Here is a 55,795-nt window from a genome sequence, read left to right as displayed (position 1 = left end):
GATAGACTGCGCACGGGCGGCGAAGTCGGTGTGCAGTTTACCCAGGGCCTTGCTGTAACGAGCGCCCAGGTAGCCCAGGTCGACACCTGCGCGCAGCGGGCCACGATAGACCACCCCGCCGGGGCGCGATGCCTCGTCGATCAGCGTGCAGCGCACGCCCGCGTCCGCCAGCTCGATGGCGGCAGCCATCCCCGCCGAGCCCCCTCCGACAATGACTGGATGCCCACTCATACCCGCGCCTCCCCGACAACCGCATTGACCTGGGTTTCGATGCGCATGCCAGCCCGCACCAGCGTCTGACAAGCGCGCCGCTTGGGGCGTCCGTCGATAGCGACCAGACAGCAATGGCACACCCCCATGCCGCAGAAGGCGCCACTGACTTGGCCATGGTCGTTGAGGGCGAGCTGACGCACGCCCACGGCATTGAGCACACTCAGAACTGTTTCGCCAGGGGCGGCAGTCACGGCCTTGCCGTTGATGGAGAGGGGGATTTGTTCAGCCGGGAGTGGCTGTATATCGAGGGTTCGTTCCATGGAATGTCGTCTGCCTTCCGTGATTGAAAGACAGACAGACTACGGGAGACGTCAGGCCGAAAAATTGACCTGGGACGGGGTTTTTACAACGCAATCTTGCCACTTGGTGAGAAACGTCTGTAAGCGAAGTCGCCTTCTACCAGTGGAATCAGCGCTTCAAAACCCCTGACACTTCTAACATGGCGTCAGAGAAATCGCTCCACATCCATGCCGAACACTTGCCGATACCCCCTGCAAAATGCCTCCCATTCGGTCGGTGCCCAGTCAGACCTGCGCTTGACCTGTCGTAAGTCGTGACGGCTAGCTTTCATCGCGGTCAGCCGCTGCCTGGCCTTTTCGAAATCCAGCAGCGCGATCTTGATGCCAGACTCGTCGAAGGCGACGAACACATGCTTCAAATACAGGCAACCATGCTGCCAACGCCCGAGATTCAGCGTGGCCAGCGCACGCCCATACGCTTCGAGAATATCGTGGTGCAGCTTGGGCTCGATGGTCTTGTCCAGGCCTTGGAGGTAGAAGTCTTCAAGCGATACATACCCGTCCAGCCCTGCCGTGACCATCACCGCACGCCACTCACCGTCCTGCTTGTGGACGTCACTGTGCAGCAGTAGCGGCGTAGCGACGCCCAGCGCGGCAGCGGCACGCAGCGCCTTGGCCTCACGGGCCACCGTAGGATAGCCGAATGGGTGGACCAGGCTGCGGTAGATATGGCCGACCTGCTGCTTCTTGTAGAACGTGAAGCCGTCGAGCTCGACCTTCAATACACCGCTCTCGCCGCCCCTGCGGATATTTGGCGGCTCTACCCACATCCCAGGAGCACTCAGAATGGCTTGTACCGGCGGATGAGAGGCCTCAAGGCCAGACGCGCTAACGTGTTTCATTAAAACCTGCTGAATATTGAGCCACACTGCGGCAAGGGGCGAAATATATCAGTCAAATCTGAAAGAAAGCGATTACTGCGACACGGCGTTGATCGTTTTTTTCAGGCATGAACGGACAAAACTGCGGGCGCAATCGCCATTGTCAGACAATCCGGCAGCCGTAAGCTTAAGTTTGCGCCAGTTCGCCGAAGTCGAGCCACCTCCCGCTCACCCCCTGACAGTCCATAGCTGATCGATTCGGGTGGTGTAGGACTGGCTCATCATCTCCCGTTTCATGCCCCAGCCCGGTGCGGCTGGCACGCTGGCCGCACGGACCGTTCCCCTGCCCCAACGCTCATTGATACTGTCCATTACTTCCATGAGCCGATCGCGCGCCACCGATTGCCTGGGGGCGAACAAGTCACCCGAAAAATCACCTGGTTGACGTAGGTCCATCAGCAACACCTCCGCCTTGCTGTAACGAAGCCCCGGCCGGAAGATCCGCTCCACGGCATCGGTAGCCAATCGGGTCAGCAGCAGCGTGTCACAGGTCGGATAGGGAAGCTCCACCCAGGCGCCTTGGGCATGGTGCACTTCGTTCGGGTTGAACATGCCCGTGCGGATGCTCACCCGCATGCGCTTGCACACCGACCCCTGGGCCCTGAGCTTTTCGGCAGCACGGCCGACATAGGTGGCCACCGCCTGCTTGATCGGCGCCAGCTCGCTCAGGCGCATGCCGAACATTCGGCTGCTGCAGATTTCCTGCTTGGGCGGTTCGACATCGTCCAGTTCCAGGCAAGGAGTGCCCGCCAGTTCCCTGGCCGTTTTTTCCACCACCACGTTGAAGCGTTGTCGCAACGTCCAGGCATCGGCGCGGGCCAAATCCATTGCCGTACGAATGCCCATGGCCTCCAGGTGCGCGGTCATCTTGCGCCCGATGCCCCACACCTCCTTGACCGCGGTATTGCGCAGCACCCAGTCCCGTTTGACCGGGTCGGTGATGTCCACCACGCCGCCAGTGTGGCTCTGCAGCCGCTTGGCAGTGTGGTTGGCCAGCTTGGCCAGGGTCTTGGTGCGTGCGATACCCACACCGACAGGAATGCCGGTGCACTGGGCGATGCGCAAGCGCAGCCGGTGCCCGAACAGCGTCAGGTCCTGGGCCATGCCAGTGAGCTCAGCAAAACATTCGTCGATGCTGTAGACCTCGGTAGCAGGCACCATCGATTCGATCAGCGTCATCACCCGCTCGCTCATGTCGCCATACAACGCGTAATTGCTACTGAATGCCACGACACCGTGCCGGCGGAGTTTTTCCCGCGCCTGAAAATAAGGCTCGCCCATTTTCACGAATGGCTTGGCGTCATAGGACCGGGCAATGACGCAGCCATCGTTGTTGCTCAGCACCACGATCGGCGTCTTCGCCAGATCGGGCCGAAATACGCGCTCACAGCTGGCGTAGAACGCGTTGCAGTCGATCAGCGCGAATATCGGCTCACTGCGCATGATCGCGGACGCTATAGCGCACCACGCCCCAAATGAGCAGATCATCACCCTCCATGACATAGCGCGGCGGGTAGGCTCGGTTCTCAGACTTCAAGATCACCACACCGTCACGTCGGTGCAGGCGTTTGCACACCGGCTCACAGTTGATGGCCGCAATCACGATATCCCCGTGCTCGGCCTCGCGCCCCCGGTCCACCACCACGATATCGCCCGAATAGATGCCAGCGCCTTGCATGCTGTCACCCTCCACTTTCACCAGATACACATGCGGTGCGCGGATGTCGAATAGCTCATCAAGGGATATGTGGCCTTCAAGATGATCCGCGGCAGGCGATGGAAAACCGGCCGGAACGTAGTACGAATAAATCGGGAGTGGTTCAGAGCTGCCACATGGCGCGCCCAGGAAGGTGATGGTCATGAGAGAAAGTCCAATGCAAACTGTATGCATATACAGTTAAACTGGCTTCGGCGAATGGGTCAATCCTGAACGTGTGAATTTCTGACGGACGAGAGGTGGATACATGTGCGGACGCTACTCGATCTACGAGTCGATGGATCACTACTTGCGACAACTGGCGCTGGATCTGGTCGTGATCAACGGCTATGACCATGAACCGATTGATCGCTATAACGTGGCGCCTTCTACCCGTGTCGAAGTTATACGCCAGGCTGAGGATGGCCTGCATGTAGACAAAGTGAAGTGGGGATGGTCGCCTCACTGGGCCAAAGGCAAGCGACTCGACCCCATCAATGCCCGGGCCGAAACCGTAACCACGGGCAAGTTCTTCAAGGGTCTGTGGCCACATGCAAGAGCGCTCGCCCCCGCCAATGGCTGGTTTGAATGGCTGCCAGATGCGCAAAACCCCAAGCGCAAGCAACCCTACTACATCACCAGTGCCGACGGTGCACCGCTCTACTTTGCCGCGCTTGCCGAAGTTCACCAGACCCTTGAACCGGACGAGCGCGATGGTTTCGTGATCATCACGGCAGCCGCTGACCAAGGCTTGATCGATATTCATGACCGAAAGCCCCTGGTTTTGGCACCGCACCTTGCAAGGGAGTGGTTAGACCCTGCCACTTCAGCGCAGCGCGCCGAGGCGATCGTGACGGCAGGCTGCCGTCCGGCCACTGACTTTCGCTGGCATCCGGTCGACAAGGCCGTTGGCAATGTTCGTAACCAGGGTGCGCAACTGATAAGGCCGATTGCCAAAGAGAGCAGGCAGGGTGATCTCGAGTTCCGAATAGAACGTTAGGCGGGGGTGTGCTAGCCAAATAACACAGCTGGCCTGATAGGCTGCGCACCCGCAGGCTGGGTAACAAACAGCTTGCACGCACTTTGAAAGAGACCGACGAAGGATTACGTCATGGACCGCAAACGCTCCCACCTCCTCCCGCTTGTTGGGTTGATTACCCTGCTGGCAGGCTGCACGGAAGAAAAAGTGCCTGAGCCAACGGCAGACAACTGTGGCCCGCAGCTGTACGAAAAAAACCTTGCCAGTTTGTCAAAGGAAGCCAACCGCAAGGAATTCATTGCCAACTGCGAGAGTTTCCTGGCAGCGAAAAAAATGACGGAATGGAAGTTCGAGAAAAGTCCCAAGGGCAAGTATTGATCAGCTGGCCCAGGTGATTGCAAATCCGGTGATCTAACCAGCAGAAACGCCGCCTTTACAGGCGGCGTTTCTGGCGAACTCCGGCCCTCAGGCCTTTGCGCACGAGTACGCCGTTAGCAGAAGCGGTGACTGCGCATGGTCATTGCTTCGAAAGTGAGTCAAGGTTTGAAGCCTTTGTCCTGGCTTTCGTCAGGTGGTGTGATATTCCAGAAATTGTCACTGGCCTCTTGCTGTTCCTTGGCCTTCTGATCAGCCTCGGAGTCGAAACAGCCCCCAAGCAAGAGCGCTGTTACAGCAATACAAGCGATTCCGGTAGTCGTGCGTGTCATGGTCCCCTCCTGTAAATTTTATGCTTCCTACCCAATCTGAAATTGGGTGCATCATGGATGCTCAAGATCAGCCATTGTTCCGTTTGTAGTGGTCAACTCATTCCGGACACGGTTTTGAGTTTTTCTTCAGCTTTTGCCGGAGCCAGCCCATTGTTGAATTGATGCGGCCGGATCCAGTTGTAGTGCCTCATCAGGTATTGGCTGATGTCTCGTTGAGCTTGCTGCCCAGTCAGGTATCCAGTGGTCGGTATCCACTCCGATTTCAAGCTACGAAATACTCGCTCCATCGGCGCATTATCCCAGCAGTTACCTCGGCGGCTCATACTCTGGCGCATGCGGTAGCGCCACAGTCTCTGGCGGAACTGACGGCTGCCATATTGCGACCCCTGGTCTGAGTGGAACAGTAGCCCTTGAGGTTTGCCACGTTGTTCGTAAGCCACGTCCAGCGCCTTGACCACGAGGTCTGCGTCCGGCTTCTCTGATAGGGCCCAGCCCACCACTCTGCGTGCATAAAGATCCAAGACAACTGCCAAGTAGTGCCATTTGCCCTGCGCCCAAATGTAAGTGATGTCGCCACACCAGACCTGATTTGGCGCTTCGACATCAAACGCCCGGTTCAAAATATTCGGAATATCTGGCCGCTCCACTGTGGCCTTTTTGTACGCATAGGCCCCTGGCTGCTTGCTGACTAACGCTAGCTCACGCATCAGGCTGCGCACCTTGAACCGCCCGATTTGCTCACCTTCCTCTTGCATCATCGCCTTGACGCTACGGCTGCCGGGCGCACTTCGCCCTCGCGCGAATAACTCATTCACTCGACTGCGCAATCGCAGTCGTTCGACGTCCGGAGTTCGTCTTCTATGACGATGGGCGTAGTAACTTGAGCGAGTGACTTCGAACACCTCGCACAACCAATCAACGGCTCATGGGCGCTGAGCTGATGGATCAGCGAATACGCTCGAGATCTTCCGACATCAAGAGCGCGGTAGCCTTTTTTAGTATTGATTTCTCGCGTTCAAGGCGCGTTATCCGAGCTTCAAGCTCTTGGATCTTTTGCTGCTCTGGCGTCAACGCTTTGCTGACCGGCGTGATGCCGCCACGCTCCTGCTGAAGCTGATTAACCCAGCGGCGCAGGGCCGACTCGACCAAGCCGAGCGAGCGGGCTGCTTCGGCATGACTGTAGCCTTGGTCGAGCACCAGACAGGCTGCTTCGCGCTTGAACTCAGGGGTAAAGGTACGGCGTTGCTTGGTCATCAGACACCTCTTTGGGGCGAGCATTCTCGCCTAAATGAGTGTCCGGTTTCATTAGACCACTACACTAAGGTCAAGGCCGAGGTAGAGAATAAGCTGGAGTTGGCCAACCGAATCGCCCAGTTCCAGTTCCGCGACATCCGACCGAAAGCGGCGTCGGAGATCAACGACCTGAGCGAAGCCAGCTTGCTGCTGGGTCACTCGAAAGAGGGAATCACCGAACGTGTTTATCGCCGCGTCGGAGCCATCGCCAAGCCCTCGAAAGAATGACTGCGGGCTCCAGCAAAGCACCGCAGTTTTTTGTGAGCGACGCGTCGGACTGTCATAGCTAACTACCCAGACGTCTAAATTTCACTGACGGTCCGGGACCCTAGTTAACTAACCCTCTGCTAGTAAGCAATCTGCAATCGCCGTACTGATAGCGTCCAGCTTAAGTCGAGCGCTGTCCACATACTGAGCCGCCTCGCTACTACCTGGTAACGGCGCCTCATTGGCACTCCAAGTCCCACGGATTTTGAGGTTCCTGTAGTCGAACAGATTTTTTTGCTGTGAACTACTGACAGTGAGCGAAAACATGAGCTCATAGTTCAGCGGTGTCCCCATTGTCATGGGTACAACGAACGTCACCTGATCCTTGCCTTGTGCGGTTATGCGGGTCTTCGACGAATTGAAGAGGGCCGCCCCGGTCAGGCCAGGCACATTTTGGCCGAAGCAGAATTGCAATGCATCAGGATTGCCGGACCCGCCTGGCTTCAATATTTGAACTCGATCAACGCTATACCCACCGTACTGATTCTGGACAATCGACACTCCCTCAGGAGCCGGCGAGTACGGTTTGATCTGCATCGCCGTACACCCAGTCAGAAAGGCTACGCCAAGAAACGTGCCAAACCTCACCGCTGCCCTCATAGAATTCCCTTAAAGATGGCTAGAAGCGGGCAAGAATATCAAAACGCCACATGTTCGAGCTAGTTCAACTCTTTTCTAGCCGAAGGCTTTTGCGGGGGATCTGCACCTCTTGGCTAGGGTGCACGCTATGGTCAAACGACTCCAGTTGGTCGCTGATGCAGTACAGCGCTAGGGCCTCTAAGGGTCGAAGTTTCGGAACTCCACACCTCTTATTTCGGAACTCTTGGCTTTTCTAACGCGCAAATAAAAACCCCGCAGACGTCGATCTGCGGGGCTTTCGAATGGTGGAGGCCGAGGTCGGAATCGAACCGGCGTAGACGGATTTGCAATCCGGAGCATAACCACTTTGCTACTCGGCCTCAAAGTCAGGATCTAGCAGCTTACGCTTCGCTATCTCCCCGAAACACCGCACCTTTAAAGCTTGCTGCGTTTCGATGGGCGCCATTATGTCTACATTCACTTAACCGTGCAACCCCCTGAACGAAAAAAAATTTCAGCAGGTTCAAGGTGTTAGCGCAGGCGGCCAAGTTTGCTCCATAACCCCACCAGCGTATTCTCCACGGTGCCGCTGGCCGCCATGCCAATACGCTCCTGCAGGCTCTTGCGCTCTGCGAAGTGCAGGTGGAACAGGTTGGCACTGCGCGCACGCTCGCTGAGGTATTCATCGCTGGTCTGCAACGTATCCACCAGCTTGCGGTTCAGGGCTGCAATGCCCAGCCACACTTCACCGGTGGCTACTTCATCAATAGGCAGCTGGGGACGGTAGCGGGCGACGAAGTCCTTGAACAGTTGATGGGTCACATCCAGGTCTTCCTGAAACTTCTCCCTGCCCTTTTCGGTGTTTTCACCCAGCACGGTGAGGGTGCGCTTGTATTCACCGGCAGTCAGCATCTCGACATCGATGTCGTGCTTCTTCAACAGGCGATTGATGTTGGGCAACTGTGCCACTACCCCGATGGAGCCGAGCACCGCAAAAGGTGCGCTGATGATCTTCTCGCCAATGCAGGCCATCATGTACCCGCCGCTTGCAGCCACCTTGTCGATGCACACCGTCAAGGGGATGCCGGCCTGGCGAATGCGGACCAGCTGGGAGGCAGCCAGGCCATAGCTATGTACCAGCCCGCCCCCGCTTTCCAGGCGTAGTACCACCTCGTCTTGAGGGGTGGCGAGGGTGAGCAGTGCGGTGATTTCGTTGCGCAGGCTTTCAGTTGCAGATGCTTTGATGTCGCCGTCGAAATCGAGCACGAAGACCCTGGCTTTTTCTTCTGCCTTGTCCTTGCGGGTTTTCTTTTCGGTCTTGGCCTGCTGCTTGCGTAACGCCTTGAGCTGAGCCTTGTCGAGCAGGCCTGATTCCAACCGCTCGCGCAGGTCCTTGTAGAACGCGTTCAGGCGGGTAACCTGCAATTGCCCACCCGGTTTGCGCCGCCCTTTACCGCGCAAGCCGGCAATGGCCGACAGCACGATGAGAACAGCGATGACCAGGGTGGCGGTTTTGGCGAGAAAGCTTGCGTATTCGGCAAGAAACTCCACGGTGACTCCTTCGATAGCTGCGCCAGAGGGCGCGTGAATGGTACAAGCATACCGGTGCACCTAAAGCGCTGCCAGGGGATGTAAACGCTGGCAATACCTTTCAAACGACCTTTTCAAACGCTTGTATGTTTTTCGTTGACAGCGCCGTGCACCGCACCCTAACCTCAGCAGCAACCTTCAATGGCGGAAGCGTTCGTTCGTGGGCAACCTCTACCTGATTCGACACGGCCAGGCCTCCTTCGGCGCACAGGACTACGATGTGCTGTCGCCCGTTGGCGTGCGCCAGAGTCAGGCGCTGGGTGAGCACCTTGCTCAGCTAGGGGTACGGCTGGAGCGGTGTGTGGCAGGTGATCTGCGTCGCCAGCAGGACACTGCCCGCCTCGCCCTTCAAGCAATGCAGGCCGGTGGCAACGCCGTGCCGGCTGTTGAGACCGACGCGGCTTTCAACGAATTCGACGCCGATGGGGTGATCCGTGCGCTGTTGCCTGGTTTGTCGATAGACGAACCCAACGCGCCAGCCATCCTGAGCAACGTCGCGCGGCACCGCAGCGAGTTTCAGCGCCTGTTCGCGCTGATGGTGCAACGCTGGCACTCAGGAACCCATGGCAGCGACGAGTTGGAAACCTGGGAAGCGTTCACTGCCCGCGTGCGCGAGGGGCTGAACCGCGTGCTGGACAGCGCAGGCAGTGGCGACAACATTGCCATTTTCACCTCCGGTGGCACCATTGCCGCCTTGCTGCACTTGGTTTCAGGCATTACCCCGGATCAGGCATTTGCCTTGAACTGGCAGATAATCAACACGTCGCTGAACCAATTGAAGTTCAGAGGCCGCGACGTGGCATTGGCTTCTTTCAACAGTCAAGCCCATGTGCAACTGTTGAGGACGCCGGAGCTCATCACCTACCGGTGAGCCCGGCCTGTTGTGTCCCTGCGGGGACGTGAAAATCACTCTATAAGGAATGCGCCATGACCTCCGTAGCTGATGCCGTCAAAAAGATGCAAGAAAAATTCAACCCATCCGCTGCCCAAGGCCTGGACCTGGTATTCGGCTTCAACATCACCGATGAAGACAAGCACTACGCCCTGATCGTCAAGGACGGCACCTGCGAACTGCAGGAAGGCGAGAATCCAGACGCCAACTGCACGTTGGTAATGGACAGCGAAACACTCAAGGGCATCGTCAGCGGCGAAACCGACGGTATGCAGGCTTTTATGGGCGGCAAGCTGCGCGTGGAAGGCGACATGATGCTGTCGATGAAGCTCAGCGAACTGTTCCCATCCTGAGCAGCATCCTTGGATGACCCTGAACCGAAGCCCATAAGGCTTCGGTTTTTTTTGGTCTGGCGCTTACCGGCACGGCAAGCATCAAAGGTGTTGATCGACCGGCAACACCCTGGCCAATAGCGACCTGGGACGCTTGTCCCAACCGAGCGCAAGCATTAGATTGCAAAATAGTCCGAGTGATCGAGAATAAGGAAAACCCATGACGCTCACCGACCAGTCCACGCAAGTACGTTCCGGCGAGGAGCTTGACCTGGCAGCCATCGACCGCTACCTCAAGGCGCACATTGACGGCTTGACCGGTGCGCCCGCCGTCAGCCAGTTCCCGGGTGGTGCGTCCAACCTCACCTACCTGGTCAAATACGCTGACCGAGAACTGGTCTTGCGCCGTCCGCCGTTCGGGCAAAAAGCCAAGTCGGCGCACGACATGGGGCGTGAGTTTCGTATTCTCAACCAGCTCAACAATGGGTTTCCCTACTGCCCCAAGGCCTATGCGCACTGCACCGATACCCACCTGATCGGCAGTGAGTTCTACGTCATGGAGCGCGTCAAAGGGGTCATTCTGCGCTCGGACATCCCCACTGCACTTAACCTCGATGCTGCACGCACCACGGCGTTGTGCAAAAGCTTCATTGACCGCTTGGTGGACTTGCATCGCGTGGACTACAGCGCCTGCGGCTTGAGCGACCTGGGCAAGCCGGACGGTTACGTGCAACGCCAGATAGAAGGGTGGGCCAGCCGCTACGACAAGGCCATGACCCCCGACGCACCGCGCTGGGAGCAGGTCAAAACTTGGTTGCGCGAGAAAATGCCTGCCGACCACGTCACACCTGCAATCGTGCATAACGACTACCGGTTCGACAATGTCATCCTGGATGCCGACAACCCGATGCGCATCATTGGCGTGCTGGACTGGGAAATGGCCACCTTGGGCGACCCCTTGATGGACCTAGGCAACAGCCTGGCGTACTGGATCCAGGCAGACGACCCGGCGCCGGTACAACTGATGCGTCGTCAGCCGAGCAACGCGCCGGGCATGCTTACCCGGCGTCAGTTCGTGGACCATTACGCCGAGCGTGCAGGCATCGACCTGGACAACTTCGATTTCTACTACTGTTACGGTCTGTTCCGTCTGGCCGGCATCGTCCAGCAGATCTACTTCCGTTATTTCCATGGCCAGACCCAGGACAAGCGTTTCGCCCAATTCATTCACATGAACCGGCTGCTGGAGCAGATGACCTTGCAGGTCATTGCCAAGTCCAGCCTTTGATCACCAACGCACCTTACGACAACAAGGGACCAGCAGCATGCCGCAGACCCACCTGTTCGACCTTCAGGGCAAGATCGCTTTTGTTTCCGGGGCCAGCCGAGGCATTGGCGAAGCGATTGCACACTTGCTGGCGCAGCAAGGTGCACATGTGATCGTCTCCAGCCGCAAGCTCGAGGGCTGCCAACACGTTGCCGATGCCATCATCGCTGGCGGCGGCAAGGCCACAGCAGTGGCGTGCCACATCGGCGAACTGGAGCAAATCCAGCGGGTATTCGCCGGTATACGCGAGCAGTTCGGACGCCTGGACATCCTCGTGAACAATGCCGCGACCAACCCGCAGTTCTGCAATGTACTGGACACGGATCCGACTGCATTCCAGAAAACCGTGGATGTGAACATTCGCGGCTATTTCTTCATGTCGGTGGAAGCAGGCAAGCTGATGCGCGAGCACGGCGCCGGCAGCATCATCAACGTGGCCTCGATCAATGGCGTTTCACCTGGCCTGTTCCAGGGCATCTATTCGGTGACCAAGGCGGCGGTTATCAACATGACCAAGGTGTTTGCCAAGGAGTGTGCGCAGTTCGGGATTCGCTGCAATGCCTTGTTGCCGGGCCTGACTGACACCAAGTTTGCATCGGCACTGGTCAAAAACGAAGCCATCCTCAATACAGCGCTACAGCAAATCCCCCTTAAGCGCGTGGCAGACCCGAAGGAAATGGCCGGGGCTGTCCTGTACCTTGCAAGCGACGCCTCCAGCTATACGACCGGGGCGGCGCTCAACGTGGACGGTGGCTACCTGTCCTGATCAGGCTTTGACGGCTGTCAGGGTATAGCTCAGCGGCAGGCGGGCCGGTTGCTCGCGCAGCCGCCACTCCCCGTCCGGGCCCTTGGCCATTTGCCCCGGCAGCGCTTCCCATGGCACGCTTTGGTGTTCTAACAGCGCTGTGAGCTGCAACCCGTTGGCCATCAGCGCGGTGATCAACTCGCCCAGCCCGTGGTTCCACTCATGGGTTTGGGTGTTCGCCAATCGCTGCGAGGTGGCCACATAGGTCTCGTCGCTCTGCCATACAGTTGGCTGCTCGCATTCGAAATAGGGATAGTCGAGCTGCAGGCGGTCCTGATGGCTTTCATTGACCGCCCAGAGCATGGGGTGCCCCTCGCGCAAGAAAAGCCGGCCGCCGGGCTTGAGCAGGGCCGCTACGGTTTGTGCCCACGGCGCAATACGGGGCAGCCAGCACAGGGCGCCGATGCCGGTATAGACCAGATCGAACGTACCTGCTGGCAACACCTGGGCTGCGGCGTACACATCGGCCTGATGGTAGTCGATGGGCGTAGCGCACAGGGTCGCCAGCCGCTTGGCCTGCGCCAGGGAGGCCGCAGAGAAGTCCAGGCCGCACACATCGGCGCCCAGCCGGGCAAGCGAGAGCGTGTCTGTGCCGATGTGACACTGCAGGTGTACCGCTCTCAGCCCCTCGACATTGCCCAGCATCGGCAGGTCGAACTGAACTGTCTGTGACAGGTGCGCAGGGTGTTGGACGTACTGATCGAACTGGTAGTCCTGTGAGGCTGCGTGCAGCGGTGCGCGCTCGTCCCAATTGGCCTGGTTCAGCTGTAATGAAGGGTTCACGTCGACATCCTCGATGGGCGATGCCGCAGTCTAGCGGCCGATGCCACACACCTGGCAGCGTTCTGATGCAAAAAAGTGTAAAGCCCTGGCTCGCACGTTACCCGTCAGAGACAGGTTGCGGCCGCCGCCCGGCGCTGCAACGAGACGCCGTTGTCGTTCTGTGTGTAGTAATCGATACGCGTACCGCCGTCCTGCGGGTAGACATCGACGAACGTCTCGGCCTCGCGGGTATAAACCGTAAAGCCGCCTTGCTTGCGCGGCTCCAGGTAGCCGCTGGCGTCCTGGCCGAATACGCGCTCTTCCTGCCACCCGTACTGGATGCACTGGGCAACGCGTTCAGGCGCCTTGCGCGAGTTCATGTGCGTAGTGGGTTGGCCGCTGCGGGCCGCATCCATGGTCGCAGAAGCACAACCGACCAGCAGCACGGCTGCGGCCAGGGGCAAAATCACACGCATGGTCCATCCTCTAAATCATTAAGAAGGAGGCGACTCTAGCACTGGCATGGACGCGAGTGAATTGTGGTGCGACTTCCGCTGTCTTAGCACAAACACCACGCAACAAGGAAACCGCCATGAAACTGCACTACCTGCTCCTCGCTGCCCTGCCCTGCCTGCCGATGGTCGCCACTGCAGCAACGTCCACCGACGATAGCGTGCAGAATTCGGCCACCCACAACCGTGAACTGAAAGAAGGCGATAAAGCCCCGGATCAATACAAGCGCGACGAAGCGGCCATCAAGGACTGGAAAGCCAAGGGCCTGCCGGCACCGGAAAAAGAAAGCCATTGGGTACGCATGGGCGATCGCTACGTCCTCGTACAAACGACCAATGGCGTGGTTCTGGCCATCCAGCACGTCAAATGACCCATTGCTCGGCGGGTGTCAGGCACCCGCCGAGCAAGCCCCCGCATCGCCTCTCCTCGTTAAACACTGCAATACATCAACACCTCGTACACGCTCAGGTGGCACACTACCGGCTATTGTTCATGTGCCCTGTGTGAAGGAACACCTCTCCCGATGAATCTAGAGCTGACATGGGTGCTGGCCCTGCTTGCCATTGTCGTTGTGCTGTTCATCATCAACCGTCCACGCATGGATGTCGTAGCGCTGCTGGTGATCGTAGCGTTGCCACTGTCGGGCGTGCTGACGATCGACCAAGCGCTGGCAGGTTTCAGCGACCCGAACGTCGTGCTCATCGCTGCCCTGTTCGTCATCGGTGAAGGCTTGGTGCGCACCGGTATCGCTTATCGCATCGGTGAATGGATGAGCGAACGGGCAGGCAACAGCGAGGCGCGCCTACTGGTACTGCTGATGGTCGCGGTGGCCGGCCTGGGTTCGGTCATGAGCTCCACGGGGGTAGTGGCCATCTTCATACCGGTCGTGCTGAGCATTGCTGCGCGCTTGAAGCTCTCGCCCAGCCGCCTGATGATGCCGCTGAGTTTTGCCGGCCTGATCAGTGGCATGCTCAGCCTGGTGGCGACCCCGCCCAACGTGGTGGTGCACAGCGAACTGGTACGCCATGGTGAACAAGGCTTCTCGTTCTTCAGCTTCACGCCCTTCGGGTTGGTGGTCCTGGTACTGGGTGTGGGCTACATGCTTCTGACGCGACACTGGCTCAATGGCGAGGTGCGCAAGGACGGACGTGTCGAGACCCGGCGCACGCTGCTGGACCTGGTTCTGGACTACAAGCTCAATGGTCGCGAGCGTCGCTTGCGCATTCGTCCCCATTCACCGCTGATCGGCCATACCCTAAGCGAGCTGGAGCTGCGTACCCGCCACGGAGCCAACGTCATCGGTATTGAACGTCAGCACAAGTTCACCACGCGCGTTATTGCGCCAGACTCCAACACCGTGCTGCACCAGGGCGATGTGCTGCTGCTGGACCTGTTTGCCAACCGCGACGATCTGCGCAGCCTGTGCCAGACCATGCAACTGGAACCCTTGCACTTCAAGGCCGCCTACTTCATCGACCAGTCCCAGGAGGTAGGCATGGCCGAGGTATCCCTGCCGCCGGGCTCGCAACTGATCGGCAAGAGCATCCTGGAGCTTGGCTTTCGCTCGCGTTACGACCTTAACGTGGTGGGCTTGCGGCGCGACCAGGCGGCCGTGCAAGACCAGTTGGTCGAAGAAAAGCTGCGTCTGGGCGATACCCTGCTGGTGGTCGGGCCGTGGAAGGCCGTACGCCAGCTACAAGGCAAACCGCGCGATTTTCTGGTGTTGAGCTTGCCGGCCGAGGTCGATCTGGTGGCACCTGCTCGCCGGCGCGCGCCCCAGGCGCTGCTGAGCCTGGCGGTGATGGTTGGCTTGATGGTCAGTGGCGCGGTCCCTAATGTCACAGCAGCGCTCATTGGTTGCCTGTTGATGGGCGCAGGCCGCTGCATCGACATGAACAGCGCCTACCGTTCGATCCATTGGCAAAGTCTGATCCTGATCGTGGGCATGTTGCCCTTTGCCCAGGCCTTGCAGAAAACCGGTGGCATAGACCTGGCAGTCGGGGCGCTGGTGAATGTGCTGGGCGACGCCGGGCCCGGCGCCATGCTGGCCTGCCTGTTCGCGGTCACGGCTGTGATCGGGCTGTTTATCTCCAACACGGCGACCGCGGTGCTGATGGCGCCGGTTGCCATCTCGACCGCGGCGCAGCTGGGCATGTCGCCCTACCCCTTTGCGATGACGGTGGCGCTGGCAGCCTCGGCGGCCTTCATGACGCCGGTGTCTTCGCCGGTGAACACGCTGGTGCTGGGCCCAGGGCAATATCGGTTTGCGGACTTCGTGAAGATAGGGGTGCCGTTCACGCTGTTGGTGATGGGGGTCACGGTGGTCATGGTGCCGTGGTTCTTCGGGCTGTGAGGTTGGCGGCACGCGCAAAACCTTCCAGCTGGGCAGATTGACATCAACTAGCCGGAACAACACACTGATGCGCAATTGCCCCAGGTGCGTTCAGCGGTCGTCCTGGATATCGTTTCCGCTTGCCGGTCGAGCCCATGGTTTTTCCAGCCCAATCGCGCTTGTTGCCCTACGCCGCACTGTTCAGCCTGACCTTCGCGCTTACCATTGGCGGCATCCTGGCTCGCCCGATCGAATCCCTGTCCTTGTTCTGGCCAGTCAATGCCGCACTGGCAGGTGTGTTGCTGCGCTATCCCCGCCAGGCAACTGTGTCCGGGTTCGTGCTGATGTGGTTGGCCATGGTTGGCGCCGACCTGCTCTGTGCCAGTGCCTTGGCGCCGGCGCTGTGGTTCAACCTGTGCAACATGGGCGTTGTGGTCACCCTGTGGCAATTGCTTTCGCGCTTGCCGCGCCTGCATCGGCGCATGCGCACGCCCCATGGGGTGCTATGCGTATTCGGCGCCTGCGCGACTGGGGCCTCAGTGGCTGCGAGCCTGGCCTCGGTGATGGCCGCGCCCTGGTTCGAGCAGTCCCTGCGCAGCACCTGGCTGGCCTGGTTCAGCGAGCAGTTTTCCACCGCGGTGCTGGTATTGCCGGTGATGCTCACCGCACCGGCAGCGCGTACCTTGTTGCAGGGCGGGAGCCAGAAGATTCGCCTCGCCCCGCTGTTGGTCATGCTGGTGTCGCTGGCGTTCAGCATCGCGTTCGGCGGCCCGGGCGCCATCGCGTTTCCGATCGCCGCCCTTTTGTGGTGTGCCTGGACGTACTCGCCCTTTCTGGTTTCGTTGTTGACGCTGACCGCCGGTAGCACGTTGATCGTTGCAGTTGCCCAGAGCCTTATGCACTTCAGCGTGCCGCAGAGCGAGTCGGGTGTGACGGCGCTGATGTCTGCGCGCCTGGGCATCGCGATGTTGGTGTTGGGGCCGCTGGTGGTGGCCTGCGTGACCCAGGCCAATCGCAGCCTGCTTGCCCGTCTGGCACACCAGGCCACCACCGACCACCTTACGGGTACCTTGAGCCGCAGCGCCTTTACCCAGCGTGCAAACGCACTGCTGGAAAATCGTCAGCATCAGCAGTTCCTGCCACTGACGCTGATGATGCTGGATATCGATCACTTCAAGTCCATCAACGATGCCCACGGGCACGCCGTTGGCGACCAGGTGCTGCGCCAGTTCGCCGATGCGTTGCAGGAGCAGTTGCACAGCGGCGAAGTATTCGCGCGCATGGGTGGCGAGGAGTTCGTGATCATCGTGCCAGGGCTTGCACCGGACAGGGCGCAATTTACGGCCGAGCGCCTGCGCCGTGCCGTTCAGGACCTTCAGGTGGAGCAAGCCGGGCAGCGTTTGCAGATCACGGTCAGTATCGGTCTGGCAGGCTGCGACGAAGGCATGCCGACTCCTGATCTGACCGCATTGCTGGCCAGTGCCGACAAGGCGCTGTACCTGGCCAAAGCGAAGGGACGCAATCGCGTGGAGCAAGCTGAGCCGCAGCGTCGGGCCATTTAAGCCTATTGCTGTGCGCTCATTGAAATCAGTAGCTTCACCCGGCAAATCAAGATTATCGCCGGCACGTCAAGCCGGCCGCTCAGGCGATTTGAGCAAGGACCTGTGCGACGGCCCCGCTCGATCAGGCAGTCCAAAAGCCAGACAAAATGTTGCTCAATTTCTGCTCAATTTAACGGAGCCCGCCGGGCGCTTGGGTTGCAGCACGTTATCCACAGACCTACCCACTTTTTCTGTGGACAGATTTCCCAGCCTGGAGAACGACTTATCCCACTTCGACCCTTGAATGAATGAGCCGTGCACAGCGGGGGCTGTGAAGACACCAGGCTTGAAGAATGACAGTTGAGCAGCGCTGGGCTGTGGCACAAATCAAAAGCCCGCCTGGGCAATGGAACCCGGCGGGCTGGAAGGAGGGAAACGCTCATGCGATCAACTAGGAGGAATGGTTCCCAGCAGCCCGATCATGATGGTCAACAGCAGGAAACCACCCAGGAACAGCGCCAGCTTGCTCATTGAAACCTCGACAGTGTGATACGGAATGACGTCATTTTCCGTTTTTCACTGATACGGTTACAGATTCAGGTTTGTAGAAAAAAAGCAGATCAGATGAAGGGTAGACACCCTTCGTACCCGTCCATCCCGCCGCTGGTTCGCTTACGTTCATATAAGTTGCTGGAGCTTGCCGGCAGGCAACCATCCCAGCTCCCCATCCCCGTGACGACGACACCACAGCCAGCCGTTGAGCAGATGCAACTGCTGCACCAATTGACCCGGGTCCACATCCAGCTCATGGGCGCAATAGTGATCCAACGCCCTACCCTGATTGAAATCCAGGCGTTCAATAAGCTGCTCCGGTACCCAACCCGGCTCTTGGCCCGTGCAACTGCACAAGTACCAGTCCCGCATGCCCGGCTCACTCTCGTAACGCGGGCCCACTTCCAGCAGCGTGCCTTGAGCGAAACGAAGGGGGCGTCGGTAAGCACTGCGATGCCGCTCGATCACGATGAAATGCACAGGCCTCTCCTTGGCCGGAAATCTTCGAGCCTAGCAGAAGCTGTGGAAGTTGCTGCTTTGCGGCCTCTTTGTGGGAATATTTGGCGCGTAATGTAGGAGATTTCCTCAGGCTTCATTTCCGCTGTATGAAAGATCAGTTTATGGGATGGATCTGAGCTGTTACGGTCAGCCTTTCCTACAACAGCAAGGACGCTTTTCGTTAAGAGAACTATATGGACGACTACAATGAGCCGGCGTTGCGACTTCAAAAAACCCTGTTGAACCTGCGCCGCGAGCGGGACAAGCTCAGCAGTGAAGGCAAGCACGAAGAAGCGAGCGCACTGGCGGGATCGATAGCGCGAATCGAAACCACACTGGCACAACTACCGGGTGCGTTTAAGCCTGAGACGCTGCAATAGCCCCCTGGCCCCGGCCTCCAACAGGGTCGGGGCTGCCCGTGGTTCCTGAAGCTCACAGCAAGAGGCCGGCACTCGCCTGCTTCAACCGAACCTGGGTTAAAGAATACTTCGAAGACCTGCGGTCGATCTGATCAACATTTGATTGATCCAGATCAATGCGAAATAAATTGTTACCTAAGCAGCACTGCGCGGTAACGAAAATAAATAGGCTCGCTGCTTGCTGAAAGTCACTCAACTGAGCGATCGGATGGCGGACTGCGCCGTTCGTAGACTGCTTATGTTTATTCTTAAAGTTTATTGCCCAAGGTGCCGATAGCTGTTTCAACGAGAGGGCTGCAGCCTTATTTTCACGGTCACCCTGCTGGACTTGCTTAGCCTAGCAAGCATTGCTACACCAAGGAGCTACACATGTATTTTCGGAACTTGAAAATTGGCACGCGCGCGGCGGTCATCTTCACGCTGGTCGCCCTCCTCGTACTGATCCTGGGGCTGGCATCGTTGTACCGCATGCACACGATGGACAAGGCCACTGACGAAGTGCGCACCGAATGGTTACCCGCAATCATGCTGCTGGACGAGGTCAGCATGAACCTGGGCCGCGTCCGAGCACTGACCTTGCGCAGCGTTTTGGAAGAAAGCCCCAGCGCCAGGGCCGCGACACTGGACAAGATCGCGGACATCTCCAAGCACTACCAGGAACAAATCGAAACGTACAAGGCAACAGCGACAGAGGAACGAGACCGGGCCCTGTACGACGCCTTTCTGGCCAGAAGCGCGACCTACCATACGTTGCAGGACGCAATTCTTGACGCCGTACGCAGAAACGACATTGCAGAAGCGACTCGCCTGGTCAATGGTGAATTGGCCAATTATGCCGACGCGATGATGAAGTCGCTGATCGAGCTGACCCAGTACAATTCCAACGGCGCAACCAACGCCTCCCAGGTCAGTACTGAGGCCTATGAGCAGTCCTTCTCGATTATCACGGCGACGATCGTCGGCATCATCGTACTGATGATCGCGCTGGCCATCATGCTGACCCGCAGCATCGTGCGGCCTTTGAGCGAAGCGGTGGCCGTCGCCGAGCGGGTGGCCTCGGGTGAGCTCAACCAGGTCATCGAGGTGACGGGTAGTGACGAGCCCGCGCTGTTGTTGCACGCCTTGTCCAGAATGAAAGACAGCCTGCGCGAGACGATTGCCGGCATCGCTGCCGCCTCCGACCAGCTCGCCTCGGCGTCCGAAGAGCTGTTCACGGTGACCGAAGACACCAGCCGCGGCCTGCATCAGCAAAGCGCCGAAATCGACCAGGCGGCCACGGCGGTGAACCAGATGACCGCAGCGGTGGAGGAAGTGGCCAGCAATGCCGTCAACACCGCCGATGCCTCCGAAGGTGCAGACCAGACCACCCGTGAGGGTCAGCAACGGGTCAACGATGCGCTGCAGTCCATTGGTCAGCTCGTTGGCGATGTCACGACCACTTCGCAGGAAATCGAACAGCTGGCCACCAGCGCCAACGAAATCAGCCGGGTACTGGATGTCATCGGCTCGATCGCAGGCCAGACCAACCTGCTTGCGCTCAACGCTGCCATCGAGGCTGCGCGCGCCGGTGAAGCCGGCCGTGGGTTTGCCGTGGTCGCCGATGAAGTCAGGGCGCTGGCGCACCGAACTCAACAATCGACCGCCGAGATCGAAAGCATGATCACAGGCATCCAGTCGGGCACCGAGTCTGCAGTCGGGGCCATGCACGCAAGCAAAGGGCGCGCCTCAGGCACCCTGCAAATCGCCCAATCCGCAGGTCAGGCACTGAACACGATTGCCGAGGCCATTTCGTCCATCAACCAACGCAACCTGGTGATCGCCAGCGCCTCCGAAGAGCAGGCCCAGGTGGCCCGCGAAGTGGATCGAAACCTGGTGAACATCCGGGACCTGGCGATGCAGACCTCGGCCGGCGCGAACCAGACCAGCGCCGCCGCCCAGGAATTGTCACGCCTGGCGGTGGACCTGAACGCAATGGTCGCCAAGTTCAAGGTCTAGGGCTTGATGACAAAGGGGATGCGGCCTGCCAGGAAAGCTTGCACCGTGCCCCTGGGGCAGGGATTCGCGCGATTGTGTGACGCAAATACGCTGCCCCGGAGCAAGGCCGTCGTGAGTTTCTGTAAAAAAAGCGACGATTTGTGCCTTTTGGGCTGCTCACCGGGGCTGCATCGCATATCCTTGCACCACGCAATCAACCTTGAAGCAGTGAATTGAACGATGAGCTTTGAACAACTGGCAGCGCTACGGGATCGCCTGCGGGCTGAAAAAGAGCAGCAACAGGCAAGCGCCCCAGCGCCGGCCAAGCGCAAGCCGCCCCAGAAGACCAAGCCGCGTGAACTGGACCCGGCAGTGGCCGCCATCTGGCCCCTGCAGAAGCACTTCCCGTTGGCCTTCCCCGTCAACCCTGCGCCCAAGGTGCCGCTCAAGGAGGGCATCTTCAAAGATGCCGAGCAACACCTGGAGCTGCTGGGCATCACCCGTGAGCAACTGAAGCTGGGCATTTCCACCTGGTGCCGGGGCAACCGCTACTGGACCAGCATGGTGGAAAACGCCCCGCGCCTGGACCTTAACGGCCAGCCGGCGGGCGTGGTGACTGCCGCCCAGGCGATCCATGCCAAGCGTCAGGCAGCCCAACAGCGTAACCAGGAACGCCGCAAGCGGGCCCAGGCCAAGGCACAGACCGCAGCGCCTGCAGAACAGGGCGAGGCTGCAGTCGAGCCGGCAGTGGAACAGGCCGCGGAGTAAAGGCCTGGTCTGAGCAGCGCCCACCGCCCGTTCGCCGAGCGCGCGGGTGGTGGGCGCTGCGGGCTAGCACATGGTCTCAGAGTCTCCAATCCAGGCTGACCATCATCGTGCGTGGCTCACCGTGGTACACGCCGTTGTAGAAGCCGACGTTGTTGTAGTAATGCTCGTCGAACAGGTTCTTGACGTTGACCGAAGCGCTCAAGTGCTCATCGATCTGATAGCGCGCCATCAGCCCAACCACCGAAAACGCCTTCTGGCCGATCTCATCCTTGGCCGTGATGATTCGATCACCGTCGCGCCCCACTGGTCGGTTGGCCAGCCTGAAATTGTCGCTCTGCCAGTCCAGGCTTGCCCCCACAGTCAATGCTGGGGTTAGGGCATAGGTGCTGGACAAGCGCACCAGGTTCAAGGGTTGCTCGGTGTTCTTTCGCTTTTTCTCGGCCGTGGCTGCATGCGTATAGCTGTAGCCCAGGCTCATCTGCCACCCGGTCATCACCTCGCCTGCAACTTCAGCTTCGAAGCCTTCGACAACTACGCCCTTGCCACCGCTTTTGTAGAACACCTCGTTGCCATTGGGCGGCACAGAGTCGTCCTGTTCCGCCACGTTATCCTGCTTGCTGCGAAACACTGCCGTGCTCAGGTTCAGGCGTTCAGCGAACAGGCTGCCCTTGAGTCCCACCTCATAGACCTTGCCTACGATAGGCTCAAGGTACTGCTTGTTGACGTCCCTCACGGTCTGCGGGTTGAAGATATCGGTATAGCTGACATAGGCGGTGAACTGGTCGGTCAGATCGAAGAGTACGCCGGCATAGGGCGTCCATTGATCATTCTGGACCTGCTTGGTGGTGGACTGATCGGCGACTTCCAGGGCATCACCGTAATCCCACTCCCGCTGTTGTGTCTGCCAACTGCCGTAGCGGCTGCCAATCACGATATGCAGGCGGTCCGTAGGGTTCAGGCGTGTTGCAATGTAGCCGGCCTTCTGACGAATGCTGGAGCGCGAGCTGTCGAGCCCGGTTTCGAGGTCGTAGAACGTAGGGGTGGTCCCCATGTACTTCCAATCCGCAATATTTTCGTAACCGTAGGGTACCGGTAGACCAAGGCGATAGGGTTCACTGTCGCGTCGTCGCGACTCGCCGTAACCGATCATGAAATCATGGCTGCGGCCCAACAATTGGAAAGGGCCGGCGAGGTTGAAGTCCAGCGCGTCCATCTGCTCGGAGCCCCCGAAGTGCGAGTACCAGGCTTTCATGCCACTACGGTCGGCCTCAGGAAAACCATTGCCGCCATAGTAGACCTTTCCGTCGCTGTCGCTTTGCCGGTGGGTGTACGCCACTTTCATGACCCAGTCGTTGCCCAGATACTGGTCAAGAGTAGCGAACACCGTCTGGTCTTTTAGTGGCCAGGAAGACCAGGGGGCACTGAGGTTGGTGGAACGGGGCAAGTTGGCTTTGCTGCCGTCGGCGTTCCAGAACGGCACCGTACCCCATGATGACCCTTGCACATGCTTGTTCTGATAGTCATACCCCACCGCCAGCACGGTGCTTGGCGTCAGGTCAGCTTCGAGCACGCCGTAGGCCACTTCACGCTGGGTGGCGTACTTGTCCATGAATGACTTGTTGTCACGGTACGCCAGCACGGTGCGTCCGCGCAGACGGCCGTCCCAGCCCAGCGGGCCACCGACGTCCAGGTAGCTGTAATAATTGTCGAAACTGCCCCCGCTCACGCCACTCTTTACTGCCAACGCGTGCGTCGGGCGCTTGCGAACCATTGCGATGGTCCCCGAAGGATCGCCGGCGCCTGTGGTCAGACCGGTGGCCCCACGCACGACCTCGATTCGATCGTAGATGATGGTGTCCGAGTCGGACTTGAGCCCCGAGAAGGTGTTGAGCATGCCATCGATCTGGAAATTGTTGATTGCGTAACCACGCGAGTAGTAGCCCGGTCGCTCCGAATCATTGCGTTGTACCGTGACCCCCGTGACGTGAGCCATGGCCTCGGACAGGCTGTTGAGCTGGAAGTCGTCCAGTTGCTGGCGGGATATGACCGAGACCGACTGGGGTGTCTCCTTGATCGAGAGGTTCAGCCGGGTGGCTGCGCTCATGCTACCGGTGGTGTAGGAGCCACTGTGTTCGGTGACACTGCCAAGGCCAGTGGCAATCACATCGGTTGCGCCCAGCTCGAGCACGGCGTCGTCTCGTCTTGCCTGGGTATCGGCCAGGGATGGAGGGCAGATCAAGCAAGCGTACAGGCCAAGGGTGACTGTGGTGGGGTGGGACATGAACGGGGGCATTGCGGGCTGACTCCTTGCGCGTAAAAATCCGTGCGCGCAAATCTACATCATAATCATCCTCATATGATAATTAATCTCATAAGACCTCCCTCACGTCGCACCTGAGCGCAGCTGTACGCCTGGTCGCTTATAGCCGGCCAGGTGCACGCCTGAGCTCATCGTTCTGCGCACTCGCTTGGTCGTGCGCTACAGCCTCTAGAACAGCTTGACCGTATAGCTGAGCACCACGCGGTTCTCGTCGATATCGGTTCGGTAATTGGAGCGAGCCATCACATTGCGCACGCGCACGCCGAGCCCTTCCAGCGGCCCACTTTGCACCACATAGGCCAGGTCCAGGTCTCGCTCGCGGTCGCGCCCTTCAAAGCCCAGCCCGGTTTTGACATCCCGGCCTTGTACGTAGCGCAATGTCGAGGTCAGCCCGGGGATCCCCCATGCAGCGAAGTTGTAGTCATGCCGCACCTGCCAGGAACGCTCCCCTGGCGCCGAGAACTCGTAGGTCGGCAGGGTATTACCCATTGGGTTGGTGTTGGCGCCCACCTGGATGAAACCGTCCTCACCGCCAATTTGCTGGTAGCCCACGTAAAACGTATGCCCGCCCGTTCTTGCCGAGAACAGGCTGAACAGCGCATGGTTGTCATAGTTGCCGGCAAGGTTGCGCCCATCCTCGCGCGCCTGGAAATAGCCGGCATTCACACCCAAGGTCCAGTTACCCAGGGGTTCGGCGTGCTTGAGGCTGTAGAACCGTTGCTGATAGATGTCCTGCAGTTGCGCCTGCCAGACCCCCACGCTGGTGCGGTTGTCGTTGAAGGCATAGTCGGCGCCCAGGTAATTGAAGCGGTCACTGGTAAAGCGGGCCAATCGTGCGGGGTTGATGGGGTCGTTGACCAGCGCATACATTTTCTGACTGTTGGACGAATCGCGCAGGCTGGTGGAGCGAAATTGGCCGGCACTGAGCGTCAGCCCCGCAAACTCATGCGACTCCAGCATTGCGCCCTGGTAGGTCGGCGGCAGCAGGCGCAGGTCGCTGAACAGCAACACAGGCAGATTGGGCATCAATTCGCCCACCTTCAACTCAGTCTGGGAAACCTTGAACTTGAGCGCCGCGCCCACGCGGCTGTACTGGTCGGCGGACGTGCCGCTGTCAAGACTTGGCATTAGGCCTGAGCGTGCGTGTTCAGGGCTGCTGTCGAGTTTGAAACCCAACAGGCCGATCACATCGACACCGGCACCTAGGACGCCCTGGCTATAACCTGAACTGGCGTTGAGGATGAAGCCTTGCGCCCACTCTTGAGTGCGCGATTGGGTGCTCGCCCCCTTGATATCGGCGTAGTCTCGGCTGAAGAAATAATTGCGAGCCTGGAGTGTCGCACGGGCGCCTTCGATAAAACCGACCTCTTCAGCCGGTGCCTCGGTACACAGCGCGGCTGCGATGCAGCCGCCGGCCAGGCGTGCTTTCGGGAAAAAACGCGGTGCAGTGCAAACGTGCATGGGGCGATTCCTGAATGTCGGGCAACAGCAATCCACCGGCCAGACGAACGCCCGCCGACGTGCAGATTGCATCGAGAATGGGTGTGGGCAGGCCGGCACCCGCCCGCCTGCCCTATCGGGCGTGAAGCGCTGGACCGCTAGCGGTTGACCAGCTTCGCTGGCAGGGCGATGACCAGGAAGCAACTCAGGAGCAGGCAGCCAGCGAACACCCACAGCGCCGCGTGGGAAGTGCCGGTCCAGTCGGTGACCAGGCCCATCAGCGAGTTGCTGACCAGCCCGGCGATGTTGGCCACCGAACAGGCCAGAGCAAACCCGGTGGCGGCCGCGGTCCCTTTGAGGAAAGTCGCCGGCAGGCTGAAGAACACCGGCACCGCACCAATGATCGCAGCCGAGGCGACTGCGAACAGGAATACGGTCATGACCAGGTTCTGGCTGAACAATGTACTGCTGGCCATGGCGATGGCGCCGACGACGAAGGGCACGATAATGTGCCAACGACGCTCACGGTGACGGTCGGAGCTCGCGCCGATCATCAGCATGCCGGCCAATGCGGCCAGGCTCGGGATGGCAGTGAGCAGGCCGATGTGGAACGTGTCGCTCACCCCTGCATCGCGGATGAAGGTCGGCATCCAGAAGCCCATTGCGTAGGCGCTGAGCAGGATCGAGAAATCGATACCGCCAAGCATCCACACCTTGAGGTTGAAGAACCCGTCACGGAAACTGTGCTTGCTGTCCTTGCCCTCTGCATCGTCCGCGGCAAGGTCTGCTGCCAGCTGAGCCTTGTCTTCGCTGGACAACCACTTGGCCTGCTGGAAGTGATTGGGCAAGGCCCAGAAGGTCAGAATGCCGAGCAGCACGCTGGGGATGGCCTCCAGCAAAAACAGCCACTGCCAGCCATGCAGGCCATGCACCTGATCGAAATGCCCCATGATCCAGCCCGAGATCGGTCCACCAATCACGCTCGACAGCGGCAGCCCGATCATGAACAGGGCAATGATGCGCCCACGCCGGTACGTGGGGTACCACATGGTCAGGTAGAACAGCACCCCTGGCAAAAAGCCTGCTTCGGCAGCCCCGAGCAGGAACCGCAGGATATAGAACTGGGTGGTGGTGCTGACGAACATGGTGCACGCCGACAACAGCCCCCAGGTGATCATGATGCGGGCGATCCACAGCTTGGCGCCGACGCGCTGCAGGATCAGGTTGCTGGGGACCTCGAAAATGATGTAGCCGACGAAGAACAGCCCGGCACCCAGGCCATAGGCGGCAGTGCTGAACTGCAGATCCTCGAGCATCTGCAGTTTGGCGAAGCCGACGTTGATACGGTCCAGGTAGGCGGCAAGGTAGCAAAAGCACAGGAAGGGAATGAGCCTCCAGGTGATCTTGCTGTACAGCGCTTTGGTGCCCTGATCGATGTCGCTGTGGACCGTGGTTGCATTCGCAATTGGCATTTCCTGTCTCCTGGCGGGCGACTTTGTGGTTGTTTTTAAGGCCAGCAGTTTTCGACGCACCAGTACCGTCGCGCGCTACACGCAACGTGCCCAGGCCACGCCTGAAAAAACCCCGAGTGCTCCTGCGGGGCGACCACCCGGACAGCAGGCGATCATGAACGTGCTTCCGGCACCGTTCCTCGATTGTTATTGGGTAGGCCCCCTGCCGGTGTCAGCCGGTCGATTGCCTCAATTGCGCCATCGCTTCCTGGCGGGAAACCACATCGCCGTACTTACTGTCGATGTCGAACAGGTTGGCGTGGTGCGGGTCATCATGGCGATCACCCACACATTCGCGCACCACGATGGTTCGAAAGCCATGCTGCATCGCATCGACCGCGCTGGCGCGGATGCAACCGCTGGTGGAGCAGCCGGCCAAGACCACGGTATCCACCCCTTGGGCGTGCAGCAGCGGCGCCAGGCTGGTGCCGAAGAAAGCGCTGGCGTACTGCTTGCTCAGCACCAACTCCTCCGGCTGTGGGGCAACGGCCTCGCAGAACGCAGCCAAGGGGTTGCCCTCGACCATGTCCTTCATCACCGGCGCCTTGCGCACCCAGACACCGCCATCGACAAAATGCGGAGGCTGGTAGCGGATGTTGGTATGCACCACCAGAATGCCGCAATCGCGGGCTAGCGCCAGCAGGTCCGCGGCCTGTTCCACTGCCGCGACGACGCCTGGGGCGTACAGCGCAGCCCCCGGCGTGGTGTAGCCCTGCATGAAGTCGATCATCAGCAACGCCGGTGCGCGACCAAAGCCAATACGCTGCCCCCATACACCCTGATAGTTGTCCCGAGCACTTTGTGCCTCGCTCATGTCCACCTCCCGATTTCAATAAGCGCCCGACAGCAAGGCACCGGCACCTGGCACCACCGCTTCCAGGTCCAGCGCCTTGAGCATGGCGTAGGTGGTGGCGATGGCAGCGGTGACCACAGGCTTGCCGGTCTGTGCCTCGACCTTGGCCACGGCCGGCAACGACTGCATCTGCACGCAGGCCGACAAGACCACCACATCCACCCCTTCAAGGTTCATGCCGGCTACGATGCCTGGCAGGTTGGCGGGGTCGTGACGGGCTACGGCCAGGTTGTCGGGAATCTCCAGGGCGCGCCAGTCCTGCACCTCAAAGCCTTCTTCGCGGATGTAGTTCACCACGAGCTCGGTCAGCGGCTTCATGTACGGGGCGACGATGGCGATGCGCTTGGCCTTCATCACATGCAAGGCTTCGACTAGCGCTCCGGCACTGGTGATGACCGGCGCCAGTGCGTCGTTGTCGGCAGTCGCCTGCCTGAGGCGCTGTTCGGATTGCCGGTGATAGCCAAGGCCCATGGCCATGATTGCCACCAGGCAGGCGTAGCCCAGTACATCGACCTTGGCATCGGACAGCTCCAGCGCACAGCGGTCGGACTCGGCATCCATGGCCGCCAGCTCTTCCTTTCTCACCTGCTTCATGCGCATGCGGCTGGAATGAAAGGTAAAGCGCTCCGGGCGGATGGCTTGGCGCGCGTTGAGCATCGCCGGTATCTCGGTTTCCATGGTGGTGTTGGAACTCGGCACGATCTGGCCGATGCGGTATAGCGTGGTCATGTCTGGTGCTCCTTCAGGCAACGGATCGGTCGAGGAAAAGGCCGAATGCGGCAAAGAAACCATCGAGATCGTCCCACGGGATCATGTGGCCAGCGTTGGCAACCTGTACGACCTGAATGTCTGGCTTGAGCTCACGGATTTCATCGATGTCGCACGGCTCGATCACCCCGCCGCGCCCAGCCACCATCAACAACGCCGGTTGGCGTACGGCGGGCAGATACTGATGGATGTCCACCTCGTGAAAGTCGTCGAAGGCCCGCACGATCGCAGGCTCGTAGCAGGTGTGCAGCCACTCGGCCCTGAGCGCCAGCTGCTCGTCGCTCCAGGTGGCGCAATAGGTGCGCATGTCCTCGCCACTCATACCCAGGCTGGCCTGGCGAATGGAGTCGACATACCAGGGCAGCTTGCTTGGGTAAGCGCGGCGCCCTGGCCCGGATACCGGTGGGTCGACCAACACCAGCTTCTGCAGGCCTGGCGCGCCGTTGGCAGCGGCACGAATCGCAAACCGTGCGCCCATCGAGTGGCCGATCAGGTGATAACTGTCCAGGCCCAGCGCGGCGGCAAAGGCGGGAATGTCGCTGGCACAGGCATCGGTGCCATAGTCCAGATCAGGGCCACTTGATGACAAACCGCGCCCGCGTGCATCCAGTACGTAGGTATCGAAGTGCTGGCCGAGGCGCTCGGCGACGAACCCCCAGGTAATCGCCGGGCTGGTGATCCCCGGCACCACGATCAGCGCATGCCCCTTGCCGCCATAGCGCAGGTAATGCTGACGGATGCCATTGGCGCTTACATGACCGCCGTTGAGGAAGGTAGTCATGCGGCCTCCCCGCTCTTGAGCGGCTGGCCATAGAGGTCATAGCCGTATACCCAGGCCGGATCCTCCTGCGTATAGAGCCAAGTGTTGGCGTTGGACACCGACTGCACCTGCGAGGCTCGCTCTTTACGGTTGGCCTCGTACAGGGCAAAGGCGGTGCGGTGGTCCGACAAACCGGTCTCCTGCAAGCAGCGGGTCAACATGGCCGCATCCTCGATGGCCATGCAGGCGCCTTGGGCCATGTGCGGTTTCATCGGGTGACAGGCGTCGCCGAGCATCACCAGACGCCCACGGCTCCAGAGCGGCAGCGGGTTGCGGTTGCGCAGCGGCCACTTGGTGATCGATTCGGTAGCATCGATCAGCTTCTGGACGGTGGGGTGATAGCCCTCGAAGGCAGCGCGCATTTCTTCCTGGCTGCTGTCCACGTAGGCGCCCTGGAAGTCCCACGCTTCGTGGGGCACACCGGTCACGAAGTAGTATTCGTCGCGCTTGGCCGTGGTGTAGTAGACCATCATGTGCCGGTCTTCGGACCACCACTTGACGCAAGGCTCGAATGCGTCGGCATGCTGCGCCAAGTTGACCCCACGAATCAACGCCCGGTGCGCCACCCAGCCGCTGTAGTTCGGCGCTTCGGCGCCCAACAACTCTTCGCGGATCTTGGAGTGGATGCCGTCGGCTCCGATGACGATGTCCGCGACCGTGTGGGTGCCATCGGCGAAGTCCAGACGCACCTGATCACCCGCGTCGATGATCTTTTCCAGGCGCTTGCCGAAGTGCACGGTGCCGGGCTTGATGGCGTCGATCTGCAGCGCATGCAAGTCCCCCCGGTGGATGGTGATGTAGGCCGCCCCGTATTCGCGGCGAGCATGCTCACCCAGTGGGATACGCGAGAGGTAATCGCCGCTCTGACCGTCGCGGCTGAACCAGAAGTCCGGGTGCGAGCCCATCAGCTCCAGCCTCTGTTCCAGCCCCATCCGCCGAAAGATCTTCATGACGTTGGGGCCGATGTGGATACCGGCACCCAGGCGGGTGAACGCCGGGGCCTGTTCGTACACCTCCACATCGAAGCCGGCCTGCTGCAGCAACGTTGCCGCTGCCGCCCCACCTAAACCCGCGCCGACGATTGCGATTTTTTGGCTTCCCCGCATGGAGAGTCTCCTGTTGTTCTGATGTGTGGCAAGCGGCATGGCCGCGAGTCATTTACAGCGTATACACTTTAAATGGCTCTTAGGAATAGGCCCATGAAAATATTTTCAAACAAGCGATCGAAACTCAAAAAGATCATAATGTTACCGATTAATGGGGGATTGGGTTGAATGGTAACGTTCTAAAGATCACTTGCGTCAATCCAATGAATGCGTTTTCATCAAACCAGTTATGGTGTACACACTATTGTTTTGCACCATGACAAAGCGTCGAGCACTGCGATGGTGCACCGCTTTATTCCGCCAGAGACTGCCTAGGAGAAACCACGATGCCGGTGAGCAATGCACAATTGACCCAGATGTTCGAGCACGTACTGAAGCTGTCCCGAGTGGACGACACCCAGAGCGTTGCCGTCCTCAAGAGCCATTACTCCGATCCGCGCACGGTCAATGCCGCGATGGAAGCGGCGCAGCGACTAGGGGCGAAGGTCTACGCCGTGGAATTGCCGGCATTCAATCACCCCACCGCCATGGGCCGTGACATGACCGCCTACTGCGGCGATACGGCACTCACCGGCAACCTGGCGGCACAGCGCGCGCTGGAGGCCGCCGACCTGATCGTCGACACGATGATGCTTCTGCACTCCCCCGAGCAGGAGCAGATTCTCAAGACTGGCACCCGCATTCTGCTGGCAGTGGAACCCGCCGAAGTGCTGGCGCGCATGCTGCCCAACGAGGACGACAAGCGCCGGGTACTGGCTGCCGAAACCCTGCTCAAGCAGGCGCGCAGCATGCATGTGCGATCCAGGGCCGGCAGCGACTTCCATGCACCGCTCGGCCAGTACCCGGCAGTCACCGAGTACGGCTACGCCGACGAGCCAGGGCGTTGGGATCACTGGCCCAGCGGGTTCCTGTTCACCTGGCCGAACGAGGACAGCGCCGAGGGCACGCTGGTCCTGGATGTAGGCGACATCATCCTGCCGTTCAAGAACTATTGCCGTGAGCGCATCACGCTCGAGATTGAAAAGGGCTTCATCACCGGCATTCATGGCGGCTTCGAGGCCGAGTACCTGCGCGACTACCTCAAATACTTTAACGACCCTGAGGTCTACGGCATCTCGCACATCGGCTGGGGCTTGCAGCCGCGCGCCCAGTGGACTGCCATGGGCCTGCACGACCGCAACGACGGGATGTGCATGGATGCCCGCGCGTTCTACGGCAACTTCCTGTTCTCCACGGGCCCGAACACCGAAGTGGGCGGCAAGCGCAAGACCCCTTGCCACCTGGACATCCCGCTGCGCAATTGCGATATCTACCTGGACGATCAGGCCGTGGTCATGGCCGGGGACGTGGTCGCGCCCCAGCAATCACTGGCGCGATAACAGTTATACTGGCCGGGCGCTCCGCTATTGGCGGCCGGCCAGCTCCTTTCCACCAGCCCAAGCCCTCCCATGCCGAACAAGACTTCCCCCAGCAGCCCCCTCCACGACACCGCCCCTTACGACGTTACCGAACAGGTGGGCCACTTACTGCGCAAGGCTTATCAGCGGCACACGGCGATCTTCCAGCAGCAGGCGTGCGACCCACAGTTGACCTCCATTCAATTCGTCACCCTGTGCGCCCTGCGCGACCATGGCCCCAGCTCTCAGGCCGAGTTGATCAAGGCCACGGCCGTGGACCAGGCGACCATTCGCGGCATCGTCGAGCGCCTGAAAGCCCGTGAACTGGTACAGCTCTCGCCAGACCCGGGAGACCGGCGCAAGGTGATCGTCACGCTCACCGACAGCGGTGCGGCATTGCTCGATGCGATGATCCCTTGCGCCCGGCAGATCAGTGAACTGAGCATGGGCAGCCTCAATGCCGCTGAGCGCGTGGCCATCTTGTACCTGCTGCGCAAAATGATCGACAGCGACGACGGCGCGGCCTGAGCAGCATCACGGCTGGAAAGCCCCCTCGTCTTACGCCCTGCCTGAGCCACCGATTCAGTGAGCTCATTGCCCCTGCCCTGCTCATCCGTATCCCTGGCCTGCTTCTTGCTCATTCATTTCATGTAGTGAGTACTTACCGAAATGCACGCCACCTGTGGGTGCTTCGGTAGCGCAAGTCACCTCCAGAGATGAGCCCATCATGCAAACAACCCTCTGCCTGCAGGTCAACGGCCAGTCGTTCGACGTCGACGCCCCGCCTGAAACGCCCTTGCTGCTGATCCTGCGCAACGACCTGTGCCTGAACGGCCCCAAGTACGGCTGCGGCCTGGGTGAATGCGGCGCGTGTACGGTGATCATCGACGGCGTGGCCGCTCGCTCCTGCATCATCCCCCTGGCCGGGGCCGTCGGCCGCGAGATCACTACCCTCGAAGGGCTGGGCTGCAAGCGTGCGCCGCACCCTGTGCAGCAGGCGTTCATCGACGAGCAGGCAGCCCAATGCGGCTACTGCATGAACGGCATGATCATGACCGCCACGGCCCTGCTCGATCGAATCCCCCAGCCCAGCGATGAGCAGATTCGCAACGAACTGTCCGGCAACCTGTGCCGCTGCGGCACCCACGTCGAAATCCTGCGCGCCGTGCGCCGCGCCGCCGACACCCGGAGGAAAGCATGAACCACTCGCAACAGGTGCCCAGCCGTGACCAACTGCTGGCCAAGACCGGCGTGCTGCTGATCGTCGATCAGATCACCCCGCCTTCCGGCCCGGTGGCCAAGGGTGTAACGCCCGTGACCCGGGAGCGCGAACTGGCGCTGTTCATCGCCGTCTGCGACGACGGCAGGGTCTATGCCTTCAATGGCCACGTCGACCTGGGTACCGGTATCCGCACCTCGCTGGCGCAGATCGTCGCCGAAGAGTTGAACCTGCGCATGGACCAGGTGCACATGGTGCTGGGCGATACCGAGCGGGCGCCCAATCAAGGCGCGACCATCGCCAGCGCCACCCTGCAGATTTCAGCCGTGCCCTTGCGCAAGGCTGCGGCGACTGCACGCCGTCATTTGCTGCAACGGGCGGCGCTGCGCCTTGGGTGCGAGCCCGCGTCGCTGCGTATCGAAGAAGGCACGGTAATCACCAACGACGGCAACACGCTGAGCTACGCCGAACTGGTAGCGGGTGAAAACCAACAGTTGCACATTGCCGAGGATGCGCCGCTCAAACCCATCGAAGACTACACGTTGGTCGGGCGCAGCACCGCCCGCGTGGACATTCCCGGCAAGGCCACCGGTGAACTGACCTACGTTCACGACATGCGCCTGCCCGACATGCTGCATGGGCGAGTGATCCGTCCGCCCTATGCTGGCCACGACAGCGGCGACTTCGTGGGCAACAGCCTGCTGGCCGTCGATGAATCATCCATTGCCCACGTACCGGGCGTCGTGGCGGTGGTCGTGATCCGCGATTTCGTCGGCGTGGTTGCCGAGCGCGAGGAGCAGGCCATCCGGGCTGCTCAGGACCTGAAAATCAGCTGGAAGCCCTTTACCGGCAAGCTGCCCGACCTGAGCGATGTAGCCCAGGCCATCCGCAACAACCCAAGGGTTCAACGCACGGTGCTGGACCAAGGCGATGTCGATGCCGGCCTTGCCAATGCCAGCCAGCGCCTGAGCCGTACCTATTTATGGCCGTATCAGCTGCATGCTTCGATTGGCCCATCGTGCGCGCTGGCCGACTACACGCCTGGGCAGATCCGCGTGTGGTCCGGCACCCAGAACCCACACCTGCTGCGCGCTGATCTGGCCTGGCTGCTGGCCTGCGGCGAGGAGCGCATCGAAATCATCCGCATGGAGGCTGCCGGTTGCTATGGCCGCAACTGCGCCGACGACGTCTGCGCCGACGCCGTGCTGCTGTCGCGCGCCGTGCAACGCCCTGTGCGGGTACAGCTGACCCGCGAGCAGGAACACGCCTGGGAACCCAAGGGCACAGCCCAACTGATGGAGATCGACGGCGGCCTGAACGCCGATGGCAGCGTGGCTGCCTATGACTTCCAGACCAGCTACCCGTCCAACGGCGCGCCTACCTTGGCCCTGCTGCTCACCGGGGCGGTGGAACCCGTACCGGCCCTGTTCGAAATGGGCGACCGCACGTCGATTCCACCCTATGACTACGAGCACATGCGCGTGACCATCAACGACATGACGCCGCTGGTGCGCGCTTCGTGGATGCGCGGCGTATCGGCCATGCCCAACAGCTTTGCCCACGAGTCCTATATCGATGAGCTGGCGTTCGCAGCGGGTGTCGATCCGGTGGAATACCGCCTCAAGCACTTGTCCGACCCACGTGCCATCGACCTGGTCAAGGCTACCGCCGCGCGCGCCGACTGGCAGCCGCATACCCAGCCCATGCAAAGCCAGGGCGAAGGTGACGTGCTGCGCGGGCGCGGCTTTGCCTACGCGCGCTACATCCACAGTAAATTCCCAGGCTTTGGCGCCGCGTGGGCGGCCTGGGTGGCTGACGTAGCCGTTGACCGGCGTACCGGTGAAGTCGCCGTCACCCGCGTGGTGATCGGGCATGACGCCGGGATGATGGTCAACCCCGAGGGCGTGCGCCACCAGATCCACGGCAATGTCATCCAGTCCACCAGCCGGGTGCTCAAGGAGCAAGTCAGTTTCGAAGAGTCGACCGTGGCCAGCAAAGAATGGGGCGGCTACCCGATCCTGACCTTCCCTGAGCTGCCTGCCATCGACGTGATGATGCTGCCGCGTCAGCACGAAGCACCGATGGGCAGCGGCGAATCGGCTTCGGTACCCAGTGCCGCTGCCATTGCCAACGCCATCTTCGACGCCACCGGGATCCGCTTTCGCGAGCTGCCGATCACCGCCGAACGGGTGCGCGCCGCCCTGGGTGGCGATGGCCAGGGGCCTGGGCCATCGACTCCGACGCAGCCTGCAAATAAACGTTCAAAGTGGTGGTTCGGCGGCTTGGCCGGGGTGTTGGGCGCAGCCCTGGGCATGCTTGCCACCGCCCTGCCATGGCGCAGTGAAATCGCACCGGTTACCCCGCCCGGCGCTGGCAGCTGGAGCGCCGCGATGCTCGAGCGCGGGCGCCAGGTGGCTGCGGCCGGCGATTGCGCCGTGTGCCATACGGTCAGCGGTGGCAAGGTCAATGCCGGCGGTCTGGCCATGCAGACGCCCTTCGGCACCCTCCACACCACCAACATCACGCCCGATCCGGAAACCGGCATTGGCCGCTGGTCATTCGCCGCCTTCGAACGGGCCATGCGTGAAGGCATCAGCCGTGATGGCCGTCACCTGTATCCCGCGTTTCCCTACACCTCGTTCAGCGCCATCAACGATGCCGACATGCAAGCACTGTATGCCTACCTGATGTCGCAGCCTCCGGTACGCCAGCAAGCGCCCGCCAACCAGATGCGCTTCCCGTTCAACCAGCGACCGCTGATGGCTGGCTGGAACGCCCTGTTTCTGCAGCGCGGGGAATACCAGCCAGACCCGCAACGCAGCGCTCAGTGGAACCGCGGCGCCTACCTTGTCGATGGCCTCGGCCACTGCACGGCCTGCCATTCACCGCGTAACCTGATGGGCGCCGAGAAAGCTGGCAGCAGCTACCTGGCCGGAGGGATGGTCGATGGCTGGGAAGCACCGCCCCTCAATGCGCTGGGCAAATCAACCACCCCGTGGACTGAAGACGAGTTGTTCAACTACCTGAGTACTGGGTTTTCTGAAAAGCACGGGGTGGCGGCAGGCCCCATGGGCCCGGTGGTCAGCGAGCTGGCGACGCTGCCCAAAAGCGACGTGCGTGCCATCGCCCACTACCTCAGCTCACTCGATGGCGAGCCTCAGCCGCAGGCGGCCAAGGCCCCGCAGCCGGCTGAAACCCACGTGTCATTGAGCAATGGCGAACGCGTGTTCAAAGGCGCCTGCATGGCCTGCCACAGCGATGGACAGGGGCCGAAACTGTTCGGCGTCAGCCCGTCGATGGCGGTGAACAGCAACGTTCACAGCGAGCTGCCAGACAATCTGCTACGGGTGATACTGCACGGCATCCCTACCCCAGCTACCCGCGACCTGGGCTACATGCCGGGCTTCAAGGACAGCTTGTCGGACCGCCAGATAGCCGATCTTGCGGCATACCTGCGCCAGCGTTTTGCAGGTGACAAGCCCGCCTGGCCAGGGCTCGCCGCCAAGGTCGCGCAGGTGCGCGCCAACCCAGGCAGCCATTGAAGTCACAGGCGCAGGCCGCGCAGGACAAGGTCGCTGATGAAGGCCAACCAGTCGGCCTTGGCCTTGGGGTCAGCCAGGTCCACTGCCAGGAACGAACTGAGCGTATGGCGGTTGGAGTTGTAGAAATAGCAGAGCGAAGCAATCATCAGGTAGGCGTGGGTAATGTCGATGTCGTCACGAAACAGGCCCTTCGCCTGGCCCGCGTCGATGATCGGCCGCAGCACGCCAACCGCCTCGCCCGACAAGGCCTTGAGGTTCTGCGACTTGCGCGCATGCTCGCCTTGGTGAAGGTTCTCGGTCGCCAGTAGGGTGACGAATTCGGGGTGTTGCACGTAGTAATCCCAAATGAATGCCACCAGCGTGCGCACCGCCTGCTCAGGGTCGGCCAGGTCCAGTTGCAGCCCGGCTTCGGCCTGGTTGAAGCTGGCATAGATGTGCTCCAGCACACTGATGAACAGCTTTTCCTTGTTGCCGAAGTAGTAATAGATCATTCGGTCGTTGGATTTGGCCAGGGTGGAAATCTGCTCGACGCGCCCACCAGCGAAGCCTTCCCGGCTGAAGACCTGTACGGCCGCCTTGAGGATGTTGTCTCGGGTGCGGTCGGCCTGTTGGGCACGGATACCGGTTTTGCGCGTTGGCATGGGGGTCTCTGTGAGGCTGGCGAGGGGAACCACACTGCCACATTAGGGGGGGTGTTGCGTAGTTTTTCGGCGAGGGGATCGGTGCGAGCGAGGGAGGGAGGTGTTACTCAAATGCTGCGATTGGCAAACGGCGAACACTGGCAAGGCTTGGTCAAAAGCCGGAAACCGGCCTGACACAAAAAAGCCCTGATAAATCAGGGCTTTGATGAAGAATAGTGGCGGAAGCGTAGAGATTCGAACTCTAGGATAGTTGCCCATCGACGGTTTTCAAGACCGTTGCCTTAAACCACTCGGCCACGCTTCCAGCTGCTTTGCGGCCGCCATAATACCGGAATGAAACACGCTGTCAAACTCTCTGTGTCGCGGCTTGCAGGAGCTCTGGTAGACTCCTACCATCTTCGACGTTTCATATCACAGGTTCACCAAGGAGTGTCGCCATGCGCGAACAGGATTATGCCGTACATCACGGCCAGCAGGTCGAGCAGCAGGAGATCAGCAAGGTCCTGCGCAACACGTACAGCCTGCTGGCACTTACCCTCGCATTCAGCGGCCTGATGGCCTTCATCTCACAACAGATGCGGTTCGCCTACCCGAACGTGTTCGTCGTGCTGATCGGCTTCTATGGCTTGTTCTTCCTCACCGCCAAGCTGCGCGACTCGGTGTGGGGCCTGGTTTCCACCTTCGCCCTCACCGGTTTCATGGGCTTCATTCTCGGCCCTATCCTCAATCGCTACCTGGGTATGAGCGGCGGCGCCGAAGTGGTCAGTTCGGCCTTTGCCATGACGGCGCTGGTGTTCGGTGGCCTGTCGGCCTACGTGCTGATCACCCGCAAGGACATGAGCTTCCTCAGCGGCTTCATCACCGCAGGCTTCTTCGTCCTGCTGGGTGCGGTCGTGGCCAGCTTCTTCTTCCAGATCAGCGGCCTGCAACTGGCCATCAGCGCCGGCTTCGTGCTGTTCTCGTCGGTATGCATCCTGTTCCAGACCAGTGCCATCATCCACGGTGGTGAACGCAACTACATCATGGCGACCATCAGCTTGTACGTTTCGATCTACAACCTGTTCATCAGCCTGCTGCAGCTGTTCGGCATCATGGGTCGTGACGACTGAACCAACGTGTGTCCAAAGAAGCCCGCTTACGCGGGCTTTTTTGTGCCTGCGTTTTTTACCGAACTTGCACGGTTTGAAAGCGGTACTGCGCCCATACTTATTGACCTAAAGGTCAGGTAACAAAGGCGCTGATCGTCGAACAGGCGGCTAACCGGTATTCCCCTACCGTATTCCCTATTCTGCCCGTAGAATGCGCTCCTTTTTATAGACGGGCAGCGCTGCGCAATGAGCTCACAGGAACACAGCCCAGGTGCAACAGCGCCTGACAACGAACTGGTACTGGGTCTGGAAGACAAGCCACGGCTGCTCATCGGCTTGCTGGCAGCGCTGCAACATCTGCTGGCGATCATTGTGCCGATCGTCACCCCTGGCCTGCTGATCTGCCAGGCGCTGGGCGTCTCGGCCCGGGATACCAACCTGATCGTGTCCATGTCTCTGGTCATCTCCGGCATCGCCACCTTCATCCAGTGCAAACGCTTCGGCCCTTTCGGTGCCGGCTTGCTGATCGTGCAAGGCACCAGCTTCAACTTCGTCGGCCCGCTGATTGCTGGCGGGGCCTTGATGGTCAAGCAAGGCACACCTGTAGAAGGCGTCATGGCCGCCATTTTCGGCGTGGTCATTGCAGGCTCATTCGTCGAGATGGGCGTCTCGCGCATCTTGCCCTTCGTCAAACGGCTGATCACCCCGCTGGTGACCGGCATCGTGGTGCTGATGATTGGCCTGACGCTGATCAAGGTCGGCCTGATCAGCATGGGCGGTGGTTTTGGCGCCATGGCCAACGGGACCTTTGCCAACGGCGAGAACCTGCTGCTGTCAGGCGTGGTACTGGCGATCATCGTCATCCTCAACCGCATACCGGTGGTCTGGCTGCGCAGTTGCGCCATCGTCATCGCGCTGGCGGCGGGCTATGCCCTGGCCGGCTATCTGGGCCGCCTGGACTTCACCGGCATGCACGAGGCCGCCCTGTTCCAAGTGCCGACACCCTTGCACTTTGGCCTCGGTTTTTCCTGGGCACTGTTCATCCCGATGCTGGTGATCTACCTGGTGACCTCTCTGGAGGCCATCGGTGATGTAACCGCCACCAGCAAGGTCTCGCGCCAGCCCGTGGAAGGCCCGGTGTGGATGCAGCGCATCAAGGGTGGCGTGCTGGTCAACGGCGCCAACTCACTGCTGGCTGGCGTGTTCAATACGTTCCCAAGCTCAATCTTCGCCCAGAATAACGGCGTCATTCAGCTGACCGGTATCGCCAGCCGTCACATCGGCGTTTGGATTGCGGGGATGCTGATACTGCTGGGCTTGTTCCCCAGTGTTGCCGGGGTGATCCAGGCGGTTCCAGAGCCTGTGCTAGGCGGCGCGGCCATGGTCATGTTCGGCGCAGTGGCAGCCTCGGGTATCAATATCCTGGCTAGCACCCGGCTCGATCGCCGCGCATTATTAATCATCGCCGTATCGCTGGCCTTGGGCCTGGGCGTGGCGCAGGTACCCGAATTCCTTGCCCATATGCCAGCGGCGATTCGCAACGTGATGGAGTCAGGAGTTGCTACCGGAGGCATCTGTGCCTTGGTACTCAACTGGTTCCTGCCCGAGGGCAAGGAAAAGCCCTGACTACCACAGGCCTGCAGCAGCCAGGCCTTTTTGTTTATCATGGCGCGATTCCATAGCACGAGTTCGCCATGAAATTTGCTATCGCGGTGTTTTCCCCCGCACAGGCACCCGCTTCCCGCCGGGCGCTGCGCTTCGCCGAGGCAGCGCTGGCTGCGGGGCACGGCATCACCCGCTTGTTCTTCTACCAGGACGGGGTGCACAGTGCATCGTCCAACGTGGTAGCCCCTCAGGACGAACAGGACATTGCGCAGCAATGGCGCACGTTCGTTCAGGCCAATCAGCTCGATGCAGTGGTGTGCATCGCCGCCGCCCTGCGTCGTGGCGTACTGGACGAACGCGAAGCCAGCCGCTATCAACGCCCTGCCGTGAATCTGCAGCAACCCTGGGAACTGTCCGGGCTTGGTCAGTTGCATGAAGCGGCGCAAACGGCCGACCGGCTGATCTGCTTTGGAGGCGATTGAATGGCCAAGTCCATGTTGATCATCAGTCGCCAGGCGCCCTGGAGCGGGCTGTCTGCCCGCGAAGCGCTGGATATCGTCCTGGCCGGCGGCGCCTTCGATCTGCCGCTGGGCGTGCTGTTCCTGGACGATGGCGTGTTCCAGCTGGCCTGCGACCAGCACCCCGCCGCCCTCGAGCAAAAAAACCTGGCTGCCAACCTGCAGGCACTGCCCATGTTCGGCGTAGACGCGTTGTATGCCTGTGGCCACAGCCTGGCACGGCGCGGTATGACGCACGCAAGCCTTGGCCTGCCGGTAGAGGTACTTGACGATGCGCAGCTTGCGGCCTTGATCGCACAGTTCGACGAAGTGGTGACGCTCTGATGACAACCTTGCATGTAATAGCCCACTCCCCGTTTGGTGACGAACGCCTTCACAGCTGCCTGCGTTTGCTCGGCAGCGAAGACGCCGTGCTGCTGTGTGGCGATGCGGTCTACGCCCTGCTCCCAGGCAGCGAACCGTTGCGTTTGCTGGAGCAGGCCCAGTTGGTCGGTCGCCTCTACGCCCTGGAGGAAGACATTCAGGCCAGGGCCATTGCGCCCTCGCTGGCAACGACGGTCGACTACCCAGGCTTCGTTGCGCTGTCCTTTCACCATGACAAGGTCAACAGCTGGTTATGAACACGCTCGATATCGAAGGCAAGGCCATTGCCCTGGACAAGGACGGCTTTCTGGTCAACCTTGAGGATTGGTCACCGGCCACCGCGCAAGGCTTGGCTACCCGCGAAGGCATTGACCTGACGCCTGACCACTGGGAAATCCTGTCATTGCTGCGCGCGTTCTACCAGGAGTATCAGCTCTCGCCCGCCACGCGCCCCCTGATCAAATACGCAGCGCTCAAGCTAGGCCCGGAAAAGGGCAATAGCGCCCATCTCAATCGCCTGTTCAATGGCACTCCCGCCAAACTTGCCTCCAAGCTGGCGGGCCTGCCCAAGCCGACCAATTGCATATGACCAGCCTACGCCCGCTTACCCTGGAAACCCCCGCTGAACACCCCTTCGCCGAGTACGTGCGCATCCTCGGCAAAGGCAAGCGTGGCGCGCGCGGCCTGACACGCGAAGAAGCCCGCGCCGCCATGACCTTGCTGCTTGAGGGTAAAGTCGAAGACGCGCAGCTGGGCGCCTTTCTCATGCTGCTACGGCACAAGGAAGAGAGCGCAGAAGAGCTCGCTGGCTTCACCGAAGCGCTGCGCGCGCACCTGCAAGCGCCTGCCATTGCCGTGGACATCGACTGGCCGAGCTATGCCGGCAAGAAGCGCCATCTGCCCTGGTACCTGTTGGCCGCCAAGTGCCTGGCCGGCAATGGGGTGCGTATCCTGATGCACGGTGGCGGTGCGCACACCGCAGGCCGCCTGTACAGCGAGCAACTGCTCACGCTGCTGCACATTCCCCTGTGCCGCGACTGGCAGGCCGTCAGTGAGGCCTTGGACCATCACCATCTGGCCTTCTTCCCGCTGCAGGACTGGGCGCCTGAACTTCAGCGCATGATCGACCTGCGGAACATTCTGGGCCTGCGCTCGCCGATCCATTCCCTCGCACGGGTGCTGAACCCGCTCGGCGCACGCTGTGGCCTGCAGAGCATCTTCCACCCGGGTTACCAGGCCGTACACCGCGAGGCCAGTCGCTTGTTGGGCGATCATGCGATCGTGATCAAGGGTGATGGTGGCGAAATCGAGGTGAACCCGGATGTGCTCAGCCATCTCTACGGCACCACTGACGGCAAAGCCTGGGACGAAGAATGGCCTGCCCTGAGCGAGCGGCGCCACGTCAAGCCGGCAACGCTTGAGCCTGAGCACATGCTGGCCTTCTGGCGAGGTGAGGTTGAAGACAGCTATGCCCAAAAAGCAGTGCTGGCCACCATGGCACTGGCGCTTCGTGGGTTGGGGCAAGACCGCGAGCAGGCGTTTGCCCGCGCGCAAGCGTGGTGGGCTGATCGCAATCGATCGATTTAACCGATCATACCGCCCCACTCTTTGCGCTATTGCTTCGAACGTCTTTCTCTAGACTGGGCTCCAAAGACAAATCGCTTTTGTTAAGGAGCTCATCATGGGCCTGTTGGTCGACGGTCGCTGGCATGACCAGTGGTACGAAAATGGCAAGGATGGCGCGTTCAAGCGTGAGGACTCACAGCGGCGCAACCCATTGCCTGCCGCTGAGCCGGGGCGTTACCACCTGTATGTTTCGCTGGCCTGCCCCTGGGCTCATCGCACGCTGATCATGCGCGCGCTCAAAGGCCTCGAGCCGCTGATCGACGTGTCGGTGGTCAGCTGGTTGATGCAAGGTGACGGCTGGACCTTCGACCGCCAGAACGGCTCTTCGGGCGATCACCTCGACGGGCTCCAGTACCTGCACCAGCGCTACACCCAGGACGACCCTCATTACACCGGGCGCGTGACCGTACCGGTGCTGTGGGACAAACAAGAGAACCACATCGTCAACAACGAGTCGGCGCAGATCGTGCGGATCTTCAACCATGACTTCAATTCGCTGACCGGCAACCTGCTCGACTTCTACCCGCAACCGTTGCGAGCGGACATCGACGCCTTGAACGAACGCATCTACCCGGCCATCAACAACGGCGTTTACCGCGCAGGCTTTGCGACGACACAGCAGGCCTACGAAGCGGCCTTCGACGAGGTGTTCAGCGAATGGGATCACCTCGAAGATGTGCTTAGCCGACACCGCTACCTGGCAGGCGAGTACCTCACCGAGGCCGACGTACGCCTGTTCACCACGGCGGTGCGCTTCGATGCCGTTTACCACGGCCATTTCAAGTGCAACCTGCGCCGTCTGAGCGACTACCCCAACCTGACCCACTGGCTGCGCGAGTTGTATCAATGGCCAGGGGTAGCCGACACGGTGAACATGCAGCACATCCAGAACCACTACTACCTCAGCCATACCACCATCAACCCCAATGGCATCGTGCCAAAGGGGCCGCTGCTGGACTTCAGGCTGCCCCATGATCGGGCACGCTTGCCCGGCAAGGGTATATGGGGTGGGAGCTGAACTAGCCTGTGCCCTGCCCAGACCAAATCAGTCGCGCATGAACCCGCCATCGACGTCCATGATCTCGCCGGTCACGAACCCGGCCTCCCGCGAGGCCAGGAAGCATACGGCGGCGGCGATGTCGCGGGGCGTGCCGGCGCGGCCAAGCGGCATCTGTGCGAGCACTTCGGCCCTGGCCTGAGGCGCCAGCGCGCTGGTCATCTCGGTGTCGGTCAGTGCCGGCGACACGGCGTTGACGGTGATGGCATAGGGGCCGGCTTCTCGCGCCAGTCCTTTGGTCAAGGCGATCACCGCGCCTTTGGCCGCCGCGTAGCAGCTATTACCCAGCAAGCCACCCCCACGCTTGCCTGCCACCGATGCGATATTGATGATGCGCCCGCTTTGGCGCGCCATCATGCCCGGCAGCACGGCCTTGGCGCAGAAAAACACGCTGTTCAGGTCAATGGCCATCACCCGGTTCCATTCCGCGGTGGTGACCTCCAGCAAAGGGCCAGTCGAGACGATGCCTGCGTTGTTGACCAGGATGTCGACCCCTCCCAACAAGGCTTCCACCTGGTTCACCATGGCCTGAACCTGAACCTCATCGGCAACATCCGCTCCCACGCCAACCGCCTCGATCCCGGCTTCTCGCAACCGAGCCGCAGCCGCCTCGGCCGCCTCGGCATCCAAATCGCACACCCCTACTCGGGCACCGGCCTGGCCCAGTGCCGTGGCGATCGCATGACCAATGCCACGGGCGGCGCCCGTTACCAGGGCCGTGCGGCCGGTCAGGGTGAAATTGAGTGCAGCATGCACAACGGGAGTGCTCATGGTCGTCATCCATCGAAAATGGCCGCAGCCAGGCGCGCCTGCTCATTGGCAGCAGGCGGTCGTCTAAGGTGCTGGAGGGTCAGGGCATCACGCGGTGCCGCAGGCGCCGAGCGCCAACTGCTCCTTGAGCGGGGGAATGTCCAGCCGGCGCATTACCCGGTACAACGAAGGCCGGCAGATCCCCAGAGCGCGGGCCGCCGCCGACATGTTCCAGCGGCAGCTCTGCAAGGCCTGTAACACCTCACTGCGCTCATCGCCTGAAGGCGCCGCCCGGCGGATGGGCGTGATGTTGGCAGGCAACGCAGCCGGGGTCTGGCACTGCTCGATGAAGTCCAGCGGCAGATCGCTGCGCAGCATGCGCGGGCCTTCCATCACGGCGCAGGCGTAACGCACGACCGCCCGCATCTGGCGCAGATTCCCCGGCCAGGAGTGGGCCATCAGCAAGCTCCACACCTGCGCCAGTACCTGGCGTGGATCACAGCCTGGCAATTCATGGGCCACCATGTTGCACAACAGCTCGCCACGGTCCTGGCGCTCGCGCAGCGGCGGTAACTGCACCACGCCCGTGGCGATGCGATAGAACAGGTCCTCGCGGAAACTGCCCTCGGCAACCCGTGCCGAGAGGTCCTGGTGCGTCGCGCAAACCAGCGCAAAGTTGACTGGGATGCTGCGCTCGGCACCCAGGGGCGTTACCTCACGTTCGGCAATCACCCGTAGCAGGCGCGTTTGTTGTTCCAGGGGCATGTCGCCGATTTCATCGAGAAACAGCACGCCGCCATCGGCTTGCTGAACCTTGCCTTTCTTGCCGCCCGGTAAAGCACCCGAGAACGCCCCGCGGCTATAGCCGAACAGCTCGCTTTCGATGAGGGTTTCGGGAATGGACGCGCAATTGAGCGCCACCAGTTGTGCACCGCGGCGTTGACTGTGCGCGTGCAGGGCGCGGGCGAGAATTTCCTTGCCGGTACCGGTCTCTCCGCGGATCAGTACGGCAATGCCACGCTCTATCAGCCGCAAGGCCCGGTTAAAGGCCTGACGCACCACAGGGTCACTGTCTTGAGCGATGTTGCACGCCTCCACGACGGGTTGGAGCGCACGAACGGCAGGGTTACAAGCGGTCATTAGCGTCACCTTTTTCTTGTTCTATAGCTTTTGACTATGTCGACTGGCGGGCTTGTGACGCCGCCTCGGCCGAATGACGTTGCACGGTTCACATTAGGGAGGCGCAGTTATATTTTCCAATACATAATCATGCATCGACTGATACCTTCGAGAGCATCATGATTGAGCTCAGGCATCTGCAGTACTTCCGCACGCTGGCCGAAACCCTTCACTTCGGCCGAGCGGCCGAGCGCCTGCATATTTCACAGCCACCGCTGTCGCGGCAAATTGCGCTTCTGGAGGAAGAGCTTGGGGTCAAGCTGTTCGACCGCTCCCGGCGCAGGGTCGAGCTGACGGAGGCCGGCCAGCGCTTCTACCTCGATACCGGCACGGTGTTCGCAGCCTTCGAGCAAGCCAAGCGCAATGCACTGGCCGCCGCGCGCGGTGCGGCAGGGGCACTTTCCGTGGGGTTCATGATGTCCACCGCTTACAGCATCACACCGGCGATCACCCGCCGTTATGCCGCGCTGTTCCCCCAGGTGAACTTGAAGTTGACCGAGACGCTGCCATTGGACCTGGCCCAGGACATTACCAGTGGCAACAAGGATGTAGCGATCATGTACCGGCCTCAGGACTGCACAGGCCTGGAAACCGTCACGCTGTACCGCGAGGAAATGACCCTGGTACTGCCGCCCGGCCACCGCCTGGCCGAGCAAACCGTCGTGGAGCCACGTGAGCTTGCCGGTGAAACCTTCATCATCGTGCCACGGCGTATTGCCCCTGCCCTGCATGACATGATCTGCAACTACTGCCTACAGCATGGAGTCACCCCCAACATCGGCCTTGAGATCAACATGCAGCAGACCATCGTCAACCTGGTGGGCGAAGGCCTGGGGGTGGCGATGGTCCCCCGGTCGATGCGCAACATGCGCCTGGCCAGTACCAGCTTCAGGCCCCTGCGCGAAGCACCGGTGATCGAAGTGGTGGCCGTGTGGAAGGCCGACAATCACAACCCCTGCATCGCCACCTTCGTCGAAACGGCCTTGCAAGCCGGGGAACAGGCGACCCGAGAGGATGAGGCGCAACGCGGTTCAGAGCAGTGAGTATCTGGTCTGGAGGCCGGCGACCGGCCATGTGGGGCTGAAATCCTGGGGCCGCTGTGCGGCCCATCGCGGCGCGAGGCCGCTCCCACAGGTATTTGAGCTGCGCCCCAAATGTTGGACATCCGTCCACTTTTAGGGCGCAGCTCAATTGCTCACCCTCGATACTTTGCTCTCTGTGGGAGCGGCCTCGCGCCGCGATGGGCTGCACAGCAGCCCTAGAATTTCGGCATTCACACCGGTCCAAACCCGTTTACCGCTACGACCCCGCCACCTCTCCCACGCTGCCCCCGCTTAAATCTCCAGAATCCCGGACGCCATGAACCCCCCATCCACCGGGATCACATGCCCACTGATGTAAGACGCATCATCGGACGCAAGAAACGCCACCGCCCCCGCCATCTCCGCCGGTGTGCCGTAACGGCGCAAAGGCACCGCACGGGCATAGGATTCGCGTGTCGCCGCAGAATGCAGTGCCTGTGTCAAAGGCGTGTCCACTGGGCCCGGGGCAATGCCGTTGACCGTGATGCCATGTTCGGCCAGCTCGATCGCCATCTGCCGAGTCAGGCCGATCACCGCTGCCTTCGACGTGCCATACGCAGTGCGCCCCATGCTCGCCCGCATGCCGCTGATGGAGGCAACGTTGATGATGCGCCCCCACCCGTGCTCGCGCATCACGTGCGCAGCCTGCTGGCTGCACAGCAGTGTGCCGGTCAGGTTGACGTTCATCAGCCGCTGCCAGCCTTCCAGGTCCGTGTCCAGAAACGACTGGGTGCGGGCGATACCGGCATTGTTGACCAGTACATCACAGCGTCCACAGCGTGCACGCAGTTCATCGAACAACGCCGTGATCGACGCTGCGTCACCGATGTCGATTGCCAGCGCCAAGGCATCGGTGCCCTGCTCGCGCAACCCCTCCACCCTGAGTTCGGCTGCCTGCAGGTCGATGTCGGCCACCACTACCGTGTGGCCATCATGCCCCAGGCGTTCGGCGATGGCCGCGCCGATCCCCATGGCCGCACCGGTGACCAGCGCCACGCGGCCCACGGCAGTTGCAGGCAAAGTCTTTTTTGCAAGTTGGCTCATGTCAGCGCTCTCTTAAAGGAAACCGATAGAAATCCATGGGAAACAGGCAACGATCACCAACGCCACCAGCAATGCCCCGAGGTACCCCCAGACGCGGCGAATGACATGATCGGACGACGTCTTGCTGATGGCGCAGGCAGCGTAGAAACCCACACCCAAGGGCGGTGCGAACAACCCGATGCCCATGGCCAGGATCACGACCATGGCGTAGTGCACCGGGTGAATGCCGAGCATTTCGGCCAGGGGGAACATCAGCGGGCCGAACAGCACGATGGCCGGGATACCCTCCAACACACTGCCCAGAATCAGGAAGGTGAGGATGGTGACCACCATGAAGCCCATCACCCCGCCTGGTATTTCCTCGATCAGTTCCACCAGCGACTGCGAGAAGCCCGACTGCGTCAGCGCCCAGGCCATCGCCGAGGCCATGCCGATGATCAGCAGGATCGCCCCGGACAAGGCCGCCGCTTCCAGCAACATCGGGTACAGCCGGCGCCATTCGATATGGCGCATGAACAGGTGCATCACCAGCCCCACCAGTACCACGTAGGCCACACCAATGGTCGAGACCTCGGTAGCGGTGGCCGCCCCTTCCAGCACCGCCACCCGGATCAGCAACGGCAGCGCCAGGGCCGGCAGGGCAATCAGGAACGTCTTGGCCACGCGGGACAAAGGTGCCCGCGCAATCGCCGGCGCCTCGTCCTTGCGCGAGCGCCACCAGCACACCACCGCAATGGCCAGGGTGGCCACCACCGCAGGCATCAACCCGCCGATGAACAGCGCCGTGATCGACACGCTGCACACCGCACCGATGGTGATCAGCACCAGGCTCGGCGGTATGGTCTCGGTCATCGCCCCCGTGGCCGACAACAGCGCTGCCAGCTCTTCAGGCTTTGAGCCGCGCCGCTTCATTTCAGGAAACAACGCCGGGGCCACTGCGGCCATGTCGGCAACCTTCGACCCTGAAATACCCGACACCAGGAACATCGCCCCCAACAGCACGTACTGCAGACCGCCACGCACGTGCCCCAGCAGCGAAGCCATGAAATCGATCAGCGTGCGGGCCATGCCCGACAATTGCAGCACCACACCCAGCAACACGAACAGCGGCACGGCCAGCAGGACCATGTGGGACATGCCCTCGTCCATGCGGCCGACCACGATCGACAGGGGCGCGTGGGTCGCCAGGGCCAGGTAGGCCATGGTCGCCGTGCCGAACGCAAAGGCGATAGGGATGCCGCCAAACACGCAGGCGCCCAGCAGCACCAGGAAGAACACCACCAGGTTGTAATTGCCCATCGCTGCCAGTATGGGCTGCGCCAGCCACAAGGCCGCGGCCACCGTGGCCACCACCGCCAGCCCGGCCATGAACTGGCGCACGGTCGAATAACGGGCCATACGCGCGACGGCCGCCAGCAGCATCAGCACAGCCCCTACCGGCAGCGCTGCAGCACGCACGCCGTCGGGAATCCCCAGCGCCGGAGTGGTGATCCACATCTGTTCATGGGAATGCTGCATGGCCGGCGAGATGATCATCGCCACGAACAGGCAGACGATCAGCGCCGACAAGGTTTCGCTGAATCCGCGCCAAGCCTGCGGCAGCTTGTTGACCAGCGCCGACATGCGCATGTGCTCGCCACGGTCCAACGCCAGCACCGCGCCGAACATGGCTAGCCAGATGAACAGTGACGAGGCCAGTTCGTCGGACCAGACCAACGGGCTATGCAGCACGTAGCGGGCAATCACGCCGGCCAGCAGCACGAAGGTCTCGATCACCATCAGGGCAACCGCGATCACGCCCACCAGGCGCATGGCCCACTGGTTGAGGCAGATGAGCACCCGGGCCGGCAGGCGCTGCGAAACGGTGGAGGCCGGTAGCGCTGGCGCGCGCATCACGCCAGCTTCCCGGCGTATTGCTCAAGGATGCCCCAGGCCTGGTCGCCGAACTTGTCGTGCCACTGGGCGTAGTAATTGGCACTGCGCAGCTTGTCGCGAAATGGATCGGCAGGCGCCTCGACCAGTTCCAGGCCTTGCCCTTTCAAGGTATCGCGGGTGCTGCCTTCGAGCTTGGCCAGGTCCTGGCGTTGACCCATCACCGCCGCGTCGATGTGCTTGCGCAGGATCGCCTGCATATCCGCCGGCAGGCGCCCGATCGAGGCACTGTTGCCGAGCATCCAGAAGCCATCCCACACGTGATTGGTCAGCGAGCAGTACTTCTGCACTTCATACAGCTTGGCCGTCGACACCAGGGTCATGGGGTTCTCCTGCCCTTCGACGATGCGGGTCTGCAAGGCCGAATACACCTCGGCGAAGTTGATGCTGGTCGGCGCAGCATCCAGGGCGCGGAAGATCGACATGATGATCGGGCTAGGCGGAACACGCAGCTTCATGCCGCGCAGGTCGTCCGGGCTTGCGACCGGCCGGGTGCTGGTGGTGGTGACGCGAAAGCCGTTGTCCCACATGTGGTCGAATGCGAACAGGGTGCCGGTCTTGGCGATCTCCGCACGCACATGCTCGCCCAAGGCACCGTCCATGGCGCTCCACACTTGCTGGTAGTCCTTGAACGCAAAGCCCACAGCGCTGATCTGCACCGATGGAACCAGGGTGCCCAGGATCACGGGCGAGAGGGAAAACAGATCGACCGCACCGGAGCGCACCTGAGCAAGGGTATCGGTGTCGCTGCCCAGCTGGCTGCTTGGAAACACCTGCACCACCAACGCGCCGTTGGTCTCCTCCTTGATGGCCTTGGCCATGGCCCGAGCACGCACGTTCATGGGGTGGCTGATGGGCAGGTTGTTGGCAAACTTGAGTTTGAAGTCGGCAGCCCGGGCGCCAGTGCTGTAGAGGCCCAGGCCGGCAGCGGCGACGGCGGCCGATGCCAGGGAGGCCGTCTTGATGAAGGAACGGCGGGTGAAATCGCTCATGAAGCTCTCCTGACCTATTTGTTCTTATTGATCGAGTGGGATACGGCGATGGTGCAGATGACATTGCAATTGAGGTGCCACACTCAAGCGGGTGCACGGGATAGCGTAGTGGGCATCCACAAAGCGCGCTTAACTGACTGATTTTGAAGTGCTAAATAAAATCTCCTGGGGCGTGGTGCTGCGCCAATGGGCATTTCGGGCCTGCTTGAGGGTGTAACAGGTGTCTCCCTTGAGTGTCGCCTGCCACGTCAATGCGACACCTGTAGCACGTGTTCGCTACCCGCAGCCACCGTCGAACGTGCCACGAATGCGCATGGCAGAGCGCTTGCCGCAGGCCTGGCACCGTTCTTGCCATCGACCTCGCCAACCCCGAGCGAGGATTACTCTCATGCATTCACCCCTCATCAACGGCTGGTACCACGCCCCCTTCGGCAAGTTTCCCGACATCGACCCCGAGCGCATGATGGCTGACGCGGCCCTGGGCGCCCTCGACCACGCAGGGCTCGATGCGCAGCAGATCGATTCGGTACACGTAGGCCACTTCAATGCAGGGTTTCTCTACCAGGACTTTCCATCCGCGCTGCTCGCCAATCACTTGCCAGCGCTGCGTTTCACCCCGGCCGTGCGCGTGGAGAACGCCTGTTCCACCGGTTCGGCAGCCATTCACTCGGCCTTGCACGCCGTACTGAGCGGACAATCGCGCCATGCCCTGGTGGTGGGTTTTGAAAAAATGAACAGCCTGCCTACCGCCGAGGTGGGCAAGATCCTGCTCAAATGTTGCTACACCCCCGAAGAAGCCAACATCGAGAACGGCTTTGCCGGGGTGTTCGGCAACATCGCCAGCGCCTACTTCGAACGCTACGGTGATCAGTCCGATGCACTGGCCATGATCGCCGCCAAGAACCACGCCAACGGCGCACTCAACCCGTATGCGCACATGCGCCGCGACGTGGGCTACGACTTCTGCCGCACACCTTCGGACAAGAACCCCTTCGTGGCGGGCCCCCTCAAGCGCAGTGACTGCTCGCTGATCAGCGACGGCGCGGCCGCCCTGGTGATCAGCAGGGGCGATCAACCGACCGGGGGCGGTCAAGCCGTTCGTTTTCGCGCGGCCGTCCAGGTCAACGACTACCTGCCATTGTCACGGCGCGACCCCACGGTCTTCGAAGGCGCTGCACGGGCCTGGCAGCAGGCGCTGAGCCAGGCGCGCCTCACACTGGACGACCTGTCCCTGGTGGAGACCCATGACTGCTTCACCATTGCCGAGCTGCTCGAATACGAGGCCATGGGCCTGGCCGAGCGCGGTCAAGGCGCACGGGTGATCGCCGAGGGCGTGAGCCGCAAGGACGGCAGGCTCCCGATAAACCCCTCCGGCGGCCTCAAGTCCAAGGGCCACCCCATTGGTGCGACCGGCGTTTCGATGCACGTGATGGCGGCCATGCAGCTCACCGGTCAGGCCGGCGACATGCAACTGCCGCGCGCAGACCGGGCTGGCGTGTTCAACATGGGCGGGGCGGCCGTGACCAACTACGTGAGCATTCTGGAGAGCGTACGATGAACGGAATCGACAATGTCATGAACCTGGGGGAGCTGCTGGGCCAGGTGGCTCGGCGTTTGCCTGACCTGCCGGGCTTCATTCGCGGCGAGCAACAGGTGTCCTGGCGTCAACTGCTGCACCGTGTAGACAGCGTCGCTGCCGCGCTGCGTGCACGCGGCCTGGGCAAGGGCGACCGCTTGCTGGTGCACTCGCGCAACAACCTGCCGCTGTTCGAAAGTGCCTGGGTGGCCTTTCGCCTGGGAATGGTCTGGGTGCCCACCAATGTGCGCATCACCCCCCCTGAAGCTGCCTACCTGGGCAGTTCCAGCGGCGCAGTGGCGATGCTCTACGACGAGGGCTTTGAGCATTACGTGGACGCTGTGCGCCAGGCATCACCGGCACTGCGGACCGTGATTGCCATGGCTGCGCCCCGCGCGGGTGAACTGGCCTACGATGCCCTGCTCGATGAAGGCGCCCCGCTTCAGCCTGGTTTTCGCCCGGCTGAGGTGAACTACAACGATCCGCTGTGGTTCTTCTACACCTCCGGCACCACCGGGCACCCCAAGGCAGGGGTACTGACCCACGGGCAAATGGCGTTCGTGGTCAACAACCACCTGGCCGACCTGATGCCCTGCCTGAGCCAGCAGTCACGCTCGCTGGTGCTGGCCCCCTTGTCCCACGGGGCCGGTATCCATGCACTGGTCAACGTAGCCCGGGGTGCTGCCTGCGTACTCCCTGTCGGGGACCGGCTGGACTGTGACGAGGCCTGGCGCCTGGTGCAGCAGCACCGTATCGACAACCTGTTCACGGTGCCGACCATCGTCAAGATGCTTACCGAAGACCCGGCCGTCAGCCGTTACGATCACAGCAGCCTGCGCTACGTGATCTACGCAGGTGCCCCCATGTACCGCGCCGACCAGTGCCATGCGCTACGCACATTGGGCAAGGTGCTGGTGCAGTATTACGGCCTAGGCGAAGTCACCGGCAACATCACGGTGCTGCCCGCCGACTGCCATGATGCCGACGATGGCCCCCAGGCCAAGGTCGGTTCCTGCGGCTACCCACGCACCGGCATGCAGGTGGCCATACTCGATGAACAAGGCCGCGAGCTGCCCACCGGTACGGACGGCGAAATCTGCGTGCGCGGCCCGGCCGTGTTCGCCGGCTACTACAACAACCCCCAGGCCAATGCCGAATGCTTCCGCCATGGCTGGTTCCATACCGGCGATCTGGGGCATGTGGACGAGCACGGTTTCCTGTTCATCACCGGGCGCGCCTCGGACATGTACATCTCCGGCGGCTCGAACGTGTACCCGCGCGAAGTGGAGGAAGCGTTGCTGACCCACCCTGCTGTCACCGAAGTGGCCGTGCTCGGCATGCCGGACGACAAATGGGGCGAATGTGGTTGCGCGGTGATCGTCACCACTGCCCAGGTCAGCGATGACCAACTGCTCGCGCACCTGGAGCCCCGCTTGGCACGCTACAAATGGCCCAAGCAGTTTGTACGCTGGCATGAGATGCCAAAGTCCGGCTACGGCAAGATCGTCAAGAAACACATCCGCACGTTGCTCGAGACCGGCACGGAGCAACCGGCATGACGCCCCATTTCGAACTGCGCGGCGGGGTGCGCCACTTCAACCATGCAGGCCCGGCCCGCCTACCCAGGCTGCTCGACTGTGAAGTCGCGTGCAGCCAGGAGTTGCGCGTCGAGCTTGCCCCCGGCAGCCAGGTGGGCGAAAGCCTGCTGTCAGTGCTCGAGCGCTGTCGCTACCAGAGTGCAGTCGGCCGCGTGTTGTGGGGCAGCGCGTGCACCTTGGCCTACCACCGCATGGTGACCACAAGCGACAGCCAACGCCCTTACGACTACGGCAAGCCCGTGGTGCTTACAGGCCCTGTCACCTTCATCAGTGGTGCATTGACTGTCGGCAGGGATGCCAGCGGCGCCCCGCTGCTGCATTGCCATGCCGGCATGCTCGACAGCCTTGGGCAACAGCACGGCGGGCATCTGGTATTGCAGCGAGTCGTGGTCGGTAGCGAACCCCTGGTACTGCGGCTATGCCTGTTCGAGCATGTCGCCTACCAGGTACAGCCAGACACCGAGACCCAATTCAACCTGCTGCACCCTGTGCTCAAGGAGGCCTCATGACACCTGCCCTGCCCTCTACTACCACGCAGGTCCAGCAAGGCCGTCTCGGGCGGCTGGTGGTCGCCCGCCTAAAGCCCAACGAGGATGTGATCGACAGCGCCGAAGCCCTCTGCGCCAGCCACGGCATCGCCTGCGCCGTGGTCCGTGGCGGGCTGGGCAGCCTGATCGACGGCGAACTGCGTTACCACGGCGAGCGCGGCCATCATGCCATTCATGTACCCGGGCCTGGTATCGAGATCCTCAGCCTGAGCGGTGAGGTCATCGCCGGCCGAAGCCACCTTCAGGCCGTGCTCGCCGACGCCGACGGCAAGCTCTTCGCCGGCTGCCTGCAACGGGGTCGGAACCTGTCCTTCATTACCGTGGAGCTCACCCTGCAGGAGTGGCTGCCGGACTGACTGCCCACACTGCAGCACCCTTGGCGCCCGCTCTCTGGGCGCCTATCACCCTCAGGAAGAAAACAATGACAAGAAAGCCCTACGTGCCCCTGTACCTACTCACCTTGACCACCCTGGCCGTTCCGGCTGCCAAGGCGGCCTTCATCGAGGACGGCAAAGCCAACCTGCACCTGCGCAACTACTATTTCAATAACGATTACCGCGACCGCCCCGGCCCTGCCGGCCAGAGCAAGACGGCCGAATGGGCGCAGGGCTTCATGCTCGACTACAAGTCCGGTTTCACCGACGGTACCGTGGGGTTCGGCGTTGACGCCCTTGGCTTGCTGGGCCTACGCCTGGATGGCGGTGCAGGCAATCACCGAGGCAGTTCGATGATTCCGGATGCCAGCGATGGCAGCGCGGTGGACGAATGGAGTCGCCTGGGCTTGACCGGCAAGGTCCGTTTTTCCCAGACCGAGGCACGCTACGGTACGCTGCAACCGAAACTGCCGATTCTGGTGGCCAACGATGGGCGCTTGCTACCGCAGACCTTCGAAGGCGGGATCGTCACCTCGAAAGAAATCGATGGCCTGACCCTGACCGGAGGCCGCCTGGAGCATACCACCGGCCGGGGCTCGACCAACCGCTCAGGCCTGGCCGTGGCGGGGGGTACACGCGAGAGTAATGCGTTTGTGTTTGCCGGGGCCGATTACCAGCTCACCCCCGCCTTGAAGCTGCAATATTACGGCGCCCAGCTGGAGGATTACTATGTCCAGCATTTTGCGGGGCTCGTGCACACCTGGGCCCTGAGCGACAACCAGTCGCTGACCACCGACCTGCGCTACTTCAAGACCGACGCGGATGGACGCAACGACTCAGCCAGCGGGCGCGCGGCAGGGTATCGCGTCACCGGCCTGGGCGATACCGCAGGCAAAATCGACAATGATACCTGGAGTGCCATGTTCACCTACGCCATAGGTGGCCACTCGGTCTTGCTTGGCCATCAGCGTGTCTCGGACAGTGGCAACTTCGTGCAGATCAACCAGGGCAATACAGGCGAAGGCGCAGCTGGCTCGAGCCTGTATCTGTTCACCGACCGGCTGGTGACCAGTTTCACCCGTGCAGGTGAACGCACCACCTTCGGCCAATACAGCTACAACTTTGCGGCATTGGGCATGCCCGGCCTGATTGCCTCGCTCACCTACCTCAAGGGCACGCACATCCGCACCGCTGCCGGCGGTGACGAAAAGGAATGGGAACGTGACATCGCCCTGGACTATGTGGTGCAGGACGGTGCGCTCAAGGGGCTTGGCTTGAGCTGGCGCAACGGCATGCTGCGCAGTGGGTTGCCCAGCGAGTGGGCACAGGATCAGAACCGGGTGACCGTCAGCTACACCGTGCCGTTGTTCTAGGGCACGGATGTCCGTGTTCAAGCAGCCTTGTGTGTGCTCAGCCTTGTGTGTGCTCAGCCTTGTGTGTGCTCAGCCTTGTGTGGGAGCGGCCTCGCGCCGCGATGGGGCGCGAAGCGGCCCCAGGATTTCAGCGTCGCCGCTAACGTTGCCGGGGCCGCTTTGCGGCCCATCGCGGCGCAAGGGCCGCTCCCACA

53 protein-coding genes, 2 tRNA genes and 4 pseudogenes (1 of these 59 cut by a window edge) are annotated in these 55,795 nt (G+C 61.2%); 32 read left to right on the top strand and 27 right to left on the bottom strand.

The window, feature by feature from the left end; all coding sequences use genetic code 11:
- The 5 genes from hcnB to ACF8GB_RS20935 form a co-directional block, all read right to left on the bottom strand.
- A protein-coding gene (gene hcnB, locus ACF8GB_RS20955) for a cyanide-forming glycine dehydrogenase subunit HcnB (protein ID WP_197843824.1) crosses the window boundary here: on the bottom strand, window positions 1-231 show its 5' end (the start). 1,164 nt of this gene lie to the left of the window's left edge; the window shows 231 of its 1,395 coding nt (coding positions 1-231); its start codon is at window positions 229-231; its stop codon lies off the left edge, out of view.
- On the bottom strand, window positions 228-533 hold the full coding sequence (locus ACF8GB_RS20950) for a (2Fe-2S)-binding protein (RefSeq protein ID WP_197843825.1): 306 nt from the start codon (window positions 531-533) through the stop codon (window positions 228-230). The genes hcnB and ACF8GB_RS20950 overlap by 4 nt, the downstream gene beginning before the upstream one ends.
- A 185-nt stretch (window positions 534-718) precedes the next feature.
- Window positions 719-1,414, bottom strand: a complete 696-nt coding sequence (locus ACF8GB_RS20945) for a lipopolysaccharide kinase InaA family protein (protein WP_078478381.1) — start codon at window positions 1,412-1,414, stop codon at window positions 719-721.
- 207 nt (window positions 1,415-1,621) lie between these two features.
- A complete protein-coding gene (umuC, locus tag ACF8GB_RS20940; RefSeq protein WP_197843826.1) occupies window positions 1,622-2,896 on the bottom strand; it encodes a translesion error-prone DNA polymerase V subunit UmuC in 1,275 nt (424 codons plus the stop codon).
- Window positions 2,886-3,314, bottom strand: a complete 429-nt coding sequence (locus ACF8GB_RS20935) for a LexA family transcriptional regulator (protein WP_058603391.1) — start codon at window positions 3,312-3,314, stop codon at window positions 2,886-2,888. Before ACF8GB_RS20935 ends, umuC begins: the two co-directional genes overlap by 11 nt.
- 103 nt (window positions 3,315-3,417) lie before the next feature.
- Here ACF8GB_RS20935 and ACF8GB_RS20930 point away from each other — a divergent pair, with 103 nt between their 5' ends.
- Together ACF8GB_RS20930 and trbK are read left to right on the top strand one after the other, a co-directional pair.
- Window positions 3,418-4,149 (top strand): SOS response-associated peptidase family protein, encoded by a 732-nt coding sequence (locus ACF8GB_RS20930; RefSeq protein ID WP_197843827.1) that lies wholly within the window; start codon window positions 3,418-3,420, stop codon window positions 4,147-4,149.
- 111 nt (window positions 4,150-4,260) lie between these two features.
- A complete protein-coding gene (trbK, locus tag ACF8GB_RS20925; RefSeq protein ID WP_058637826.1) occupies window positions 4,261-4,506 on the top strand; it encodes an entry exclusion lipoprotein TrbK in 246 nt (81 codons plus the stop codon).
- A gap of 158 nt (window positions 4,507-4,664) precedes the next feature.
- Here trbK and ACF8GB_RS20920 read toward each other — a convergent pair whose 3' ends face one another.
- Together ACF8GB_RS20920 and ACF8GB_RS20915 are read right to left on the bottom strand one after the other, a co-directional pair.
- Complete coding sequence (locus ACF8GB_RS20920; RefSeq protein ID WP_196135736.1) at window positions 4,665-4,835, bottom strand: hypothetical protein; 171 nt, start codon at window positions 4,833-4,835, stop codon at window positions 4,665-4,667.
- 92 nt (window positions 4,836-4,927) lie between these two features.
- A pseudogene (locus tag ACF8GB_RS20915) lies at window positions 4,928-6,089 on the bottom strand (IS3 family transposase).
- Window positions 6,090-6,182: 93 nt separating this feature from the next.
- On the opposite strand from ACF8GB_RS20915, the pseudogene ACF8GB_RS20910 reads away from it, so the two are divergent.
- Window positions 6,183-6,356: pseudogene (locus ACF8GB_RS20910) on the top strand (integrase); the annotation flags it as partial.
- 108 nt (window positions 6,357-6,464) lie between these two features.
- Here ACF8GB_RS20910 and ACF8GB_RS20905 read toward each other — a convergent pair.
- The 3 genes from ACF8GB_RS20905 to sohB all read right to left on the bottom strand — a co-directional run bounded on the left by ACF8GB_RS20905 (window position 6,465) and on the right by sohB (window position 8,525).
- Window positions 6,465-6,932, bottom strand: a complete 468-nt coding sequence (locus ACF8GB_RS20905; protein ID WP_153010268.1) for a hypothetical protein — start codon at window positions 6,930-6,932, stop codon at window positions 6,465-6,467.
- Window positions 6,933-7,280: 348 nt separating this feature from the next.
- Window positions 7,281-7,354: transfer RNA gene (locus ACF8GB_RS20900), tRNA-Cys, on the bottom strand.
- Window positions 7,355-7,505: 151 nt separating this feature from the next.
- On the bottom strand, window positions 7,506-8,525 hold the full coding sequence (gene sohB / locus ACF8GB_RS20895; RefSeq protein ID WP_196126547.1) for a protease SohB: 1,020 nt from the start codon (window positions 8,523-8,525) through the stop codon (window positions 7,506-7,508).
- Between the two features lie 199 nt (window positions 8,526-8,724).
- Here sohB and ACF8GB_RS20890 point away from each other — a divergent pair, with 199 nt between their 5' ends.
- The 4 genes from ACF8GB_RS20890 to ACF8GB_RS20875 all read left to right on the top strand — a co-directional run bounded on the left by ACF8GB_RS20890 (window position 8,725) and on the right by ACF8GB_RS20875 (window position 11,881).
- Entirely contained in the window at window positions 8,725-9,435 is a 711-nt protein-coding gene (locus ACF8GB_RS20890; protein ID WP_392527599.1) for a histidine phosphatase family protein, read from the top strand.
- A gap of 56 nt (window positions 9,436-9,491) precedes the next feature.
- Window positions 9,492-9,809, top strand: a complete 318-nt coding sequence (locus tag ACF8GB_RS20885) for an SCP2 sterol-binding domain-containing protein (protein WP_058637884.1) — start codon at window positions 9,492-9,494, stop codon at window positions 9,807-9,809.
- A gap of 199 nt (window positions 9,810-10,008) precedes the next feature.
- On the top strand, window positions 10,009-11,076 hold the full coding sequence (locus ACF8GB_RS20880) for a phosphotransferase family protein (protein WP_058637885.1): 1,068 nt from the start codon (window positions 10,009-10,011) through the stop codon (window positions 11,074-11,076).
- A 37-nt stretch (window positions 11,077-11,113) separates the two neighbouring features.
- The gene (locus tag ACF8GB_RS20875) at window positions 11,114-11,881 is read left to right on the top strand and encodes an SDR family oxidoreductase (RefSeq protein WP_392527598.1); all 768 of its coding nucleotides are present in this window, start codon (window positions 11,114-11,116) and stop codon (window positions 11,879-11,881) included.
- On the opposite strand, the gene ACF8GB_RS20870 is transcribed toward ACF8GB_RS20875, so the two are convergent.
- Window positions 11,882-12,703 (bottom strand): bifunctional 2-polyprenyl-6-hydroxyphenol methylase/3-demethylubiquinol 3-O-methyltransferase UbiG, encoded by an 822-nt coding sequence (locus ACF8GB_RS20870; protein ID WP_182138831.1) that lies wholly within the window; start codon window positions 12,701-12,703, stop codon window positions 11,882-11,884.
- Window positions 12,704-12,807: 104 nt separating this feature from the next.
- Window positions 12,808-13,158, bottom strand: coding sequence for a hypothetical protein (locus tag ACF8GB_RS20865; RefSeq protein ID WP_058637888.1), 351 nt, complete (start codon window positions 13,156-13,158; stop codon window positions 12,808-12,810).
- Between the two features lie 116 nt (window positions 13,159-13,274).
- Between ACF8GB_RS20865 and ACF8GB_RS20860 the strand changes: the two genes are divergently transcribed.
- The 3 genes from ACF8GB_RS20860 (at window position 13,275) to ACF8GB_RS20850 (ending at window position 17,089) form a co-directional block, all read left to right on the top strand.
- On the top strand, window positions 13,275-13,565 hold the full coding sequence (locus ACF8GB_RS20860) for an RcnB family protein (protein WP_058603420.1): 291 nt from the start codon (window positions 13,275-13,277) through the stop codon (window positions 13,563-13,565).
- 153 nt (window positions 13,566-13,718) lie between these two features.
- The gene (locus tag ACF8GB_RS20855; protein WP_392527597.1) at window positions 13,719-15,548 is read left to right on the top strand and encodes an SLC13 family permease; all 1,830 of its coding nucleotides are present in this window, start codon (window positions 13,719-13,721) and stop codon (window positions 15,546-15,548) included.
- Window positions 15,549-15,667: 119 nt separating this feature from the next.
- A complete protein-coding gene (locus ACF8GB_RS20850) occupies window positions 15,668-17,089 on the top strand; it encodes a diguanylate cyclase (protein WP_392527596.1) in 1,422 nt (473 codons plus the stop codon).
- A gap of 657 nt (window positions 17,090-17,746) precedes the next feature.
- Here the strand turns inward: ACF8GB_RS20850 and ACF8GB_RS20845 are convergent.
- Window positions 17,747-18,100: an SH3 domain-containing protein gene (locus ACF8GB_RS20845; protein ID WP_058637891.1), complete on the bottom strand. Its 354-nt coding sequence runs from the start codon at window positions 18,098-18,100 to the stop codon at window positions 17,747-17,749.
- A 212-nt stretch (window positions 18,101-18,312) separates the two neighbouring features.
- Between ACF8GB_RS20845 and ACF8GB_RS20840 the strand changes: the two genes are divergently transcribed.
- From ACF8GB_RS20840 to ACF8GB_RS20825, 4 genes and pseudogenes are all read left to right on the top strand, one after another.
- Entirely contained in the window at window positions 18,313-18,498 is a 186-nt protein-coding gene (locus ACF8GB_RS20840) for a hypothetical protein (RefSeq protein ID WP_145254783.1), read from the top strand.
- A 408-nt stretch (window positions 18,499-18,906) separates the two neighbouring features.
- Window positions 18,907-19,440 (top strand): annotated as a pseudogene (locus ACF8GB_RS20835) (MCP four helix bundle domain-containing protein); the annotation flags it as partial.
- A 90-nt stretch (window positions 19,441-19,530) separates the two neighbouring features.
- Window positions 19,531-20,532, top strand: a pseudogene (locus tag ACF8GB_RS20830) (methyl-accepting chemotaxis protein); the annotation flags it as partial.
- A gap of 219 nt (window positions 20,533-20,751) precedes the next feature.
- Window positions 20,752-21,279, top strand: coding sequence for a ProQ/FINO family protein (locus tag ACF8GB_RS20825; RefSeq protein WP_078478373.1), 528 nt, complete (start codon window positions 20,752-20,754; stop codon window positions 21,277-21,279).
- 76 nt (window positions 21,280-21,355) lie between these two features.
- On the opposite strand, the gene ACF8GB_RS20820 is transcribed toward ACF8GB_RS20825, so the two are convergent.
- The 7 genes from ACF8GB_RS20820 to nicC form a co-directional block, all read right to left on the bottom strand.
- Window positions 21,356-23,572, bottom strand: coding sequence for a TonB-dependent siderophore receptor (locus ACF8GB_RS20820; RefSeq protein WP_326383519.1), 2,217 nt, complete (start codon window positions 23,570-23,572; stop codon window positions 21,356-21,358).
- A gap of 195 nt (window positions 23,573-23,767) precedes the next feature.
- Window positions 23,768-25,060, bottom strand: coding sequence for an OprD family porin (locus tag ACF8GB_RS20815; RefSeq protein WP_392527595.1), 1,293 nt, complete (start codon window positions 25,058-25,060; stop codon window positions 23,768-23,770).
- Between the two features lie 137 nt (window positions 25,061-25,197).
- Window positions 25,198-26,511, bottom strand: coding sequence for an MFS transporter (locus ACF8GB_RS20810; protein ID WP_392527594.1), 1,314 nt, complete (start codon window positions 26,509-26,511; stop codon window positions 25,198-25,200).
- Window positions 26,512-26,722: 211 nt separating this feature from the next.
- Window positions 26,723-27,364 carry an N-carbamoylsarcosine amidohydrolase gene (locus ACF8GB_RS20805; protein WP_058603430.1) on the bottom strand — a complete coding sequence of 214 codons (642 nt, stop codon included), beginning with the start codon at window positions 27,362-27,364 and terminating at the stop codon, window positions 26,723-26,725.
- 15 nt (window positions 27,365-27,379) lie between these two features.
- On the bottom strand, window positions 27,380-28,132 hold the full coding sequence (locus ACF8GB_RS20800; RefSeq protein ID WP_058603431.1) for an Asp/Glu racemase: 753 nt from the start codon (window positions 28,130-28,132) through the stop codon (window positions 27,380-27,382).
- Between the two features lie 13 nt (window positions 28,133-28,145).
- A complete protein-coding gene (nicD, locus tag ACF8GB_RS20795; protein WP_392474924.1) occupies window positions 28,146-28,952 on the bottom strand; it encodes an N-formylmaleamate deformylase in 807 nt (268 codons plus the stop codon).
- Complete coding sequence (nicC, locus tag ACF8GB_RS20790) at window positions 28,949-30,097, bottom strand: 6-hydroxynicotinate 3-monooxygenase (protein WP_392474923.1); 1,149 nt, start codon at window positions 30,095-30,097, stop codon at window positions 28,949-28,951. The genes nicD and nicC overlap by 4 nt, the downstream gene beginning before the upstream one ends.
- A gap of 326 nt (window positions 30,098-30,423) precedes the next feature.
- On the opposite strand from nicC, the gene ACF8GB_RS20785 reads away from it, so the two are divergent.
- The 4 genes from ACF8GB_RS20785 to ACF8GB_RS20770 all read left to right on the top strand — a co-directional run bounded on the left by ACF8GB_RS20785 (window position 30,424) and on the right by ACF8GB_RS20770 (window position 36,255).
- A complete protein-coding gene (locus ACF8GB_RS20785) occupies window positions 30,424-31,476 on the top strand; it encodes a 2,5-dihydroxypyridine 5,6-dioxygenase (RefSeq protein WP_058603434.1) in 1,053 nt (350 codons plus the stop codon).
- A gap of 69 nt (window positions 31,477-31,545) precedes the next feature.
- Window positions 31,546-32,022: a MarR family winged helix-turn-helix transcriptional regulator gene (locus tag ACF8GB_RS20780; RefSeq protein ID WP_058603435.1), complete on the top strand. Its 477-nt coding sequence runs from the start codon at window positions 31,546-31,548 to the stop codon at window positions 32,020-32,022.
- Window positions 32,023-32,221: 199 nt separating this feature from the next.
- The gene (locus ACF8GB_RS20775; RefSeq protein WP_196127703.1) at window positions 32,222-32,695 is read left to right on the top strand and encodes a (2Fe-2S)-binding protein; all 474 of its coding nucleotides are present in this window, start codon (window positions 32,222-32,224) and stop codon (window positions 32,693-32,695) included.
- Window positions 32,692-36,255: a molybdopterin cofactor-binding domain-containing protein gene (locus ACF8GB_RS20770; RefSeq protein WP_392527593.1), complete on the top strand. Its 3,564-nt coding sequence runs from the start codon at window positions 32,692-32,694 to the stop codon at window positions 36,253-36,255. The genes ACF8GB_RS20775 and ACF8GB_RS20770 overlap by 4 nt, the downstream gene beginning before the upstream one ends.
- 2 nt (window positions 36,256-36,257) lie before the next feature.
- On the opposite strand, the gene ACF8GB_RS20765 is transcribed toward ACF8GB_RS20770, so the two are convergent.
- Entirely contained in the window at window positions 36,258-36,896 is a 639-nt protein-coding gene (locus ACF8GB_RS20765; protein WP_167339623.1) for a TetR family transcriptional regulator, read from the bottom strand.
- 216 nt (window positions 36,897-37,112) lie between these two features.
- Window positions 37,113-37,200, bottom strand: a tRNA-Ser gene (locus ACF8GB_RS20760).
- A 133-nt stretch (window positions 37,201-37,333) separates the two neighbouring features.
- Here ACF8GB_RS20760 and ACF8GB_RS20755 point away from each other — a divergent pair.
- From ACF8GB_RS20755 to ACF8GB_RS20720, 8 genes are all read left to right on the top strand, one after another.
- Window positions 37,334-38,005, top strand: a complete 672-nt coding sequence (locus tag ACF8GB_RS20755; RefSeq protein ID WP_023534840.1) for a Bax inhibitor-1/YccA family protein — start codon at window positions 37,334-37,336, stop codon at window positions 38,003-38,005.
- A gap of 225 nt (window positions 38,006-38,230) precedes the next feature.
- The gene (locus ACF8GB_RS20750) at window positions 38,231-39,610 is read left to right on the top strand and encodes a nucleobase:cation symporter-2 family protein (protein WP_058637906.1); all 1,380 of its coding nucleotides are present in this window, start codon (window positions 38,231-38,233) and stop codon (window positions 39,608-39,610) included.
- A 68-nt stretch (window positions 39,611-39,678) separates the two neighbouring features.
- The gene (gene tusD / locus ACF8GB_RS20745) at window positions 39,679-40,071 is read left to right on the top strand and encodes a sulfurtransferase complex subunit TusD (RefSeq protein WP_058637907.1); all 393 of its coding nucleotides are present in this window, start codon (window positions 39,679-39,681) and stop codon (window positions 40,069-40,071) included.
- On the top strand, window positions 40,072-40,431 hold the full coding sequence (tusC, locus tag ACF8GB_RS20740; RefSeq protein ID WP_196185307.1) for a sulfurtransferase complex subunit TusC: 360 nt from the start codon (window positions 40,072-40,074) through the stop codon (window positions 40,429-40,431).
- Complete coding sequence (gene tusB / locus ACF8GB_RS20735; protein ID WP_196185306.1) at window positions 40,431-40,727, top strand: sulfurtransferase complex subunit TusB; 297 nt, start codon at window positions 40,431-40,433, stop codon at window positions 40,725-40,727. The genes tusC and tusB overlap by 1 nt, the downstream gene beginning before the upstream one ends.
- A complete protein-coding gene (locus ACF8GB_RS20730) occupies window positions 40,724-41,059 on the top strand; it encodes a TusE/DsrC/DsvC family sulfur relay protein (protein ID WP_196185305.1) in 336 nt (111 codons plus the stop codon). Before tusB ends, ACF8GB_RS20730 begins: the two co-directional genes overlap by 4 nt.
- Entirely contained in the window at window positions 41,056-42,057 is a 1,002-nt protein-coding gene (locus tag ACF8GB_RS20725; RefSeq protein ID WP_392527592.1) for a glycosyl transferase family protein, read from the top strand. Before ACF8GB_RS20730 ends, ACF8GB_RS20725 begins: the two co-directional genes overlap by 4 nt.
- A 94-nt stretch (window positions 42,058-42,151) precedes the next feature.
- Window positions 42,152-43,114, top strand: coding sequence for a glutathione S-transferase family protein (locus ACF8GB_RS20720; protein ID WP_058637912.1), 963 nt, complete (start codon window positions 42,152-42,154; stop codon window positions 43,112-43,114).
- Between the two features lie 27 nt (window positions 43,115-43,141).
- Here the strand turns inward: ACF8GB_RS20720 and ACF8GB_RS20715 are convergent, their stop codons facing one another.
- Together ACF8GB_RS20715 and ACF8GB_RS20710 are read right to left on the bottom strand one after the other, a co-directional pair.
- Entirely contained in the window at window positions 43,142-43,924 is a 783-nt protein-coding gene (locus tag ACF8GB_RS20715) for an SDR family NAD(P)-dependent oxidoreductase (protein WP_058603450.1), read from the bottom strand.
- A gap of 87 nt (window positions 43,925-44,011) precedes the next feature.
- Window positions 44,012-45,043: a sigma-54-dependent Fis family transcriptional regulator gene (locus ACF8GB_RS20710; protein WP_196126148.1), complete on the bottom strand. Its 1,032-nt coding sequence runs from the start codon at window positions 45,041-45,043 to the stop codon at window positions 44,012-44,014.
- A gap of 158 nt (window positions 45,044-45,201) precedes the next feature.
- On the opposite strand from ACF8GB_RS20710, the gene ACF8GB_RS20705 reads away from it, so the two are divergent.
- Entirely contained in the window at window positions 45,202-46,125 is a 924-nt protein-coding gene (locus tag ACF8GB_RS20705; RefSeq protein WP_058637914.1) for a LysR family transcriptional regulator, read from the top strand.
- Window positions 46,126-46,416: 291 nt separating this feature from the next.
- Here the strand turns inward: ACF8GB_RS20705 and ACF8GB_RS20700 are convergent, their stop codons facing one another.
- The 3 genes from ACF8GB_RS20700 to ACF8GB_RS20690 are packed head-to-tail and all read right to left on the bottom strand — an operon-like array spanning window position 46,417 to window position 50,132.
- Window positions 46,417-47,208 carry an SDR family NAD(P)-dependent oxidoreductase gene (locus ACF8GB_RS20700; protein WP_058637915.1) on the bottom strand — a complete coding sequence of 264 codons (792 nt, stop codon included), beginning with the start codon at window positions 47,206-47,208 and terminating at the stop codon, window positions 46,417-46,419.
- Window positions 47,209-47,220: 12 nt separating this feature from the next.
- Window positions 47,221-49,101, bottom strand: a complete 1,881-nt coding sequence (locus ACF8GB_RS20695; protein WP_058603453.1) for a TRAP transporter large permease subunit — start codon at window positions 49,099-49,101, stop codon at window positions 47,221-47,223.
- The gene (locus tag ACF8GB_RS20690) at window positions 49,101-50,132 is read right to left on the bottom strand and encodes a TRAP transporter substrate-binding protein (RefSeq protein ID WP_196125899.1); all 1,032 of its coding nucleotides are present in this window, start codon (window positions 50,130-50,132) and stop codon (window positions 49,101-49,103) included. The genes ACF8GB_RS20695 and ACF8GB_RS20690 overlap by 1 nt, the downstream gene beginning before the upstream one ends.
- A 388-nt stretch (window positions 50,133-50,520) precedes the next feature.
- On the opposite strand from ACF8GB_RS20690, the gene ACF8GB_RS20685 reads away from it, so the two are divergent.
- The 5 genes from ACF8GB_RS20685 to ACF8GB_RS20665 all read left to right on the top strand — a co-directional run bounded on the left by ACF8GB_RS20685 (window position 50,521) and on the right by ACF8GB_RS20665 (window position 55,601).
- On the top strand, window positions 50,521-51,690 hold the full coding sequence (locus tag ACF8GB_RS20685; RefSeq protein WP_058637917.1) for an acetyl-CoA acetyltransferase: 1,170 nt from the start codon (window positions 50,521-50,523) through the stop codon (window positions 51,688-51,690).
- Window positions 51,687-53,267 carry an acyl-CoA synthetase gene (locus tag ACF8GB_RS20680; RefSeq protein WP_392514592.1) on the top strand — a complete coding sequence of 527 codons (1,581 nt, stop codon included), beginning with the start codon at window positions 51,687-51,689 and terminating at the stop codon, window positions 53,265-53,267. The genes ACF8GB_RS20685 and ACF8GB_RS20680 overlap by 4 nt, the downstream gene beginning before the upstream one ends.
- Window positions 53,264-53,815 (top strand): hypothetical protein, encoded by a 552-nt coding sequence (locus tag ACF8GB_RS20675; protein WP_058637918.1) that lies wholly within the window; start codon window positions 53,264-53,266, stop codon window positions 53,813-53,815. The genes ACF8GB_RS20680 and ACF8GB_RS20675 overlap by 4 nt, the downstream gene beginning before the upstream one ends.
- Window positions 53,812-54,210, top strand: a complete 399-nt coding sequence (locus tag ACF8GB_RS20670; RefSeq protein ID WP_392527591.1) for a PPC domain-containing DNA-binding protein — start codon at window positions 53,812-53,814, stop codon at window positions 54,208-54,210. Before ACF8GB_RS20675 ends, ACF8GB_RS20670 begins: the two co-directional genes overlap by 4 nt.
- 65 nt (window positions 54,211-54,275) lie before the next feature.
- The gene (locus tag ACF8GB_RS20665; RefSeq protein WP_078478346.1) at window positions 54,276-55,601 is read left to right on the top strand and encodes an OprD family porin; all 1,326 of its coding nucleotides are present in this window, start codon (window positions 54,276-54,278) and stop codon (window positions 55,599-55,601) included.
- Window positions 55,602-55,795: the final 194 nt, after the last annotated feature.

Source organism: Pseudomonas sp. xss_4, assembly GCF_043104125.1.
GTDB lineage: Bacteria > Pseudomonadota > Gammaproteobacteria > Pseudomonadales > Pseudomonadaceae > Aquipseudomonas > Aquipseudomonas parafulva_B.
The sequence above is the reverse complement of the archived record's forward strand: the minus strand, read 5'-3'. Positions and strand labels throughout refer to the sequence as shown.

Bases quoted from the DNA above. Each gene is read 5' to 3' on its own strand.
- ACF8GB_RS20800 (WP_058603431.1), bottom strand. From the start codon at position 28,132: ATGACCACGCTATACCGCATCGGCCAGATCGTGCCGAGTTCCAACACC.
- ACF8GB_RS20710 (WP_196126148.1), bottom strand. From the start codon at position 45,043: ATGACCGCTTGTAACCCTGCCGTTCGTGCGCTCCAACCCGTCGTGGAG.
- ACF8GB_RS20815 (WP_392527595.1), bottom strand. From the start codon at position 25,060: ATGCACGTTTGCACTGCACCGCGTTTTTTCCCGAAAGCACGCCTGGCC.
- ACF8GB_RS20720 (WP_058637912.1), top strand. From the start codon at position 42,152: ATGGGCCTGTTGGTCGACGGTCGCTGGCATGACCAGTGGTACGAAAAT.
- ACF8GB_RS20695 (WP_058603453.1), bottom strand. From the start codon at position 49,101: ATGCGCGCGCCAGCGCTACCGGCCTCCACCGTTTCGCAGCGCCTGCCG.
- ACF8GB_RS20950 (WP_197843825.1), bottom strand. From the start codon at position 533: ATGGAACGAACCCTCGATATACAGCCACTCCCGGCTGAACAAATCCCC.
- ACF8GB_RS20865 (WP_058637888.1), bottom strand. From the start codon at position 13,158: ATGCGTGTGATTTTGCCCCTGGCCGCAGCCGTGCTGCTGGTCGGTTGT.
- ACF8GB_RS20825 (WP_078478373.1), top strand. From the start codon at position 20,752: ATGAGCTTTGAACAACTGGCAGCGCTACGGGATCGCCTGCGGGCTGAA.
- tusB (WP_196185306.1), top strand. From the start codon at position 40,431: ATGACAACCTTGCATGTAATAGCCCACTCCCCGTTTGGTGACGAACGC.
- nicC (WP_392474923.1), bottom strand. From the start codon at position 30,097: ATGCGGGGAAGCCAAAAAATCGCAATCGTCGGCGCGGGTTTAGGTGGG.
- ACF8GB_RS20935 (WP_058603391.1), bottom strand. From the start codon at position 3,314: ATGACCATCACCTTCCTGGGCGCGCCATGTGGCAGCTCTGAACCACTC.
- ACF8GB_RS20860 (WP_058603420.1), top strand. From the start codon at position 13,275: ATGAAACTGCACTACCTGCTCCTCGCTGCCCTGCCCTGCCTGCCGATG.
- ACF8GB_RS20945 (WP_078478381.1), bottom strand. From the start codon at position 1,414: ATGAAACACGTTAGCGCGTCTGGCCTTGAGGCCTCTCATCCGCCGGTA.
- ACF8GB_RS20770 (WP_392527593.1), top strand. From the start codon at position 32,692: ATGAACCACTCGCAACAGGTGCCCAGCCGTGACCAACTGCTGGCCAAG.
- ACF8GB_RS20885 (WP_058637884.1), top strand. From the start codon at position 9,492: ATGACCTCCGTAGCTGATGCCGTCAAAAAGATGCAAGAAAAATTCAAC.
- ACF8GB_RS20805 (WP_058603430.1), bottom strand. From the start codon at position 27,364: ATGAGCGAGGCACAAAGTGCTCGGGACAACTATCAGGGTGTATGGGGG.
- ACF8GB_RS20685 (WP_058637917.1), top strand. From the start codon at position 50,521: ATGCATTCACCCCTCATCAACGGCTGGTACCACGCCCCCTTCGGCAAG.
- ACF8GB_RS20665 (WP_078478346.1), top strand. From the start codon at position 54,276: ATGACAAGAAAGCCCTACGTGCCCCTGTACCTACTCACCTTGACCACC.
- ACF8GB_RS20775 (WP_196127703.1), top strand. From the start codon at position 32,222: ATGCAAACAACCCTCTGCCTGCAGGTCAACGGCCAGTCGTTCGACGTC.
- trbK (WP_058637826.1), top strand. From the start codon at position 4,261: ATGGACCGCAAACGCTCCCACCTCCTCCCGCTTGTTGGGTTGATTACC.
- ACF8GB_RS20670 (WP_392527591.1), top strand. From the start codon at position 53,812: ATGACACCTGCCCTGCCCTCTACTACCACGCAGGTCCAGCAAGGCCGT.
- ACF8GB_RS20765 (WP_167339623.1), bottom strand. From the start codon at position 36,896: ATGCCAACGCGCAAAACCGGTATCCGTGCCCAACAGGCCGACCGCACC.
- ACF8GB_RS20715 (WP_058603450.1), bottom strand. From the start codon at position 43,924: ATGAGCACTCCCGTTGTGCATGCTGCACTCAATTTCACCCTGACCGGC.
- ACF8GB_RS20875 (WP_392527598.1), top strand. From the start codon at position 11,114: ATGCCGCAGACCCACCTGTTCGACCTTCAGGGCAAGATCGCTTTTGTT.
- ACF8GB_RS20675 (WP_058637918.1), top strand. From the start codon at position 53,264: ATGACGCCCCATTTCGAACTGCGCGGCGGGGTGCGCCACTTCAACCAT.
- nicD (WP_392474924.1), bottom strand. From the start codon at position 28,952: ATGACTACCTTCCTCAACGGCGGTCATGTAAGCGCCAATGGCATCCGT.
- ACF8GB_RS20700 (WP_058637915.1), bottom strand. From the start codon at position 47,208: ATGAGCCAACTTGCAAAAAAGACTTTGCCTGCAACTGCCGTGGGCCGC.
- tusC (WP_196185307.1), top strand. From the start codon at position 40,072: ATGGCCAAGTCCATGTTGATCATCAGTCGCCAGGCGCCCTGGAGCGGG.
- umuC (WP_197843826.1), bottom strand. From the start codon at position 2,896: ATGCGCAGTGAGCCGATATTCGCGCTGATCGACTGCAACGCGTTCTAC.
- ACF8GB_RS20810 (WP_392527594.1), bottom strand. From the start codon at position 26,511: ATGCCAATTGCGAATGCAACCACGGTCCACAGCGACATCGATCAGGGC.
- ACF8GB_RS20705 (WP_058637914.1), top strand. From the start codon at position 45,202: ATGATTGAGCTCAGGCATCTGCAGTACTTCCGCACGCTGGCCGAAACC.
- ACF8GB_RS20725 (WP_392527592.1), top strand. From the start codon at position 41,056: ATGACCAGCCTACGCCCGCTTACCCTGGAAACCCCCGCTGAACACCCC.
- ACF8GB_RS20880 (WP_058637885.1), top strand. From the start codon at position 10,009: ATGACGCTCACCGACCAGTCCACGCAAGTACGTTCCGGCGAGGAGCTT.
- ACF8GB_RS20780 (WP_058603435.1), top strand. From the start codon at position 31,546: ATGCCGAACAAGACTTCCCCCAGCAGCCCCCTCCACGACACCGCCCCT.
- ACF8GB_RS20905 (WP_153010268.1), bottom strand. From the start codon at position 6,932: ATGCAGATCAAACCGTACTCGCCGGCTCCTGAGGGAGTGTCGATTGTC.
- ACF8GB_RS20820 (WP_326383519.1), bottom strand. From the start codon at position 23,572: ATGCCCCCGTTCATGTCCCACCCCACCACAGTCACCCTTGGCCTGTAC.
- ACF8GB_RS20855 (WP_392527597.1), top strand. From the start codon at position 13,719: ATGAATCTAGAGCTGACATGGGTGCTGGCCCTGCTTGCCATTGTCGTT.
- ACF8GB_RS20920 (WP_196135736.1), bottom strand. From the start codon at position 4,835: ATGACACGCACGACTACCGGAATCGCTTGTATTGCTGTAACAGCGCTC.
- ACF8GB_RS20930 (WP_197843827.1), top strand. From the start codon at position 3,418: ATGTGCGGACGCTACTCGATCTACGAGTCGATGGATCACTACTTGCGA.
- ACF8GB_RS20785 (WP_058603434.1), top strand. From the start codon at position 30,424: ATGCCGGTGAGCAATGCACAATTGACCCAGATGTTCGAGCACGTACTG.
- tusD (WP_058637907.1), top strand. From the start codon at position 39,679: ATGAAATTTGCTATCGCGGTGTTTTCCCCCGCACAGGCACCCGCTTCC.
- ACF8GB_RS20680 (WP_392514592.1), top strand. From the start codon at position 51,687: ATGAACGGAATCGACAATGTCATGAACCTGGGGGAGCTGCTGGGCCAG.
- ACF8GB_RS20755 (WP_023534840.1), top strand. From the start codon at position 37,334: ATGCGCGAACAGGATTATGCCGTACATCACGGCCAGCAGGTCGAGCAG.
- ACF8GB_RS20730 (WP_196185305.1), top strand. From the start codon at position 40,724: ATGAACACGCTCGATATCGAAGGCAAGGCCATTGCCCTGGACAAGGAC.
- ACF8GB_RS20840 (WP_145254783.1), top strand. From the start codon at position 18,313: ATGGACGACTACAATGAGCCGGCGTTGCGACTTCAAAAAACCCTGTTG.
- ACF8GB_RS20690 (WP_196125899.1), bottom strand. From the start codon at position 50,132: ATGAGCGATTTCACCCGCCGTTCCTTCATCAAGACGGCCTCCCTGGCA.
- ACF8GB_RS20750 (WP_058637906.1), top strand. From the start codon at position 38,231: ATGAGCTCACAGGAACACAGCCCAGGTGCAACAGCGCCTGACAACGAA.